The organism is Bifidobacterium pseudolongum subsp. globosum, from assembly GCF_004155535.1.
Classification (GTDB): domain Bacteria; phylum Actinomycetota; class Actinomycetes; order Actinomycetales; family Bifidobacteriaceae; genus Bifidobacterium; species Bifidobacterium pseudolongum_C.
The window spans coordinates 56,251-113,921 of record NZ_RYUH01000007.1 but is presented as its reverse complement, the minus strand read 5'-3'; the positions used below and the strand labels follow the sequence as shown (position 1 = coordinate 113,921).

The following is a 57,671-nucleotide window of genomic DNA, read 5'->3' as shown; positions in this document are numbered from 1 at the left end:
TGCACGTCGATGTCGGTCCAATCCACGCCCAACACCGCCTGCGCAAGGTCACGCTGCGCCTCGAGCTCGGCTTTGCGTGCACCGATGCGCTCGATCTCTTGGTTCGTGCGGTTCATCTCCTGCTCAAGCTGTTCAAGCTCGTCGGCGAGTTCGCGCAGGTATCCTTCCGTCACAAAACCGATGACCTGGTTGATGTTCTTGGTGCCGTGGCTGCCGTGCGCGCCGTCCTTGATCTGGCCGTCCTCCTGCACCTGGCGCGTGCGCACGTCGCTGTCGTCGATGTGCGCCACGCACCGTGCGTCCGACCGCGCATCCGCCACGCGCGCCCTCACCCAGTCGGCGAACGGCGATTCCTCATTGAACGTGAGCTTGCCGGACATCCACCCTTCACACGGCTCGCCATGGTAGTCCTGCTGCACATCCACGAACTGCCAGTTGCGGCGTGCCATCGACGCATGCGGAATCTGGCTGATCGCGCGCGCGAATCCGTGTTCATACCGCTTGTCCACGAGGATGACAGGCGCGAGCGAGGCGTAGACGACGTTCATCGCGGTGCGCCACCGCTCCTCGCCGCCCTGCACATCCATGAGTTCGGCCACAAACGGCAGTTGTTCCGGTTCGAGCCCGGCCGCCTGCGCCATCATCGCGCGCGCGTCCGCCATCTCCTTGGTGATGCGTGTGCGCGACCGCCGTTTGCGCTCGATGTCCGCCTGCAGGTCTTTCGCCTCGCGACGCATCGCACTGTACCGCTCCTGCAGCGGGTACGCCAGCGCGTCGATCTCCTTGCGCCGCTCATCGTATGCGTCCCTGACCTCCACGGCCTCCTCGGCGAGCGCCTGCCATGCGCTCGCCGTCCCCGGCACCGTGCGCCCGGCCTTGGTGAACTGCGGCACGAGGCGTTCGATGCGCGCAGCCATGCGCTCGCGCTCGCGCTCGGCGTCGCGCAGCTGTTCCTGCAACCGCTGCAGGCGGTCGCCGCCGTGGCCGTTCTTCTGTTCGCGGATCGTCTCGAGTTCGGCGTCGAGCCTGTCCACATCGCGCTGCGCGGATGCGACCTTGGTCTGGTTTTCGACGATCCCACGCTCGTACGTGGGTGCGACGCGCGCGATGCATTCGTGCACGCGCGCGCCGAGCCACGCGTCACGCGTCTCGGCGCCGCCCTCGCGCCCGGGGGCAACGGCGCGCAAGGTCTCCATGCGCTTGCGTTCATCGATGTAGCGGATGTGCTTGTCCGCCATGCGTTCGAGCAGGTCCACCCGGTGCAGGTTGCGCTCGATCGCGGTGAAGTTCTCGCTGAACTGCGTGTAGTCGCCGATGAGTGCGCGGCCGCGGTTGAGCGCGGACGGCTCGTCGAGCACGCCTTTGCGGAAGATGTCGTCGAGCTGGCTCGGTGCATCGGACGCCTGCATGCGGTGCAGCAGGCGGCATGCAGATTCAGTCAGTCCGAACCGGCTCCACACGTCTTCGTGGAACAGGTTCGCCTGCCGGTAGACGGTGGCGGTGCGGTAGACGCGTTTGAACAGCGGCACCGAGAACACGTCGTCGCGGTAGTCGTCCATGAGGCGCGGGTCGATCGGGTCGCGGCTCACGAGGAAGAACTTGTCGACGTCTTCGCTCCTGCCGCCGGCGGGCAGCGTCATGAACTTCGCGATCGACAGCGTACCGCCGCCGGTCGTGTCTTCATACCGGTCCACGATGGCGCCCCACACCGCATAGGGCTCGCCGTCGTCGGTCATGCCGCGCAGGAACACCGGCTCGTCATGGCCGTTGTCGTTGCGGATGCCGCGCTGGCCGCGCAGATACGAGTAATCGCTGCGGTCGGAACGGCCGGCATTCGAGGCCTTGTTGAATGCGGCGCCCGTGGGGTACAGCAGCGAGACCTGCGCGTCGACGAGTGTGGATTTACCCGATTCGCTCTGCCCGGTGAGCAGGGTGACGGTGCCGTCGAACATCGTGGAGGGGTCGAAGATGTGGTAGCCGCCGTACGACCCCCAGTTGACGAGCTGGCGTTCCTGCAGCACCCAGTGCGGCGGGTTGAGTTCGATCTGCCCGTAGAGGCCTTCCGTCATGCGCGCGTTCACCATAGCTCCTCCTGCTTCACGTCTTGCGCATCGTCGTCGGGGGTGGTGGGGGGTTCGTTCTGGTCCGTTGGCGTGGATCCGGGTTCGTCAGCCGCGGCCATCCAGTCGCCGATGCGCTGTGTGCTGAGCCCGACCGGCACCAGAGTGGTGATGCGGTAGATGCCCTCCTCGTCTTCCATTTCTTCAAGGAACTGGTTCGTGCGCATCGCGTTGATGAGCGGCTCCACCTGCCGGTTCACCGACTCCTCGCTGTTGCGGCCTGCGAGCGGCCCGGCACCGGTCGACATGAGCTGCACGATCTCCTCTTTCGAAATCACCCACTGGCTCGCCTCCAAACCCACGTTCTCATATTCGAGCACCTTGCGGCGCAATGCGGTGAGCAGCACCGCCTCACGCGCGCTCAGCGACGCGCGGTTCTTCAACGAACGGATGCGCACTTGGCTGGGTGCGGCGGGCTCGGCGTACATCACCCCATAGAACGTGTCGACGACCGGCACGAGCATGTCGTTGTTGAGCGAACGCTTCACATGCCCGAAGTAATCCATCGCCTGCCGGAACATCTCGCCGGTGATTGCACGGTTGCGTTTGAGCGCGATGGCCGCCTCGCGTGCAGGCTCGGGCATGTCGCCGTCGTCGCCGTCGAACAGCGCGAACGGGTTCGAGACGTCCGCCACGCCCATCTCGTCGACAGTCTGTTCGGCCACATGGCCCTCCCCCGCGGTGACCGATGCGGAGACGATCCCCTGATCGTCATTCGTCGGCTGTGTCATGCCGTGTCCTTTCCCGATGTGGTGCTCCACCTTGCCCAGTGTGCGTCGACTCCTGCAGGAACTCGTTGAGCTCCCCTGGGCTCACCAGTACGCTACGCGTGACCCATGCGCGATCGGCGCCATCGGGCGCCACGCAATGCCAGATGCTTTCGCCGGATCCACCGCCGCCGAGATAGCTCAAAAAGCCCACGATCTCGCTCTCACGGCGCTCAGCCTTGGGCAATCGGTTGAAACTGGCCGCCATGTCGACCGCACCTTCGCGCATGACCGGATGCTCGGCGATGAGGGCGACCATGTGGGCGATGCGGGGTCCGCCCGTGGCGACGATGCCATGCAGGTCGAGTGCGGATGCATCGGCGTCCGTGTGTGTCTGCAACGCGGGGGCTTTGGTTTTCACGGGTGTTTCACGGGCGCGTGTGGCGAGCGTCGGCATCGTGGCGGTGGACAGCCCGATGCCATACTTCGCATGGTCCTTGGCTGCGGCACGCTCGGACAGCGTGGTGAACAGCGCGGCGAGCTGGCGTGACATGGTACGGAACTGCATGTCGGTGTGCTGGCGCACGAGCAGTTTGACGCTTTCGTCGGTCAGGCGGATTTGGTTGCGCACCGCGTCGATGCCGCTGTAGATGTCGTCGAGCTCGCGGCCCACCACGGCCATGAGGTCGTCCGCTGAGTCATGCAGCCAAGCGCTGCCGGCGATGTCGGCGAGCGCCCCGTCGAGCTGCGCGCGCCTGTCGGTGGCGAACATAACCTGGAACGCGTCGTTGAACCGCCGCCCTTCGTCACTCTGGTGGTAGGTGCGCTCGTATTCCTCGTGGTAGTAGGCGAGCATGTCGTCGCTGCTCATCGACCCGTTGTCCATCTGCCGGCGCAGCGCGTCGCCGCTGTCGCGCTCGGCGATCACGAGTTCGCGCAAGTCCACCGGCACGCCGCGCAAGGTGTTGTAGACGACGTTGATGATGTCGGAGACCTGTTCGGGGGTCGGCCTCTCCTGCACACCGTCGCGCTCCAGTTGGGCGATCTGCGCGCGGCGCTCCGCGATCTCCTGCTCAAGCAGTTCGATGCGCTCGTGCACATTGACGGTGAGCTCCTTGCGCGCGTTCTCGATCTCCATGATGATCGAGTTGACCTGTGCGCCGGACAGCGACACCGTGCGCTGCTGCAGCGCGGCGAGCGCCTCGATCGCACGGTGCGCGCGCTGCGTCAGGCGGCACATCCAGCGGTGTTGGCGCCGGTCGAGTGAATCGGCGATCCACGCATAGTCGCCTTCGTTTTCCGCTTTGAGCTCTTTGAGGATCCGCCGCGCGGCCTCGAGGTCGGTCTCGCCATCGCGCACGCGGTAGGATCCGTCAGCCACGAGTTCGCCCACACAGCGGGTCATCGCGGCAAGCAGGCGCTCCTGCGGCACTTCTGCGGTCAGCGGGTCGAAGCACGCGCGCAGGATGGCGATGTAGATGTCGGAGTATTTGTGCAGCAGCATGCGCAACACGCCGGTCTCGTAGACAGGCTGCAGCTCGGCGAGCTCCGTGCGCACATCTGCCATGCGAATCCTTCCCACGCAATGCCCCGCATGGGCACGGAGCCACTGCTCATTCTATCAAACGGGCGGGTGTCAGCGCTCCTCGCCGCACGTGCGCTCCATGCCGTTGGCTGCGATTGCCACCTCTTTGCTGTACATGCGCAAGCCGGATTCCACCGTGCGCACCGCCAGCGCGTACGCCGCATGGTAATGGCGGTATGCGCGCTCGCGCACCACATGGCACGCGTCGGCATTCAGACTTCCCGCGCGCCGCAGGTCGGCGAGCTCCCATTCGGCCGCCTGCCCCATGCGCAGGTGGATCATCGCGATGATGGGCCGGTCGTGTGCGTTGTCGAGGTCCATCTGCTCCTTGCACAGTTCATAGGCGCGTTCGTAACAGTCCGCTGCGGCGTCGTGGTCGGGCGGCCAGCCACGGCCATCGCGGTGCATGTCACCCAGATAGCATGCGCTTTCCGCACTGCCGAGCTGCTCGCCGCGCTCAAAGCAGGCGGCTGCGGCAAAGTCCGGGTCCTGTGCGGGCACATGCCCATACAGATACATCACACCCAGATTCGTCGCACACTGCGCGTCGCCGAGCTCCACGCCAGAAGCGAACCAGCGCGCGGCCTCACCGAACAGCGCCTCACGCCGCTCCGGGTCGGCCTGCAGCAGCGCTGCACGACTGCGGTCATCACCAAAATCACGGGCGGATTGTGCGGTGAGCGGCTCCGATCCGCCAAGCGCCGCCCCCGCAAACTCGGCGTCCCAATCCTCCACGTCGAGCGGCGCCCCACACACCACGGCGGCGATGATGCGCCAGCCGCGCAACGCGTCGTCCCACTCGCCGGGGATGCCGCGGCCGTCACGCTCCTCGCGCTCGTCCTCGAACCCGTACACAATGCCGGCGAGCGCGCCCGCCACAGCCGCGGTCGTGTCGGCGTCACCGCCCAGATTGACGGCGGCGAGCACACAGTCGCGGTACGAGTCGGTTGTGGTCAAGCACCAGAACGCGGCGCGCAGCGTATGCAGCACGTACCCGCTCGACTCGATCCGGCCGCGCGGCACAAGCCACACGCCGTCCTCGCCGGCGACCGCCGCCGCCTCGCGCGTGCTGGCGCCGCGGATCAGCGCGCGCGCCGCCCGCACGTAGCGCACGCACGCGTCCATGCTCGTCTCATGCGCGTGGGTGACGGCGCTCATCGCACGCACATCGTCGTCCGACACACCGAAGAACGCAAGCGGGATGCTGCGCATGAGTGCGCCATTGCCGTTGTCGCGCTCGCCATCCAGACCGTGGTCGGTGTGCAGGGCCTGGTATGTGGTGCGCCCCACGCCGAACGCCGCGCCGTCGGCCGTGTATTTGCCGTCGAACAGCCAGTCGCGGTAGCGTTCGCGCAGATCGTCGGGATCCACCACGCCGTCGCGGTGCATCAGGGAATCCAGTGTGGCCAATGCCATTGAGGTGTCGTCGGAAAACGTGCCGGCGGGTATGCCGGCCGCCTCACTGCCGGTCATCGTGATGCACGTGAACGTGTCACGTGCGCGCCCCTCGTATGGCACGCCGAGTGCGTCGCCGATCGCCTCGCCGTACATGGCGCTTTGCAGCAGCCGCAGCATTGTCTCGTCGCTGATGTCCATGTCCGTCTCCGTCTCTTCCGCGGTCGCCGGAGCACGCCGGCGAACCGCACATGTGCTGTGCACAACCAATCACCATGGCGCCTGTGCGGTTCAGGTGTTGCCATGTGCGTCTAGGATACCGCCATTCCCCTCGTCGTGCCTAGCGCATGGGTGCCACGCGCGCCGCGGATTCAACGATTGCGCGTGACAGCGTTGAGCATGAGCTCCACGCTTTCGATGCGCCGCGCCACCTTGGCGGTGATGTGCGGCAGGAGCGCGATGACCGCGCGCGTCTTGTTCGTGCGCACACGGCAGAACGCGGCCACCGATTCGCAGTCGAGCGCGCCGTTCGCACGGGCCGCGCACAGCGCTTTCAGTTCGCCGGCGCGGAATGCGCCGCTGTGTTCAAGTGCCTGCAGCGTGCGTTCTGCGCCCAGCGCGCGCACATATTCGCCTTCCAGGTCGGGCTGTGAGACCCACACATGCTCGGCGGCCAGCTGGTCAACGCGCACATGGTATTGCCCGGCGATCTCCTGCACCGCGTCGGCGTCGATGAGCTGCGCGAGCGGCACCTGGAACCCGTGTTCGCCGAACATGCGGCGCCACGCGGGCATGTCGCCACAACCGCCCGCCTCGAGCAGCACGATGCCGTAGGCGTCCAGATTGCGTTTCGTCACGTCTGCGCAATGCTCCACAAGCACGCGGTCGGTGATGCCCTCGACGACGATCACGCGGTCGGCAGTCAAGGGCTCAAGCCGGTCGCGCACCCACATGTGCAACAGCAGTTTGTCGTCTTCGCTCAGAAAATCACGCTGCGGCTGTACCACTTGGCCACCGGAGTGCATCACCACGATCTGGTCGGGTTCGAACTCGCCGATAATGTCCGGCGAGTGCGTGGCGATGATCTTCTGGCTGTCGCCGCGCGCGAGCAGACGCGCGAGATTGCGCTGGCTCGTGGGGTGCAAATGCGCTTCCGGCTCGTCCAGGCCGATGATGCGCGTACGTTCGTCGAGGTCGTCGACGAGCGCGAGCGCATACACCGCCCGCAAGCCGCCCGACTGGTCACCCAAGTCGCGCTGTTCGCCGTTCTTGCGCAATTGCAGGCGCAGGCCGGCGAGTGGCGAGGATGAGTCGCGCGCGGCGGGCACGAAGACGAGGTTGTTCTGCTGGTAGTCTCCCGGTAGTGCGGCGGTCAGTTGCGCGGCGATGCGCCGGCGCAGTTCGAGCAGCGGCTGCGATTCCTCGAGCACTCGCGCATAGGCGCGGTCGACTTCGGCGAGCGCCTTGCGTTCCTGCTGCAGGTCCTGTGCGGCGAGCAGGCCATCGATGAACGATGTGTGCGCGCTGCCGAACGACTGGTCATCGGCGATGTACGTCCAGCCGATTGCGTCGATCTGCGATTGCAGCAGGTCGGTTTCGTGCCATGCGCCGGCCGCGTACCGGCGGATGACAAGCGATTCGCCGTCCGCTTCGACGCGCGCCTCGAGCCGCAGGGTCAGCGTGGACGCGCCGCCGGATTGGCGCATGGCCTTGCCGAAGTGCGGGTCGTTGGCGGCGCATTCGAGTTGCGCCTCGATGACGAACGGCTGGGCGCGGTCGCGCACGTCGTCGGCGGTGATCGACGTGTAGAGCGCACCTTGGGTGGCGCCGAGCAGCAGGTCGAGGCAGCGCAGGATCGAGGTCTTGCCCGAGTCGTTGGTGCCCACGAGCACGAGATGCCGGCGTACTTCGATGTGCAGGTCGGCCACACGGGTGTGGTTGCGAATCGCGACTGAGGTGAGTCTCACGGCTGGCTGGATGGGTGGTCGGCCACGTACTGCAGGAACTCGTTCGTCTTCGACCAGTATTTAACTCCCCAGTTCTCGAAGTTCCACTCGTCCATGTAGTCGTTGCACTCGAAGTCGATGTAATAGAGTAAACCGTCCTGCACCACGAAGTTCGTGGGGAAATAGTCGATGTTGATGCGGTGGCGGGCCAGCTGGTTGGCCATGAACCGCACCTGTTCGAGGTATTCGGGGCGCATCTCGTCCTGCAACACAAGCTCGTAGACGGTGGGCCCATCCACGTACTCCTTGAGGATGCGCTCTTTGTCGATGTCCACGTCGAGCATCATGGGCAGGCGTACGCCCAGTTCGCGCAGCCGGCGGTAGTCGCGGATCTCGGATTGGATCTTGTCGCCGAACTGGTAGTACGAGCAGGGTTCGTGGTGGATCTGCTTGAGTACGTATTCGGTGTGCGGCATGCTCTGGGAACGGACGAGGAAGGAATAGCCCCCCTTGCCTTTGCCCAGCAGGCGAAGCACGTCGAAGGGCGTCCCATTGACCGTCAATTGCTTCATGTTGGCATCGTATCATGCCGCCGGCGGATGCAAAGCAAAAGACCCGCCATGTGGCGTCTCACGTTGGCGGCCACCTGCGGCAGGGCGTGCCTGCCCCTAGACACCTACTACTATCCAGAGCGACACCGGTGACCATGCGTGACTGACCTTAGACACCAACAGCCACCTAAGTCATCCCAGACGGTATCCCCGTGACTGACTCTAGACACGTGCAGCCACCACAAGGCACTGGCTGGTCCTTGACCGGTGGCTATCATGAGTGTTTTCGGACAGGTACAGACGGTTGTCATGCTCAGCGGCCCCGGATATGACTTTCGTCGGGGGTGCCCAGAGGTTCGTCGCCCAGCAGCGCAGATTGCATGACTTTTTTGCGGGAGGTTGGTACTGGGTTGTTACCGGGTAGAAAATAACCCTTGGAATCGTTGTGATTCCAAGGGTTGTGGGTCGTACCCCCTGAGAGAGTCGAACTCTCGTTGTCAGATTGAAAGTCTGGTGTCCTAACCGTTAGACGAAGGGGGCCTGACAACTCGATTAATAATACACGAGACGTCAATGCACGCAAATCACGGCGTGTCGCACGCAATCACCGCGTGCGATAGGTGAAATCGTGGATCACACGGCCGGCGGCGAGGCCCTTTTTCTCGAAGTTTGTCAGCACGCGCCCTTCGAAGCGTTCGGATTCGGTGAAGTCGGCGTGCGGCAGCCCGGCCGCGTCCGCCGCATTGCCTTTGCCTACATGTTCGGTCGGCAGGCTCACCGTGAGCGCGCCGGCGTTGGCGAAGTCGTCACGGCCGTCCATCACCTCGTGCACATGGAGCGCGTAATCCTCAATGTCGGTGGCGATGCGCCACACGCCGCCGTCCGCGAGCGCACGCCGCACATCCGCGGCGAGGTCCGGCTGCACGATGCGGCGCTTGTGGTGCTTCATCTTGGGCCATGGGTCGGGGAAGAACGTCCACACTTCGCTCACCACGCCCGGCGCCACCGCCTTCATGAGCTCGGGCGCATTGACCTGCGCGATGCGCAGATTGCGTAGGCCGCGCTTGCCGGCGAGCAGCAGGGTGTGTGCCACGCCCGGGTCGTAGACCTCGAGCGCAAGGAAGTTGAGTTCGGGGTGAGCCTCGGCCGCGGTGGCCACGTTTTCACCCTGCCCGCTGCCGATTTCGATGACGAGCGGGTTCGCGTTGCCCCACACGCGCTGCACATACGCCGCGTCGAGCGTGAAGTCGGCACGCGGGTCGAGCGACCCCTCCCCCGCATTGACTCCGCCGAGCAGGTAGTCGTGCGCATAGTTATCCCACGCACGCTGCAGCCGGTCGTCGAGGCGCGGCGAGCGGCGGACGAACGAGAGCACCTTGCGCCCATAGAGCGGCGGGCGCGCGGGTTCGCCCGCGGCTGAGGCCGTGGTTGCGTCTGGTGCTGTGGTGGGTGCTGCTGTGCTGTTCTCGGCTGTCATAGCCTCCTTTATATCCGGGCCTCTACCCGTGGACGTGGGTGGCGGCGCCTATTGTTTTCCGCGCGGCGTATGTTGAGACACGACACTGTGCGCGCCCGCGCGAACCTGTAGTATACTGGAATTGTTACAAAAGGTAACATAAAACAGCAAAAGAGAACACTCTCTGTTGCTTTTGTGGAAAGGACCAACATGACCGTTCTCGTAACAGGCGGCTGTGGCTACATTGGCGCCCATGTGGTGCATGCCCTGCACGAAGCCGGGCAGGACGTGGTGGTTGTGGACGATCTGAGCTATGGCAAGCCCGATCGCATTGGAAACGCACGTCTGTACGGCATGGACATCTCCGCTCCGGGCGCCGGCGAACGCCTTGCCGAGATCATGAAGGCGGAGAACGTCGACTCCGTCATCCACTTCGCCGCGCGCAAGCAGGTCGGCGAATCGGTCGAAAAGCCGCTGTGGTACTACCAGCAGAACATCAACGGCATGCTCAACGTGCTCGAAGGCATGCGCGAGGCCGGCGTGAAGAAGCTCGTCTTCTCGTCGAGCGCCGCCACCTACGGCGTGCCGCCGGTCGATGTGGTGCCCGAAGACGTGCAGCCGATGGTGCCGATCAACCCGTATGGCCAGACCAAGCTGTTCGGCGAATGGATGGCCCGCGCGTGCGAGGAGCCGTACGGCATCCGCTTCTGCGGTCTGCGCTACTTCAACGTGGCCGGCTGTGGCCCGGTGGAGCTCGAGGACCCGGCGATTCTGAACCTGATCCCCATGCTGTTCGACCGCCTCAAGCAGGGCAAGGCGCCGGCGATTTTCGGCGATGACTACCCGACTCCAGACGGCACATGCGTGCGCGACTACATCCACGTCTCCGATCTGGCCGATGCCCATCTGGCTGCGCTCAAGTACCTGGACCGCGACGAACGCAAGTACGACGTGTTCAACGTCGGCACTGGCGAAGGCACCTCGGTGCGTCAGATTGTGGACGAAGTCAAGAAGGTGACCGGGCTGCCGTTCACCGAGACCGTCATGCCGCGCCGTGCGGGCGACCCGCCGCACCTGATCGGTTCGCCCAAGCGCATCAACGAGGAGATGGGCTGGCACGCCAAGTACGATGTCGAAGACATCGTGGAATCCGCATGGAACGCATGGCAGGCCAATCCGGACCACTACATCGACGTGGAGACCTGGAAGCAGACCGACTGATTCACTCGATCAGCGCCCATCAGCCGGTGGGGTCCGTGGAACATTCCACGAACCCCACCGTTCTTTTTCCCTTCGGGCTCCCCCGCGCGAACGCTACCCTACGACTCGATTGTCCAAACGAGCCGGCACCACGCCGTCGCCCTGCGGCAGCAACGCGTTGGTGACGCATCCGCTGTCGATCGATGCCAATGCCTGTTCAAGTGGCACACTCAGGTGGCCATTGCCCGCCATCCATTCCGTATACCCACGCACCATGCCTATATCGGCGGTGCCCCAGTTGCCATCGGCGTCGACCCACGATGGGGCCACGGCGGCAAGTGACGCGGCGAGCACATCGGGGTCGATATGGCACAGCGCCGGTTGCAGCGCTTCAACGGCGGCCTGTGGATCATCGATCGCCATACGGTACCCCTGCGCAGTGGCCGCGAGAAAATCACGCACCATCTGCGGATTGCGCTCAATCAGGTCATGACGTGCGGAAACGTAATAGGAGTGGTGCGGCGCCACCTCGACGTCGTCGAACGGCAGCACGACGAGGTCGTTGAAATCGCCTGATCCCTGATACGGTTCCCACCATGCCACATTGATGAACGCATCGCATTTGCCGCGTTCCACACTGCGGATATCAGGTTCCCACTGCCCTGGATCGATGGTGTTCAACGTGGAGAAGTCGCCGCCATCTTTCTCCACCGCCTGCTGCAGCTCTGTGTACAGTCGGGCGACGCCCATCGGAATACACACGCGTTTGCCTTCCAGATCGCGGAATCGACGGATGCCGCTGGCCTTGTTCGTGATGATGCCGCCGATCTGGCACTGGTTCATCACCGCAAACGACGTGAGCGACGATTCGCCCTGCTGGTGGAACAGCAGCTGGTTGAGTCGCACCAGGGCGATGTCCACTTCGCCGCGCTCCACCAGACAAGCCGGATCGCCGCGGTAGAAGTCGCCGCTGATGAAGTCCACATCCAGGCCGCGCTCCGCGTACAGGCCGCGCGCACGGGCCAGATAGAATCCAGCGTGATTCGTCCATGGATGGACATATTCGAGTCGAACTTTCAGCATGGTTCCCAATACTCCTTCTTGTTCTTATCTTGTTCTTTCCTCGTTGTGCCGTTGCGCTACAGCGCGCGACGCACGTCGTCGAGGAACCGACGACCGTCCGGCGTGCCAAACCATGCGGTATGGGCGTTGAGCGCGGTGTCATAGCACCAGTCGGCGTCCTCATCCCGCATCGGTCCGTCTACGTAATAAGCGATCCAGTTGAGTGACGCTTCGGCCTGCGCGAGCGGTAGCATCCACGGCAGCACATCGCGCTCTGCGTCAGACAACGGACGCAGGCGCTCATAGCCCTCAATGATGGCACGGGCGATGTCAGGGCGACAGGCGTCCGTCTGCCCGTCCATAATCTGAACGAACTGGATGGCGTTGCGTTCGATGGCCTCGACTAAATCGAACAATGCCGCATTGCGGTCGGCCAATCCGAAATCGATGACGGAACGCGGTGCACTTCCCCGCCACAACATGTTCGAGACGTGCGGGTCGCCATGCGTCCATGATTCCGAGAGCTCGCCGTAACGGGGCGCGACATGGCGTATATAGGCGCGATGTGGCGCCAGGTCGCGACGCCAGTCGCGCCCCGTGCGCTCAAGATAGCGACGCACGGATGGCCGTGCATCCAGCCAGCCGTCAAATTCCCTATCAAAATCACCAGAGGCAAACAAACCAAACCGGTTCTGGTATGGATCGGGGCGCGCGGCACGAGGCTCACCGAAGCCACGGGACGCCAGCGCGATACGCGCCACCGTCTCCCCCAATCCGCGTGCTTCATCGAGTGTGGCGGGTGGATCCCACGTCAGCGCGTTGGCATACCGGTCTTCCCCCGGCGCTTGCGCGCAGACTTCGTAGACATATGGGCCCACCGTGAGCGTACAACCATCGACTCCACGATTGCGCGCGGCATCGAACGGGAGGAACGGCATCACGGTCATCCCATGCCCCGCGAGCCACGCCACGTAACGCTGGTATGGGTGGATGGCGCGCGCATCGCGCACGGATGTGTGGTACCGCTTGATGTACACGTTGCCGCAATCGGTGGCGACCATTGCGCCTGCGGCGGTCGGCCGTGCGCTACGCGCGATCATGGCGGACGCTTTCAGCGGCTCGGCAAGCGCCAAAAGCACCCTTTTCGCTTCGGGCAATGTGATATCGCGCCAACGTTGCTGCACAATATCCAGCTGCGCATTATTCTCAGGGTTATCCATGGCACATGCCCCCTATGGGATCGGCTCGCACCGATCAGGCTTCCGGATCGGCGGCGACCGGTGCGGCGGCCCTGACTGCAGCCCGTCCGCCTGCAAGGCGCTCCAGCGCGCCAGTACCAGCAAGCCCTCGATACAGCACCCACATGAGCACGCCGGCCACCACGGCTCCCGACAGCACATTGCACACGATGCTCACGGTGAGCACGAGCCCGTTCTTGCCCATTCCGTACAGCATCCAAGAGGCCGCGAAACCACCGAGAGCCGACAGCGCGCCGGACAACGCGGTGACGGCCATGTTCCACACGCCGTAGGCACACAGCGCGAACGCGAGTTCTGCACCCAACCCCTGCAACAGGCCGGGCAGTACGGTTCCTGCGCCACCCCATTGGCTTCCGAGCAGTGCCTCAAGCACGGACGCGACCATTTCCGCGAAGAGCGCAGCACCGGGCTTACGCACAATGATCATCGCAAGAGGACCGGCTATGTAGTAGAAGCCATTGAGCAAATCCGAAGCGCCCGGCACGATGTCGAGCACACCGCCGATAGGCGCATAGATGAACCCGATCGCCCAGAACACAATGCCCGAGGCGACGGCGATGACGGCGGTGACGGTGATGTCGGCCACGGACCAGCGGAAACGATGGCGCGACGGCCTGACTGATTGATTCATGGGTTTTCCCTGCTTTCTCGTTCGTTGGTCAAGCAGGGGTGCACCGATATCAAAACTTCGTCCGCCAGCATTATCTGGAAATCACGTTCAACGGTCAGGATTCGCATCCTTCTCAGCTCGACTGAGCTCCCGTGCTTGATGGCACTCATGCTATAGGAGGCCCATGAACAATCCACCCCATTCCCGGACCCCACTGTCCGGAATATGGACACGCATGCACTGGGCGGCCACATGCAAGCACCGCCCAGTACGGTGAAACGACACTCGATCAGCCGCGTGCTTTGAGCTGCCGCTCCACGTAATCAGCAATATATGGGGCTACAGCTTCAATCTGGTCAATCGCCGTTTCAAACTCGCGCGAACCGCCATACCACGGGTCAACGAGGTCAATCTCGCTTTCGTACCCCGGCTGCGGATCAGGCAGGTCGGGGTCGAAGCTGCGGTACATATGTACATCGCCGCGCTTGCTCAGCGGCAGCATGTGCAGCAGCGCATTCATATGCGAAGCAGTCATCGGCAGGAACAAGTCGGTGTCAGCAATCTCGTTGCGCGTGATGCGGTGGGCGAAATGCTTGGCCGGAATCGCGTAGCCTCGCTCCTTCAGCACCTTCACCGCGCGCGGATCAATCGGATTGCCGTACTCCTCGTCACTGACGCCACTCGACTCCACGCGCACCGCGTCGCCCAGCCCACGCTGTTCGAACTCATGGCGCAGAATGATCTCTCCCATCGGCGAACGGCAGATGTTGCCTGTGCACACGGTCATCACGGTGTATGGCTGAGCCTCATGCTTCTTCACTGCTCTTCCTCTTCCCCTCGGTATGCGGGGCGCTGCCCCGCGCATGTCTATTCCTGCGTGCCTTCGTGTTGGTGGCTCAACGTCACGTAACGGTAGCGCGCAATGCCTTCCGCCTTGCTCGGCACCATCCAGTCGGTGCGCTCATCGACCTTCCATGCGCCTTTGTCTATCGCATCGCTCAAGTCCGGTGCATAGGTGTCCGCATCCACATTCGCGTCAATCTGCGTGATGAACACCTTGGATGCCAATGGCAACATCTGGTTGAACAGCTGCGCGCCACCGATCACCCAGATCTCGCTGCGGTCGAGGCCGTCGTCCGGAATGGCCTCCTGACGGGCCAGGTCGAGTGCCTCCTCCACGTCACAGGCCACGGTGGCCCCTGGCGCACGGAACGAGCGGTCATGCGAGATCACGATGTTGTCTCGGTTCGCGAGTGGGCGGAACTTCGGGTTCAGCGACTCCCATGTCTTGCGCCCCATGATCACCGGGTGCGAGACCGTGAGTTCCTTGAACCGCCGCAGATCTTCGGACAGATGCCACGGCATGCCCCCATCGAAGCCGATCGCGCCCGGACGACCCTCTTTGTCGTTCGCTTGCGCCCAGATCAGGTTGATGGAGAATGTCTTGGCGTAGTCGTCGCCCCAGTCGTCTTCCAGCAGATTCTCAGGCCCGGCAATCCCGGGCTCGGATTCGTGATAGCCGGTGCGGCTACTATCGTGCTCCATTTCATCTCTCCTTGAACGAGGTAATCGGGTCACAGTTTATGCAAAGCCGCAGACCGTGGCGTTCGCGGAGACGGGCGCGTCTCAGACCGCGATCGGCGCCTTGATCGTGGGGTGGTACTGGTAGTCCACGATCTCGAAATCACCGTAGTCGTACTCGAAGAGCGAATCCGCCTTGTGGATCCGCATCGTCGGGTACGGGTAGGGCTCGCGCGAGAGCTGTTCGAGCACCTGGTCCACATGGTTGTCGTAGATATGGCAGTCGCCGCCCGTCCACACGAACTCACCCGGCTCCAGGCCGGCCTGCTGCGCCATCATCATCGTGAGCAGCGAATACGAGGCGATGTTGAACGGCACACCCAGGAACATGTCACACGACCGCTGGTACAGCTGGCAGCTGAGCTTGCCGTTGGCCACGTAGAACTGGAACAGCGCATGGCACGGCGGCAGCGCCATCTGCTCGACCTCCGCGGGGTTCCAGGCGGTGACCACCATGCGGCGTGAATCCGGCTGCGTGCGGATCAGGTCCAGCACGTTCGAGATTTGGTCGATCGTGCGGTTCGGGTCGTCCGGGGTCGGCGCCGGCCAGCTGCGCCACTGCACGCCGTAGACGGGGCCGAGGTCGCCGTTTTCGTCGGCCCATTCGTCCCAGATGTGCACATTGTGCTCCTGCAGCCAGCGCACATTGCCCGATCCCTTGAGGAACCACAGCAGCTCGTACGCGATGCCCTTGAAGAACACGCGCTTGGTGGTCAGCAGCGGGAACCCTTCGCTCAGGTCGAACCGCATCTGCTGGCCGAACAGCGAAATAGTGCCGGTGCCGGTGCGGTCCGATTTGAGGTTGCCCTCCATGAGGATCTTGCGCAGCAGGTCCTCGTATGGCATGGGGATGGTGGTCTGCGGACGTGCCGGCACTTGGGCGCGGATAGATTCCAGGTCTGCTTGAGTCAAAGGCATAACAGTCCATACTAAGAGCGCTTTTGGACGGCGTATCGCTCTGCGCGTGGGCGCGCCCCTAGCCAAGCGCGTGGGCCTTGAGTACGATGGGTGAGGGCATATCAGCCATGCACAACAAAGGAGCATAAGTATGGGCAAGCGACTGTGGGTTGAGCGCAACAAAGACGGTTCCTGGGACGCTTTCAGCGATGACGGCGCCCACCTCAAGTTCGGCAAGGGCAAGGGCCAGTTCACCCCCGGCGACCTGATGAAGATCGCACTGGCGGCATGCGCGGCGCTGTCGAGCCGCATGGCCGTGGAAAACGCCGTGGGCGAAGGCAAGGGCGCCAAGATCATCGTGGACGGCACATATGACGCCGACAACGACTCCTACATCAACTTCAGCGAGCAGGTAGTCATCGACGCCTCGGACGCCAATCTGACCGACGACGAGGTGGAGAAGCTCAAGAAGCGCACCAAGGCGCACATCGAAAAGGGCTGCACCGTGATGCACACCTACGAGCAGGAGACGCCGGTGCGCATGGACATCGAAGTGCGCCGCTGAGCGCACTCTCACTGAGCGTAATCGAGGGGCCCGTACGGAGTCGTCATAGTGACGACTCCGTACGGGCCCCTCGATTACGCTCAGGTGCGCGCAGGCGCACCGGTCGCGTCAGTCGTTGCGGCGGTCGCGGTAGGCGGCGGCCTGCGGGTCGATGTTGCTCTCGATCTCACGCTCCACGTCTTCGCCGGCGCGGTCGACCGGCACCTCCTTGACCAGTTCGTCGATCGACGTGGCCTGCACGGTCTCGGCCGGCGTCGCTTCGGCGCGCGAAGCCTCGGTTTCCACGAACTTGCGCGGCACCACATAGACCGGCGAGACGGAATGCTGCAGCAGGCCCTGGCTCGTGGAGTTGAATAGCAGGCCGGTGAATCCGCCACGGCCGCACGAGCCGACGACGACCATGTCGTGGTCGCGGCTCGCGCGCGTCAGCGTCTCCACCGCATTGCCTGCCACGATCGTCTTGCGAATCTTCAGGTCCGGGTACTTCGCGGTGATCGGGACGAGACGCTCGTCGAGCGCCTCTTCGAACTGGTGGCGCACATCGGCGTCTTCCAGGTTCGTGTTCGACGGCACCACAGTGATCACGTCGAGTTCGGCGCCCCAGCTGTTGGTGAAGTCGGCGGCGAGCTGCAGCGCGCGAATGCCCCACTTCGTGTCGTCGGAGCCGACGGCCACGCGCGTGATCACGTTGTTGAGGTGCATCAGGTTGCCTTTGTCGTCGGTGTACGGCACCACCACGATCGGGCAGTACGCGTAGGCCGGCAGGCTCGAGCTTGTGGTGCCGAGCAGGCGTTCGGCGAGACCGCCCTTGCCGCGGTTGCCGATGACGATGAGGTTGTAGTTGCGCGACAGCTCCACGAACACCGACGACGGGTCACCGGTCACGATCAGCGTCTGCGCGTCCACGCCCTGCTCGTCCGCGATCGCCTTGGCCTTCGACAGGATCTCCTGAGCGTCGGCGTGTGCCGCGTTGTCGTCCCCCATCGCGGTGTACGTGGCGTCGAACGAGACAGCGGCGTAGCTCGGCAGCGAATACGCGCAGACGATCTGCAGCGAAAGCCCGACGTGCTTGGCGTAGTTCGCGGCCCACCATGTGGCCTTGTAGCTCGCGTGCGAGCCGTCGACGCCAACCAGAATCGTCTTGTCGTTCACCATGTCATTCACCATGAGGGACCTCCTTGCCCAACACAACGCATGTCTTCCAACCCCTACAATACCGCATGCAAAAGCAGGGTGCAGACTCCATGTGGAGCCTGCACCCTGAGAAAAGGTGAAAAGGCGAAGGGAACTACAGCACGCGGCGGATCGAATAGCCGCCGTAGAAGACGGACGTATCCGTGATCTGCGTGCCCTGTGCCGGATTCAGTGCGTTGATGACCATGCCGTTGCCAATGTAGATGGCGGCGTGCATGCCGTTGGCGAGGATATCGCCGGGCTGTGCCTGCGCGAGGCTCGGCACGGCCACGCCGACGCCCGCCTGCGCACCGGAGGTGCGGGGCAGGTTGATGCCGAACTGGGCGAACACATACTGGACGAAGCCAGAGCAATCCCAGCCGGCCGGCGTGGTGCCACCGGCGGCGTACGGCGCGCCGATGAACTTCTGCGCGTACGCAGCGATCGATGCACCGTTCTTGCTGGCGGGCACTTCCGGAGCGGCAGCGGTCTGCTGCTGCTCGGCAGGCGCCGCTTCCTGCTGCTGAATCGGTTCGCGTTCCTGGCTGCGGCTTGCGGCCTCAGCCTGTTCGCGTTCGAGGCGCGCAGCGGCTTCGGCGGCTGCCGCCGCCTCGGCGTCCTTGCGGGCCTGTTCTTCTTCTTGGGCTTTCTTCTCGGCGTCCTTCTCCGCCTGGGACTTGGTCTGAGGAACATCCATGCTTCCCAGCCCACCCCAGTTGGAGTCATCTTCGACGTCGGTGGAAGTGGCCTCCGCAAAGAAATCGGTCTTTGCGGTGTTCACCTTGGGGAATGAGCGGGTCGAGACGATATAGTCCGAACTCGACGCTGCATCATCTGCGACAGCGGCGGGCACACCCATGAACAACATGGGGATGGCGAGCGCTGCAGCGGCAGTAATCGATATAGAACGTTTCATCTTTTTCATCACCCTTTAGAGTAGCACGCCCATGGTGTAACGGCCATGGATCACGGGTATTGGCAATACGCGCCCGGTGAACATCACACCAAACAGGCGCATCGGGCGCGGGTAGCCGCGTATGGGAAAACAGATCAGTAGTGCACGAATGTGAAGCCGGAGACCTTGTCCGCCGAGAACTCACGCTCGGAGATGACGCCGGCGCCCTGCACGTTGGATTCCGAGATCTTGATGGAGCCATCGGGGTTGATCGCCTCGACAATGGCCACATGGCCGTAATAGCCGTCGGCGCCTTCCTGGCCCGGTGCGAACACGAGCACATCGCCCACGGCGCGCGGCGTGTTGTCGACCCAGTAACCAAGCGCCTGCGCGGAGGCACCCCAGCTGCGTGCATCGCCGAAGAACGAGCCGGTGTTCAGCCCCAGCTGGTGGCGGCGCTCATATGACCACCATGTGCACTGGCCCCACGGGTACTGGTTGCCCGTGTCGCCGGTGGGGTGGTTCGGATTGAAGCCGTCGGGCAGATTCGCCTCATCCTTGTCCACGCGCTCGGCGACCTTGCTGTTGTCCGCCTTCGCCTTGGTGAGCGCGTTGGCATCGGCGATGGCGTTGGAATCGCCGAGGTCCCAGCCGCCTTCGTTCGTCGTGGAGGTGGTCGTGGCGCCCACGGCGCCCTGGTCCTGTGCGCCCTGCAGCCCGTCGGTCAGCGCCTCACGCGTGTCGGAACGCGAAGCCGCGCCGTCGTTGACGTGCGTGATGTTCATGGTCTGCGTGGTTTCGGCGCCCGCGACGGGGAACATCGTCGTCGTGTCGTCCTGCGATTTCATGAAGGCCATCGACGTGGCTGCAGTGCCCACCAGCGCGGCAAGTGACGCCGACGTGAGCACCGTGTTGCGGCGCTGCGCCGCCTTGGCCGATTCACGGATCGACCGGCGCGTCAGCGGCGCCACCTCGTTGAGTTTCGCCGCTAAATCCTCATCAATGCCGAGGGCCTCGGCATTGCCGGCCGCAGCCTTCTCGGCATAGACGGCCTGAGGGGAATGGGATCCGTGATGGGTTGTGAACAGGTTGGTCAGTGACTTGGCGCCAGCCGCCTTATGGGCTTTGGGGGCAGCATGCCTCATACCTACAACACTCCTTGTGCACATGAAGAAAATCACGCACAGGCGCCCATGGCCGTGCCATAGGTATCCCGCACTCGTACTCGCTGGTTCAACAGATTACATCAAGTCAAGGCCAAGCAAAACCGCACGCTTGCGCAGCGCCGGCCGTGAAGGAAGCCAACAATGTGCACGATAGCACCGTTTTGTGACCTCGATAGGCGCTTTGGTTCACTAAGCAAAAAACCACAAATCTTCACAAACTCGTGATATCTGTACAACGCTGCACTGCCTGACGAACACTTCGCACACAGCTGACACGCATGGCGGCCGTTGCGGTTCCCTATCCGAAACGCGCCCGCTGTTGTTCCTCAACGCTGGCTACTCTTGGACACCATGGACACTATTACGATTCCGCAGTCAATGCTGCCTGAAGACGCCCGCTTCGGCTCCGGCCCCAGCAAGATCCGCCCCGAACAGGTCGAGGCCCTCGACCGTGCCGCGCTCACGCTCCTCGGCACGTCGCACCGCCAGGCCCCGGTCAAGGACCTCGTCGAATCCATCCGCACGGGCATCGCACGGTTCTTCTCACTGCCCGACGGCTACGAGGTGGTGCTCGGCAACGGCGGTGCGAGCGCGTTCTGGGACGTGATGTGCGCGTCGCTCATCACACGTCAGGCCGCCTGCGGCGTGTATGGGTCGTTCAGCAAGAAGGTCGCGGCGTCGGTGGCGTCGGCGCCGTTCCTGGAAGATCCGATCGTCTTCGAGAGCGAACCCGGCACGTATTGCGTGCCTGAACGCACCGAATACGTCGACACGTATTGCTGGGCGCAGAACGAGACGTCGACCGGTGTGCAGGCGCCGGTCTACCGCATCGACGGCAGCCGCGAGCAGGGCGCGCTGATCGCGATCGACGCGACGAGCGCCGCCGGCGCGATCCCCGTGGACATCTCGCAGACCGACGTCTATTACTTCTCCCCGCAGAAGGCCTTTGGTTCCGAAGGCGGCCTGTGGATCGCGATCCTCTCCCCCGCTGCGATCCAACGCGCGGAAGGCATCAAGCGCAGCTGCGCGCTCGAGGGCGCGCGCCGCTGGATCCCGCCGTTCCTCTCGCTGACCTCCGCGATCGACAACTCGCTCAAGAACCAGACGCTCAACACGCCGTCGATCAGCACGCTCGTGCTGCTTGGCGAGCAGGTGAAGTGGCTCAACGAAAACGGCGGCATGGCGTGGTCCGCCGCCCGCTGCAAGCGTTCCTCGGACATCGTGTACGCGTGGGCCGAGCGCAGCGCATATGCGCGCCCGTTCGTGACCGATGTGAACGCGCGGTCGCAGTCGGTCGTCACGATCGACCTCGACGACTCGGTGCCGCAGGCGTATGTGACGGCGGTGCTGCGTGACAACGGCATCGTCGACGTCAACGGCTACCGCAAGCTGGGCCGCAACCAGCTGCGCATCGGCGTGTTCCCCTCGGTGGAGCCTTCCGACGTGGAGGCGCTGCTTGCGTGCATCGACTACGTGGTCGAGCACATGTGACCCACGCGCCGCACCTCTGTGATGGCCTCCACGCTCAGAACGGCGTGGAGGCCATCAGGTATTGGCCCTGTGGTGCGGCTTCGCCCGTCACCACAGGGTCGATGCGGGCCCAGCCATCCGCCGCCGGCACGAACACCGCCTCACCCTGCCGCAGCACGCGCTCGTCATGGTCGGTGACGCAACGCACGGCGCCCTGCGTGCACAACACGACGCGCGGGCCCAGATGCGGCACCACCGCCTTGCCTCCCATCTGCTGCACAAGCGCGTCGTAGCGCACAGCGAGCCGGTTCATCACCGGCCACGGCTCATGGGCCGCGTCCACATGCCCATAGCAGAGCATGAACTCGTTGACGGGCGGTTTGTAGAACACCACGTCGCGCATGAGCAGCGTGCCCAACCGCGCGTCGGACGGGTCGACCGGGCTGGATGTGCGGCAATCCAGGCACTGCAGCAGATTGTCGATGTCTTTGTGCTTGACGGTCATGCCGGCGCGCAGCACGTTATCCGAATTGGTCATGATCTCGGCGCCGGTGCCATATATATAGGCGTGCGGGCAGCCGGTGGGCAGGAACACCGATTCGCCTTCCTCGAGCCGTACCGGGTTCATCATCAGCAGCGCCAGCACGCTCGGGTCGCCGGGGAACGCGCGCGTGGCGCGCACCGCGTGGTCGAAGGCCATGCGGTTGCGTTCCGCGGTGCAGCGTGCGCGCGCCTGCAGCAGGTCGTGCTCCAGTTCCTGCGCGTCGAGCGGCGGCGTGGTGATCGCCGCGTGGAACGCGCGGAACATGCGCCGGCGTGACTCCGGCCATACGCTCGCCGCGATCGGCATGCGCGCGTCGGCCTGCGCGAACTCGCCCGCGCCGGCCGAGCGCGAGAACGCGCGCACCATCGTCTGCGCGACGGGCGACTCGAGCAGGCTGAGATTGTGCAGTGCGAACGACTTCGGCGCGAACCCGACCGACGCATGGAACGGTTCGAGCGCCACGACCATCTCGCTTTTCGCGTTCATGTCGCGGAACGAACGTTCCGGCGCGTCCAACGCGATCGCCTCGCGATTCTCCATGTTGAACCCGGCGCGCGCCTGGAAATCGACCGGGTGCACCTGCAGCGAAAGCGGCACGCGCGCCGAGATCACCTTGAACAGGAACGGCAGCACCGGCCCGAATTCACTCGATCCGCGCGCACCCACCATATATTCGGGGTGGGAGGCGATTGCATCGGTCAGCGCGACCGGCGCCCCACCCGGCTGTTCGATCGGCGACGGTGACTGCGGGTGCCCGCTGAACCACATTTCGGCGAGCGGCGAACGCCACTGGTCACCCGTCAAATGGAACATGGATTGCAAGCGTTCGCCGGAACCCCACGCATAGCGCTTGGGCACAGGGCGAATCGTGAACACGGTCAATCCTTTCGCGAAGGCCGTCAATGGGGCAATGGACCTCCCCATTGTACGCGATGGTTGGCGCTTGCCGCCCCTTCGCGTTAGGGTGGAGGGCATGAAAATTGCCCCGATCGTCGACCCCCATGCGCGCCGCCCCTCCCCCAAGCCCATGCAGGTGGACCTGCGCAAGGCGTTCATCCTGGGCACCGTGCTGTGGACGATTGCCCTGGCGGTCTGCATCTGCTGTTGGCAGTTCGGGCACAACCTGTGGTTCCGCACAGCCACGGTCATCTGCGCATTCGGTGTGGTGATCGGCCTGCTGCTGCTCGTCTGGGAGTTCTTCGACCGCTCCGACTACCGCCGCCTGGGCAAATGACGCTCAGTCCGCCTGCGCGGGGTCGAGCGGCAACACGAGCGTGAACGTGCTGCCCTGCCCAGGCCTGCTCCACACATGCACACTGCCTTGGTGCGTCAACGCCACATGCTTGACGATCGCCAGACCCAGGCCGACGCCGTCCGCCGTGTGCTCGTTCTGGTTCGCGCCCCGGTAGAACCGCTCGAAGATGCGCTGCTGCTCGCCGAGCGGAATGCCCGTACCGCGGTCGATCACCCGCACCACCGCGTGCCGTCCCGCGCGGTCCGGCTTCACATCCACGCTCACCACCGCGCCATCGGGCGAATACTCAAGCGCGTTCTCAATCAGCTTGTCGATCGCCGCGCGAATCTGCTCCGACTCGCCATGCACCACAAGCGCATCGCTGCCACTCACCGCGATCCGCTGCCCACGCTCCTGCGCGAGCGGCTGCGCCACCTCGGCCGCCGCGCGCGCCTCATTGAGCACATTGAGCCGGTTCTCGTCGGTCGGTGTGACCTGCTCCTGCGCTTTGATCAACAGCAGCAGGTCCTTGACCATGTGGTCGATGTACGCGATCGTCCGGCGCACATTGCGCGCGTCCTGCGCGATGCGCGCGTCCTCGAGCCCCGCCTGCTCGAGCGAAGCGGCGAGATGCTGCAGTTCGGCGCTCGGTTTGACGAGCTGTTCCGAGACATTCGCGATGAAATCGTCGCGCACCTGGGCGAAACGCACACGCTCGCTGACATCGTCGAGCAGCACGATCACGAAGCGCTCGCTGATGCGGCCCACGGTGACGCGCAGCCAGTTCGGCCTGCTCACCGCGACCGGAGTGGCGTGCGCATCCCCCGATGCGACGTTGCCCTGGCCGTCGGTCTCGTCTGCGCCCGCCATGCGCAGGAACCGCTGCGGGGTCATCGTGGTCAGTTCGAACATGGTTTTGCCGCCCTGTTCGCGCACGGTGCGCACCGCCTGCGCGATGCGCGGCTCCACGATGACGTCGTCGTCGACGACGCCGAGCCGGTATGCGTCCGGGTTCGCGCGCACCACTTCGTCGGATTCGTCGACGACGATCGGCGCACCGGGCAGCATCGACAGCAGTGCGGCCGTGGATTCCTCCAAATCGTCGGAGTCCTCGTCATCGTCATCCTCGTCATGGTGTGTGCGCAGACGCGCGAACCGCTCCGCGAAGCGGTCGCGCAGCGATTCGCCGTGCGTGGCGGACTGCACGAGCGGCATGATCATGTCCGCGATGAGCAGGCCGACGCCGATCACGGCGCCGATGGCCAGCAGCACGAACGCAACGGCGATGATGGTCGTGGTGGTGATGTGCGGCATACCGCCCATTGTGGCATAGATGAGCGATGTGCGCGGCGGCTAGGCCTGCAAAACGCGCGCAAGGTGAACAACACGTGAACCGCGCGCAATTGGCATGGCGGCACGCTTCCTCTACACTGGGACAAGAATGCGCGGCATGGCCGCCAACCGCCACGCCCGATGGACCCAATGGAAGGGAATCAAATGCGCGTAATTTTCAACGAAGGCCTCAAAGCCGTAGCCGACAACCTTGACCACATGGCACGCAACGTGCGCGACGCCATCCACGGCGCGGGGCAGGCGCTGCTCAACGCCGACCTCGACGCTGCGCAGACGGTGATCGACAATGACGCCGAAACCGATGCGCTTTCGACGAACATCGTCAACCAGTGCGTGGAGCTGCTGGCGCGCCAGAACCCGGTGGCCACCGACCTGCGCGTCGTGGTCTCCACCATGCGCCTGGCGATCACGTTCGAACGCATGGGCGATCTGGCGCGCCACATCGCCGAATCTGCACGCCGCACCTACCCTGATTCGCCGCTGCCGCAGGAGATTGTGGATACCTTCGCACAGATGCAGCACTTCCTCGACGTGACCGCCGACCGCCTCGTCACGATGCTCGCCGACCGCGACACGAAAGTGGCCGACCAGATCATCCACGACGACGACGTGCTCGACGACCTGCACAAGAAGACGCTCCAGTTCGCCCAGTCCGAGGACTTCCCGGGCACGAACCAGCAGCTCATCAACGTGGTGCTGATCGGCCGCTTCATGGAGCGCCTCGGCGACCATGCCGTCTCCGCCGCGCGCCGTGTGGTGTTCATTGTCTCCGGATTCGACCCGTCGAAGGAACCGGACCGCGACGAAGGAACCGACATCGACTGACGGGAGCAGCACACCGCCCACACCATGCACGTGGTCCCCGGCACCGGTGAGGCGCCGGGGACCACGTGCATGCAGTCAGTCAGCCGTTTCAGGCGTCGAAGTCGACGACGAGCTTGCCGGTGACCTTGTGCTCAGCGAGCGAACGCAGCCCTTCGACGAGGTCCGCGAACGGCAGTACGCCGGTGATGAGCGGGTCGAGCTGGCCTTGCGAGACCATCGACAGGACGTCAGAGGCCATCGTGCCCAGATCGTGCTGCTCCATCGGGTTGCCGGACGCATGCGCGCCGCCGAGATTGACGACGTCGATGCTCATCGCGCCGCCAAACATCTGGGCGGCAGACACCGGCGGCACGTCGACGATCGTGACGAGCTGCCCGTTGTATGCCAGACGCCCGAGGTCACGCTCGGCCTCCTCCCCGCTCACCGTATCGACGATGAGGTCGGCGCCGCGTCCATCGGTCAGCTCGCGCACACGTTCATCGACGTCTTGCGTGCGGTAGTCGATGATGGCGTCCGGTTGCACGTGCTCGCGCACATAGTCGACATTGCGCGTGGAGCATGTGGTGAACACGGTGATGCCGTGCATCTTCGCAAGCTGCACGGCGGCGCCGCCGACCGCGCCGGACCCGCCGTGCACAAGCGCGGTGCGCACAAGGTTGAGGTTCGGTTTCCTGTTGATTGTCTGGTACGCGGTGAGCGCGCTGCACAGCAGACCCGCGGCCGTGGTGTACTCCACGTCGTCGGGAATGAGTGCGAGCTCGTACACCGGCGCATTCACGTACTCGGCGAAGCAGCCGTCGTACCGCAGGTCGCCGTGGCCTGCGACGCGCATGCCGACTTTCCACGTCTCTTCGACGCCTTCGCCAACCTCCACGATTTCGCCGGCGACATCCAGACCGAGGATGTGTGGATACGTCCAGTTCTCATTGCCGCCCTCGGCGAGCTTGTAGTCGACCGGATTGAGACCGGCCGCGTGCACCTTGATCAGCACATGGCCGGTCGTGGGGGCCGGGGTGGGCATGTCCGCGAGCTCGATCGCATCGAGTCCGCGGGCATGCTCGCTGGGAATCACATAGGCCTTCACTTGGTGGCCTCCGGCTTGTCGAGGCGCTCTTCGGGCTCGGGCTTGTCGGAGCCTGCGGGCTGCGCGTCCACGCTTGCCTCGGCGGGTGTGATGGCCGCGGCCGCGGCCTCAGCCTGCTTGTTCGGGAACGCGGCCGCTTCGGCGTCCTTCGCCTCCTGCATGAGCCGTGCCTCGTCGGCCTCACTGAACGACGCATCGAACCGCATGCCCGGCTTCATATCGACCGGGTGGTCCGGATCGGCGATGGCGCCGAAGGTCTTGAGCATCTCGTAGATATAGGTGCCCTTGGTGCGGTTGAGCGCGATCTCGATCGCCTTGTGCTCGAGCCCGCTGCGGCCGAACGTGGTGAGCGGTTCGCCGTCGCGCAGCTTGACCGCCGCGTTGAGCATGTCGCGCACATCGTATTCGCTGTTCCACACCTCCGGCACACCACGGTCCACGTCGAAGAGCGTGTACACGGCCTCCATGCCGGTGCGCATCGAGTACTCGGTGGTGAAGATCGTGTCGCGCGGCTCTTCGGCGAACTGGCCGATGAACGCGAAGTTGACGGCGCCATCCGGCACCACGTCCGGGCGGTCGCCGAGTTCGCGTGGCATGAAGAACGCATCCACGTACGGCATCATGACCGGGATCGTGTTGCAATGGTTGGACGCGAGCTCACGGATCTTGTCGGTCGGCACACCCATGTGGTAGAGCCACTCCTCGCAGATCTCCTCTCCGGTGCAGTCCTGCATCTTCTTGCGGATGTAGTTGCCGGGATTGTCCGGCAGCAGGGCGTCGATCCACACGCTGATCTGGTCGGCCGGCTGGTCGCGGAACTGCTGCTGGCGGTTGATCGTCCAGCTCATGAGCCAGTTCGAGTCCTTGACACTCACGATGCCGCCAGTCACGGTGTGGCCGCCGAACGGCGAGCGCCCGGTGATCTTCTCGATGTACGGGATGATCTCGTCGTCGAGCGTGGTGGCGGTCGCGCTCATCCACTTGGTCAGGTTCGGGTCGTAGATGAACTTCTGCGGGTGGCCGAAGCTCGGGTCGACGGCGGCGATGCGGTTCCAGGTGTCCCAGCCATTGCCCGCCTTGAGCGCGGGGTTGAAACCGGCCGGCGTGTTCTGGTTGCCTTCGGTCGTCGACTCGACGAGGCCGCCGTTGGTGATGAAGACGAAGTCGTCCTCGCTCAGTTCGATGGTCTTCGTCTCGTTGTTCTTGAGGTCGGTGACGACGAGCGTCTTGGCGACCTTCTTGTTCGGCGTCGAGTACGGGTTGCGTGGGAAGGCGCCGTTCTCGGCCTGCGCGCGCATGATCTCGTCCATGGCGACGTTCGTGAATTCGCGCTTCGGCCCCATCTCGTTCTCGCTGACCTTGAACGTCACGTCGTCGACCGAGGTCTGCATGTGGAACTGCACGTCATGCGCCTTGAGGTAGTTCATGAGCGGCAGAATCATCGACTCGTACTGGTTGTAGCGCGTGAAGCGCAGCGCGGAGAAATCCGGCAGGCCGCCGATGTGGTGGATGAAACGGTGGATGTAGCGGCGCATCTCGAGTGCCGACTGCCAGTTCTCGAATGCGAACATGGTGCGCCAGTACAGCCAGAAGTTCGAATCGAGCACCTCGTCGTCGAAGTAGTCGGTGATCTTCTTGTTCGCCAGCTCGTCTTCGGTGGCGAGGTAGAGCTTGAGGATCTCCTTGACGGCCTTGTCGGAGAGGTTGAACTTTCTGTCGGTGTGCGCGTCCTGGCCACGGCCTTCCGTGGCGCGGCACTTCGAGAAGTTCGGATCCTCTTTGTTGAGGCGGTAGTAGTAGTCGAGCATCGACATGTTCTCGTCCTCGATGCTCGGCACGTCACGGTAGACGTCCCACATGACCTCGAAATGGTTGTCCATCTCGCGGCCGCCACGCATCACATAGCCTTCGCCCTTGATGAACGCACCGTCGAGCGCACCTCCCGGCAGCGCATCCTTGTCGAACACATGGATGTTCTTGCCCGGCATCTGCGCGTCACGCACCAAGTAGAACGCGGCGGTCAGCGCCGCGAGCCCTGTGCCGATGATGTACGCGCTCTTGTTCTCGATGCCCTCCGGCTTCCTGGGATGCGCGAACGCCTCGAAATTGCCTGCCGAATAGTACATGGTTCCTCCTCTTGCACGGGATCATCCCCGCGAAGACGTGTCCGCGCCGACCTTCGACGCTCTAGGGCCCATTGTCTGCCCGCCGGCGCGCGGGCACGCGGGAACTTCACTAAGAGCTTGCGAACGCAGTCATCTTGCGGCTTGATGCGGCATAGGGATGTACTTGCGGCACATATAGCAATGTGGCTGCCACTATCACCGAGATAGTGGCAGCCACATTGGTGCAGCGTATGCTTACAGGCGCATCACTTCTGGCCCTGGGCCGCGACGGCGGCAGCACCGGCGGCGGCGGCCTCGGGATCGAGGTACTCGCCACCCTTCTTGATCGGCTTGAAGTCGTCGTCAAGCTCGTACACGAGCGGCATTGCCGTCGGGATGTTGACCTTGGCGATCTCTTCCTCGGTCAGGCCGTCGAGCATCTTGACGATCGCGCGCAGCGAGTTGCCGTGGGCGGCAATCAGCACGGTCTTGCCGGTCTTGAGCTCGGGGATGATGTCCGACTCCCAGTACGGCTCGACGCGGGCCACCACGTCGGCCAGGCACTCGGCTTCCGGGACCGGATCGCCGGCGTAGCGCGGGTCATTGTTCTGCGCGTACTCGTCGTTCGGGTCGATCTCGGGCGGCGGGGTGCCGTAGGAGCGGCGCCACAGCATGAACTTCTCGTCGCCGTACTCCTCGCGGATCTGGGTCTTGTTCTTGCCCTGCAACGCGCCATAGTGACGCTCGTTGAGGCGCCAGTCGCGCTTGACGGGGATCCACAGGCGGTCGGCCTCGTCGAGGGCGATGTTGGCGGTGTTGATCGCGCGGCGCAGCAGCGAGGTGAAGACGATGTCCGGAAGGACACCCTTCTCCTTGAGCAGACGGCCGCCGTTCTTGGCCTCTTCCTCACCCTGTTCGGTCAGCGGGACGTCAACCCAACCGGTGAACTGATTTGTCTTGTTCCATGCGCTCTGACCGTGTCGGAGCAGTACCAATTTATAAGTCATGGTTGCCAGTGTACCGTTGCGCCCTGTCATTTTCGCCGCGCACGGCACGCGCACAGCTCACAGCTCACAGCACCATCACGAATCCGGTGAACGCAAGCGCGAGCCACAGCGCAAGCAGCGACAGCGACCACATGGCGCGCATGTATTCACCGCGCGCGACCTCAAAACACGTGAAATACCCGGTAAGCAGCACACACACCATGCCGAGCACCGCACAGAACCCCCAGCCCGCCGTCAGATGGGCCAGTGTGGATCCATGCACGCCCACATACACGCCTGCGGCAAGCACGGCCAACATGACGAGTGCGATCACCACGATGATGCACACGGTCGTGGCGCGCGCGCCGAGCCGCACCGCCCAAGTACGCTTGCCCGCCTGGGTGTCGGTGCGGATATCGCGCAGATTGTTCACCGAGAGCACGGCGAGCGCCACCAGTCCGATGACCACCGACGCGCATACGGCGGGCCAGTCCACCGCGCCCGCCATCGTGACCGTCGTGCCGAGCGTGGCCACCGGCCCGAAGAACACGAACGCGGCGACCTCGCCCCATCCGCGGTAGCCGTACGGGTGCGCGCCGCCGACGTAGAACCAGCCGGCGAGCACGCACAGCGCACCCACCGCAAGGAGCCACCAGTATCCTGTGATCACCACGGCCGCGAGGCCGCACGCGCACGCGAGCGCCGCGTTCACCAGGGCCGCCGTGAGCACGGCGCGCGGGGGCACGCCCGAGGCGACGAGCCGCGTGGGCGCGTGCAGCTCCTCGTAGTCGAGCGTCTCCTCGCGCTCGACTACACCCGGGCCGGTGGCGCGCGTCACGTATTCCACGCGGTTGGCCACCGCTGCGGCTGCACGGTGCGCGTCGGTGCCGCGGATGCCGTCGGAGTAGTCGTTCGCGAAGTTCGCGGCGATCTGCAGAAAGACCGCCACGCCCAGGCACAGCAGCATGAGCGTGGTCATGCGCGCGGGCGAGGAGGCACAGTGCGCGCCACCGGCGGCCCATGCGCATTGTGGCAGTGTGTGTGCGCGGCCGCGCATGAGGGCCCATGCGCCGGCCGCGCCGATCCATACGGGCGCCACGCCGAGCGCGAGTGTGCGCGGGCGTGCGCCGGAGATGAGTTGAGACAGTTGCATACCGCGCATTGTCTCACCGGCGCCACCCAACGCGCCCACGCATAGGGCCGGCCTCACACGTTGAACTGTGCGGAGACCTCTTGGCGCGGCCGCAGATCGAGGTTCGTGATCTGCACGTCCGGACTGGATTCGGCCACCCAGACGATGGCGTCGGCCACAGTCTGCGGTTGGATGTAACGCTCGGGTTCAAACGGCACATCGAGGGCGCGGTCGATGCCGGCGAGCATCTTTGTGGCGATCTGCCCGGGGTAGATTGTGGTGACGCGCACACCGGCCCCCGACTCCTCGAGACGCAGTGTATTCGCGTATCCGCGCAATGCGTGCTTCGACGCGGCATAGACGGCGTGATTGCGCACCGCCCGCTCCCCCGCCCCCGAGTTGATGAATACGACGGAGCCTTTCGCCGCACGCACCTGCGGCAACAGCGCACCGGTCAATACGGCCGGCGCAATGACATTCGTCTGCAGTACGCGTTGCCATGTGCCCGCGTCGGTGTCGGCCGCCGGCCCCACGTGCGCCGTTGCGGCGGCATGCACGAGCAGGTCGAGCCGTTCGAGCGGGAAGCGTGCGAGCAGTTCGTCTTGCACCCACCCAGCGAGTGCCCCCACGTCGGCCAGATTGGCGTACAGGGCATCGACGCCTGCAAGGCTTGCCATGCGCTGCGCGTCCTCGTTCGTGCGGGTGATTGCGATGACGTGCCAACCGTGTTCGGCGAGCCGCTGCACGGTGCGGCTGCCGACACCGCCCGCGGCCCCCGTCACGATGGCGGTGCGCACTGCACGCGCATCATCCGTGCCGGTTGTTGGTTCGGTATGCAGTGTGGTCATGGTTTTTCCTTCCGTCTTCGTGCGTTAGTGCGCTCCACCCAGATACGCTTCCTGCACCTGGGGGTTGTGCAGCAGTTCGCTCGCCGGGCCCTGCAGGCGGATGCGGCCGTTCTGCAGCACATACCCGTAGTCGGCAATCGAGAGCGCGAGCTCCGCCTGTTGTTCGACCATGAGCACCGATATGCCCAGCTCGTCGCGCAATGCGGCGATCTGCTCCAGCACGTCTTCCACAAGGCGCGGCGACAGGCCCATCGTCGGCTCGTCCATGCAGATGAGCTTGGGCCGGCTCATGAGCGCACGCGCGAACGCGAGCATCTGCTGTTCGCCGCCCGACATGGTGCCTGCCTGCTGCCCGCGCCGTTCGGCGAGGCGCGGGAAGCGCGCATACATGCGCTCCAGGTCCTGCTCCACCGCCGCGCGGTCATGGCGCGTGTAGGCGCCGGAAAGCAGGTTCTCCTGCACGGTCATCTGCGGGAACACGCGCCGGGCCTCGGGCACCGCCGCGATGCCGCCGATCACGCGGTCGCGAGTGGGCTCGGTGGTGATATCGCGGCCGGCGTAATCGATGACGCCGCTCGTGGTGCGCGTCAATCCCAGAATCGTCTTCATCGTCGTCGATTTGCCGGAGGCGTTGCCGCCGAGCAGCGAGACGATCGCGCCCTGCGGCACGTCGAGCGAGACGTCTTGCAGCGCATGCACCTGCCCGTAGTGCACATTGACGCCGTTGAGGCGCAGCAGCGACTCGCGCGCCAGCTGCTCGGACGCCAGCGCTGGTTCGGCCTGCGCGGCGCCGTCTTCACGTTCGATCGCGTTCTGTTTGGTCAGTACGCCGGCCTGCCCGCGCGTGCGTGTGACGTGCAGTTCGCGCCGTTTGCCCAGATATGCCTCCACGACCTGCGGCGCGCGGCGCACTTCGTCGGGGTCGCCTTGCGCGATGATATGCCCGCCGTCCATGGCGATCACACGGTCGGACAGGGCGGTGACGAGCTCGATCTTGTGCTCGACGAGCAGGATCGTGTGGCCTTGCGCCTTGAGGTACTGCAGCTGTTCGAGCACTTCCGCCGTCTCCGACTGGTTCATGCCGGCGGTCGGCTCGTCGAGCAGCAGCAGCAACGGCTCACTGATGTGCGCGCGGGCGATTTCGGTGCGCCGGCGGTTTGCGTACGACAGCGTGTAGGTGAAGTCGTTGCGGCGCGTGCCGAGGCGTTCCTTGAAGCGGTCCACTTCGATCGTCACGCGGTCGGCCACCGATTCGCGCTCACGCCGCGTTTTCGGCCCGTGCACGAGGGCGAGCACGCTTTCGGAGAGCAGGTTGACCCAACGCAGCAGCGGGTAGCGCTGCAGCTGCTTGAACGGCCGCTGCTCCACGAGTTTGCCATGGTAGCCAAGCGCGATATTCTCGTCGACGGTGAGTGCACCAAACACGCGACCATTTTGGAATGTGCGCGCCACGCCACGCTCGGCCACATCGGCGGCGGCGAGCCCGGCGATCGACTGGTCGCGCACGTCGATGATGCCGCTGTCTGGCGTGAGGAACCCGGAGATCAGGTTGATCGTGGTGGATTTGCCCGACCCGTTGGGGCCGATGATCGAGATGACCTCGCCTTGGTGCAGGTCGAACGACACGGCGTCAACGGCCTTGAGCCCCTTGAACGATTTGGCCAGGTTGCGCACGCTGAGCACAACGGGTTCTTCGAGCACGGCTTCGCGGTGGTGGCGCGCGTAGGCGACCGGGTCGCCGCCGTAGGCCTCGAGCGCCTGCGAATACGGGTCCACGGATTCGACGGGCCCGCGCACCCCGCCCGCGGGGAACCCGTGGATGGCGACTGCTGTGGTGTCTTCGGTCATGGTGGTTCACCCTTTCGTTGCGTTGCGTGCGAACAGGCCTTGGGGCCGGAACATGATGACGATGATGAGCAGCGCGCCGTACGCGAGGATGCGCGCTTCAGGCACGACGCGCAGCAGCTCGGGGGCGCCGATCAGGATGATCGAGCCCAGCACCGCGCCCAGTGGCGAGTTCATGCCGCCGAGCACGATGATCGTGAGGATGAGCAACGACATGTTCGAGTTGAAGATCGTCGGATCGATGTACGTGTACTGGTGCGCGAGCAGGGAGCCCGCAATGCCGGCGAGGAACGCGGCGAGCGCATAGGCGAGTGCCTTGTATGCGCCGGTGCGCACGCCGATTGCCTCGCTCGCCTCCTGGTCGGAGCCGATCGCGTCGAATACATGGCCCAGATGGGCGCGCTGGATGCGCATGACGATCACGAGGGCCACGATGAGCACCGCCACGTCGAGCAGATAGATCTTCTGCGGCGTGTTGAGTGGACTGCCGAAAATGGTGGGGAACGGAATGCCGGTGATGCCCAGGGACCCGTGGGTGAGCGGCTCGGCCACGCGGATCAACGCGACCATGACGGCGCCGAGGCCGATCGTGGCGATGGCCACGTAATGCCCCGAGAGCTTCCACGCGGGGAAGGTCAATACGCACGCGCAGATGGCGGCGATGATGCCGGCGCAGAGCAACGCCACGAGGAACGGCCAGTGCAATTGCGTCGTCAACAGCGCCGAGGCGTAGGCGCCGAGCGCGACCGGACCGGCGAGGCCCAGGATCGTCTGGCCGGCGGAACCGGAGATGAGCGTGAGTCCCACGGCGGCGATCGCATACACCGCGATCTGCGTGCCGATGCCGGCGAGGTAATCGCTGAAGATGAACGGTGTGGCGAGCGCGGCGAGAGCGAGCATGAGATTGCCCCACCATGGCAGGCGGATCGGGCGTGCGCCGGCGAGGAACGTGCCGGTCATCGACTCGGATGTGACGTTCGTGGATGCGCCGAGCAGACCTTGCGGACGGGCGATGAGAATGATGAGCAGCGCGCCGAAGGTGATGAGGTCGTGCGCGCCGTCACCGAACCAGAACACGCCCAGTGCCTCGATGACGCCCAGCACGAGGCCACCGACCACGGCGCCGGGAATGGAGCCGAGACCACCGATCGCCGCGGCGACGAACGCCGTCAGTCCGATCGAGCCGCCGTTCATGGGGTTGATGTTGGCATTGAACAGGCCGATGAAGATGCCGGCGATGCCCGACAGCACGGCGCCGATCACAAAGGCGAGGTTGCGAATGCGCTTGACGGGGATGCCCATCTGCAGCGCGGCCTGCGGGTCCTGTGCGGTGGCGCGGATCGCGCGGCCGGCCTTGCCGTAGGTCAGGAACGCCCACAGGCCGGCCATCGCGAGCACGGCGAACACGATCATCACCACGTCGGACGTGCCGAACCGTACACCGAACGCCTGCAGGTTGCTTGTGGCGAGCAGTTTGGGGAACGGGCGGGTGCGCGCGCCGAAGATGAGCTGCAGGCCGTTGTCGAGGATCTGCCCCACGCCGATTGTGGCGAGCAGCGCGGCGATCGGTTTGCGCCCTTCAAGCGGCGCGATGACGCCGGCGTTGATGAGCCAGCCGAGCACCGCCGTGACCACCACGACCGCGAGCACGACGGGGATGAGCGGCCAGCCGAGCACCGAACCGCAGTACCAGGCGAGCATCATGCCCACGGCCACAAGCGAACCCTGCGCGAAGTTGACGACGTTCGTGACGCCGAAGATGAGCGAGACGCCCACAGCTACAAGCGCATAGGCGCCGCCGTGGATCAGGCCGGAGAAAAGCGTATCTATCACAGGTGTCCCTCACAATGCCACCATGTGGCGGTCAGTCCTCGTACGGCACGAACTTGCCGTCCTTGACCACGAGCAGGATCGGTTCGATGTCGGGCGCGCGGCGGGTTTTCTGGTCGAAGGAGAAGGTGGTCTCGTTGCCTTGGTAGAGCGGGAAATCCTTGACGGTCTGCAGGGCCTTCTGGATGCCTTCGCGCGTGGGTTCCGTGGCATTCGCGGCGTGCGCCAGGTCCTTGACGGCCTGGTAGGCGACCACCTCGAAGTTGCCGGGGTTGTTGCCGTATTTCGCGTTGAACGCCTTGACGAACTCCTGGGCGCCCTTGTTCTTGGTGCCTTCGGCGCTGAACGAACCGGTGATGACCGCGCCTTCCGCGTTCTTGCCGGCCAGGTCGAGGAACTCCGCGGTCTCCTGACCGCCGAAGAACGGGCCGGTGTAGCCGAGCTTGTCACGCAACGTGTTGATGACAAGCGCGCCGTCGGGGCCATACCCGATGTTGACGATGAGGTCCGGGTCGGCGTCACGCGCCGGGATCAGGATCGGCGACAGGTCGGTCGAATCAGGCAGGTACGACGATTCGTAGACGATCTGTGTGCCATTGCGCGCGGCCCGCTCCTTGAAGTATTCGAACGCCTGCTTGCCCCAGTCGTTCTCGATGTAGACGACCGAAATCTTCTTCGCCTTCTTCGCCGCGGCGTCCGCATACACGCGCTCGTACGAATCCGTGCCAATCGCCGGGCTCCACACGTGGTCGCCGGTCTGCGTGAATGTGGGAGAGGAATTGTTGAACCCGTAATGCACGAGCCCCGCCTGCTGGAATGTCGGCGAGGCGGCGGCCGAGGCCGGAGACGCATAATCCCCCACCACGGCGATGACCGACGGGTCGGACGCGAGTTTCGGCGCGACCGAGGCGTCCTGCTTTGGGTCAGATTGTGTGTCGAAATAAGTCAGCCCGAGCGTTTTACCTCCTACACCACCGCTGGCATTCACCTCTTCGACAGCAAGGTCGAGGCCCTGCTGGAACAGACGCCCGTACTCAGCGTATTGGCCGGTCTTCGGGTAGAGCACGCCAATGTTCACCGTGTCACCTTGCGCGCTCGCGGCATCCGCTGTGTCACCGCCAAGCCCGCATGCAGCAGTACCAGCGAGTAGTGCGCTTGCAGCTGTTGCGGCGAGTACGGATCGTACGGCATTCTTCCAATGTGCGGTCATGATAATCCCCTTTTATATATGGTCTGAATCTGTCTTCTTGCGGTTGCGTTGCGGTTGTGCGCGCGTCAGGCCGCGCGGTATTCGGCGAGCACGGCGAGCGCGCGATCATTCGCCGGCGTGAGAACAGTGCAGCTTGGCGCAAGCAGGAATGGCGCGTCGCCACGCAATGCGAGCGTCTCATCAATCTGCGTGCGCACCTGCTCAACCGATCCATCAGGCTCGAACTCCACCGAGTTCGCACCTGCGACAGGCACAGCACGCAACTTGAGGTCTGCCTTGGGATTGCCCGCCGCGTACTGATCCCACTGGATGATGTCTACGCCTAGGTCGTCGAACCATTCCGGGTTCGACGCGGCACGGCACGTGTGCAGCAGCACCACGGCCTCCGGATTCGCCTCGCGCACGGCATCGATGACGATGCGGTCGTACGGTTCGGAGAATTCGCGGTATTGTTCGCGGTCGAAGTAGCCTTCGCTCACTGTTCCTGTCACGGCGTAGAAGATGCCGTCGAGTCCCGCGCCGCCCTGCTCAATGGGAGTGACGAGTGTACGCGCGTAGTCAGCGAGTGTGTGTGCAATGTTGTTGAGCGCGCGCTTGGCCACCTCGGGCTGGTCGAAGATCACCGCCTGCACGGTGGTCTTCGAGTGCGCGTGCGTATCGTTCGGGTAGAGCGGCAGGTCGGCGAGCTGCAGGAGTACGGAGAGCGGCGAGAAGATCGTCTGAATCACACCGCGGTCCGGCAGCGCCTCGCGGATCAGACGCGCGGCTTCGGTGGCCTCCTCAAACGCGGGGTTGTGCGCCGGGTCGAGCTGTTCGATCGTGCTCACGTCCTGCGGCGTGTTGACCACGGCGCGCACGGTCTTGGGAATCACGAAGTCGCCATAGTCGTTCTGGTCGTAGACGCCGCCCCATGCTTCGGCGTAGTAGACGGCGCGCGGATTGATCTTGACCCAGTCCCAATCCCACTGCTTGATGAAGTCGACGTAGGCGCTGGCGAATTCCTGCGCGCCGTATTCGTGGCCGACGAGATGCTCCCATGCGGCGGTGAGATGGCCGGCGCCCGGCTGGCCCTGTGCGATGGAGTGGAACTGCTGCTTGCGGTTTGCCATGATGACCCCTTGTGGAGATTCGTGCTGTGCGGTGTGGTTTTATGCAGATGTTTTGCAGATGTTTTTTATCTGCGCCACCATTCAGCTTGAAGCTGACGGATGATAGACAACTGGGCAAACAATCGGGATTCATTTGCGCAATCCAGCTGTGTACCACAGAGCATAACGTGTATTTGCACGGAAAACACAGGGGTCTTTACTGGCTCTCGTTATGGCACGCTATCAATCTCCGCCACGTTGCGAATATTAAACGTGGTATAAATTAAATCAATATCCGGCAGACAGCCAGACTCCCCCATACCACCCCGCCACAGGCCGCTTTGCTGTTACGGGTAGCGCCTTCTCCGCTACGGGTAGTGCCGCACCTGTTCCCCTTCTCCTAGAAACCGCCATTTTTCAGCACTCACACATGAGATTTGCCCGAGAAGGCACTACCCGTAGCGAACAAGACACTACCCGTAACGACTATGGGGGCGACTGTGAATGTACTCAGTCGCCCCCATAGCCATACAAGTGGCCCCGGTCTCCCATATGGGATGCCGGGGCCACTTGCGCGCCATCATGGCGCTATTGCACTAACGTGTTTCACACATTGGGCTGATTCGGATTCGACGCAGACGGGGCTGCCGGAGCGGCAGGAGCAGGCGGCATGGTGGGTGCCTGCACGGGCTGCACGAACGGCTCATGCATCTGTGCGGCCGGCGCCGCCGGGGCGGCCGGGGCCGGCGGGTTGGGCGTGCCGAACTGCCAGTTGCTCGTGTCGGTCGACGACGGCTGCTGCGGTGCGGGCACACCGAACTGCCAGCCGTTGTTCTGGTACTGGTCGGGCGCAGCCGGCTTGGCGGCGGAGGTCGGCGCGGTGCGCTTGGTCTCCTGCACCTGGTTGTAGTAGGCCACGATGGTGCCGACGAGCATGACGATCACGCCGATGATCGCGAGCCACATGCCGGCCCCATACTGCACGCGCATGGCCTGCTGGCCCATGTAGCCTTCGAGCACACTCGAGAGCGCGGAGCCCTGCTGCATCTGCTGGGCGCCCGCGGCGATCACGAAGATCACGAGCAAGGTGTCAAGGCCGGTCAGCACGAGTGCGGTGAACCGCTTCTCCAGGACCGCGCATGCGCCAATCGCCAGGAGCATGACGAGCATGTACCAGCCGACGGCGCCCTGCTGGAACAGGCTGCTGGAGACCTTCTCGCCGAACATCGACACGTTCGTGAACGACAGGAACAGGGCGATGATGGAGATCACCGCGCCGACGAGCGTCACGATCGCCGCGTAATCGATCTTCTTGCCGCCGATCTGGATATGCTGCGAGCCGAGCGATTCGGCCAGGTTCGCTCCCTTGCGCGTTGCGGTGGTAGCAGCCGTCTGCTGCGGCGCATGCTGCTGCGGCGGCACATGCGGTGCCCGCGGTGCGGACTGCGGCGCAGCCTGCTGTGCTGCCGGCTGGGCATATGGCGGCAGGGGCTGCTGTGGCACAGCCTGCTGCTGCGGCTGGGTGTACGCCGGCGCCGCGTACGGGGTTTCGTTGTGCTGGGGCTGGCCCGGCCCCTGGGTTTCGTTTGGATTCATGGTCCCAATCCTTTCTGGGTTGGTTGTGCGTATATGCACAGGCGCCGCCGTGCGCGGTTGCCGACGGCGGCGCCTGAAGTCTCAGCCGTTGAGCGGCTTGACGAGCGGGAAGGTGATCGTTTCGCGGATCGTGGCCCCGGTCAACGCGATGAGCAGGCGGTCGACGCCCATGCCCATGCCGCCGGCCGGCGGCATGCCGACGCCGAGCGCCTCGAGGAAGTCCTCGTCGATGTCGCACGCCTCTTCGTCGCCGGCGAGCGCGTCCTTGGCCTGCGACACGAAGCGTTCGCGCTGCACGATCGGGTCGTTGAGCTCGGAGTAGCCGGTGGCCAGCTCGAATCCGCGCACGTAGAGGTCCCACTTCTCCACGACGCCCGGCTTGCTGCGGTGCGCCTTGACGAGCGGCGAGGTCTCCACCGGGAAGTCGCGCACGAAGGTCGGTTCATAGAGCTTGTCTTCGTAGAAGTGCTCCCACAGGTGTTCGACGAGCTTGCCGTGGTTTTCCACGTCGTCGCGTTCCACACCGAGTTTGTCGGCGATGCGGCCGAGTTCCTCGACGGACGTGCCGGGGTGGTCGGGGCCGCCGTTCGGCACGATCTCCTGCCCGAGCGCTTCGGACAGCGAGTCGTACATGCTCATCGTCTTCCACTCGCCGCCCAGGTCGTATTCCGTGCCGTCGAGCAGTGTGACGGTCGTGCTGCCGAACACGTCTTTCGCGGTCTTCTGCACGAGTTCCTTGACAAGCGCGGCAATCGTGTCGTAGTTGCCGTAGGCCTCGTACGCCTCGACCATCGTGAATTCGGGCGCGTGCGTGCCGTCGACGCCTTCGTTACGGAAGTCGCGGTTGATTTCGAACACGCGGTCGATGCCGCCCACGAGGCAGCGCTTGAGGAAAAGCTCAGGTGCGATGCGCAGGTAGAGGTCCAGATCGAACGCGTTCATGTGCGTGGTGAAGGGGCGCGCGGCCGCACCGCCGTGCACGGTCTGCAGCATCGGCGTCTCCACCTCGAGGAAGTCGTGGTCGTCGAACGTGCGTCGCAGCGACGAGACCGCCTTGGAGCGGTTGCGCACCATGTTGCGGATGCGCTCGTCGGCGATCATGCCGATGTACGGCTTGCGCGTGCGCGTGTCTTCGTTGAGTTCCTTGTGCAGGGTGGGCAGAGGCTGCAGCGCCTTGGCGGCGATGGCCCATTCGTCGGCGAAGATCGACAGCTCGCCGGTCTTCGACGCGATGACGCGGCCCTTGACGAACAGGTGGTCGCCGAGGTCGACGAGCTGCTTGAAGAGCTTAAGGGAATCGGCGCCGATCTGCTTCTTCGAGAGCATCGCCTGGATCGTCGTGCCGTCGCCTGCCGCGAGCTGCACGAAGCACAGGCCGCCGGCGTTGCGGATGAACAGCACGCGGCCGGCCACACCCACCACGTCGTCGGTCTCCTGCCCCGCTTCGAGTGTGCCGTCGTACTTGGCGCGCACCGCTTCGATCGTGCTGGTCACGTCGAGCGTGACCGGGTACGGGTTGAGCCCCTCCTTGAGCATCATCGCGCGCTTCGCCACACGCATCTGCACCTGTTCGGGGTGCGCCTGCGGGCCGAATTCCTTGTTCGACGGGTCCACGGCCTCGTCAAGCGTGGCGCCTTCCTGGATGCGCGCCGTGATCGCGGCGTCTTGGTCGAGCAGCAGTTGGGCGCGTTCCACGGTCGTCATGGCGGGCACGCCGTTGGCGTCCTCTTCCACGGTGATTTCTTCGGTTGCAATCGGTTCAGTCATAGCGACCCAGTGTAACCACCAGCCACTACAGCCGATTCCTATGTATATGGCGTGTATATGGCGCTGTCGCGCACAGCTTGAAGCGCATGCGCGCATCGGCGGATTGAAGCGCAACACGCCGAATTTGCGTATTTGTGATTTGTGCGTAAACTGTCATCTGTTGTCAAAAACGGGCTGTGGCGCAGCTTGGTAGCGCGCTTCGTTCGGGACGAAGAGGCCGCGAGTTCAAATCTCGCCAGCCCGACCCAAAGAAAAACCCCACCGCAAGGTGGGGTTTTTCGTTTCTCACGGGCTGTCCGCGGCAGATCAGCCTTCCACGATCAGGTACGACTTGATCGTCTTGCGCTGGTCCATGGCCTCATAGGCCTGCTGGATCTGGTCGAGGCGGAAGGTCTGCGTGAACACCTTGCCGGGGTTGATCTGTGCGTCGAGCACAGCGCGCAGCAGCTCCTCCTTGTCATACGTCGTCACGGAGGCCGGGCCGCCGGCCAGTCCGACGTTGCGGTAGAACGTGCCTTCGCCGCTGATCTGCTGGCCGTGCGGCAGGCCGACGCGTCCGATCAGCGCGCCCGGGCGTGCCACGGCGGCTGCTTCCTGGAACGAGCCGTCGGTGCCGACGCATTCGAGCACGGCGTCCGCGCCGCCATCGCTCAGCTCAAGCAGCTTCGCCACGCCTTCGTCGCCGCGTTCGGCCACGTTGTCGGTCGCGCCGAACTCCTTGGCGAGCGCACGGCGGTCCTCGTGGCGGCTTGTGGAGATGATGCGCTTGGCGCCCATCATCTTCGCGGCGATGATGCCGCACTGCCCCACCGCGCCGTCGCCGAGCACGATCACCGTGTCGCCCGGCTGCACGCGTGCGGTGCGCGCCGCATGGTAGCCGGTGGCCATCACGTCGGACAGCGTGAGCAGGCTCTTGAGCATGCCTTCGCTGTAGTCCTCGGGCTTGCCCGGGATCTTCACCAACGCCCACTGGGCGTGCTGGAATCGGATGAACTGGCCTTGCGCGCCCATCGTGAAGTTGTCGTTGTGCGCCATGCACGAGCCGTCGTACCCCGCGCGGCAGGCGCGGCATTTTCCACAGCCATGCGTGAAGGGCGCGATCACGAAGTCGCCGGGTTTGACCGAGGTGACCGCCTCGCCCACCTCCTCGACGATGCCGATGGCCTCATGCCCCGGGTTCGTCGAATGGTCCTCGCTCTGGTTGATGCCGCGGAACGGCCACAGGTCGGAGCCGCACACGCACGAACGCACGACGCGGATGACCGCGTCGTCACTCCGTTCGATGCACGGCTTCGGCACGTCCTCGACGGCCATATGGCCCGCGGATTCGAATATTGCGCTTTTCATGGTGTCTGACATATGCATGCCTCTTTCATCGTCATGGCGGGAACGCGGGTGCGTCGCCCGCTCCCCCGATTCCGATGGTAGATACCGGTAGTGGGAACCACGACGTGATTCGGCCGCGGGCCTATAGCCCCGTGCCTCACTGTTCGTCGTAGGCACGCGCGATCGCCTGGTCGAGGTCGGCGATCAGGTCCTCCACGTCCTCCAATCCGATGGACAGGCGGATCAGATTGTCGGTCACGCCGGCCGCCGCGCGGAAATCCGCCGGCACCTCGCGATGGGTGATGCGGGCGGGATCCACGATGAGCGACCGCGAGTCGCCGATGTTGGGGATGTAGGTGAAGACACGCACGGAATCCAGCACGCGGGCGATGCGCACGCGGTCCCCGTCGAGTTCGAACGAGAGCACGCCACCCACACCGTCCGGGAACGACCGCCGCACGAGCTCCGCCTGACGCGCGTCCTGGCCGGCCGCGCCCTCCGGATCCGCGAGCGCAAGGCCGGCATACCGCACATCGCGCACATGAGGCAAGGTGCGCAGATGCCGCGCGATCGCCGTCGCGGAGCGTGTCTGCTGGCGTATGCGCACGGGTAGCGTCTCTAGACCGAGCAGCTGGAGGTAGGCGTTGAACGGGCTTTCCACCGCGCCGAATGTGCGCACGTACTTGATGCGGAGGCGACGGATGTACGCGTCGGCGCCGAATCTGCTCGCGAAGCTGTGCCATACGCCTGCGCGGTCGTCGCTCACCACGACCTCCGTCCGGGTGAATTGCGGGAACCGTGGGCTCCCCCAGTCGAAGCGCCCCGCGTCGACGACCACGCCGCCGAGCGTGTTGCCGTGCCCGCTGATCCCCTTCGTCGTGGAGTGCACAACGACGTCGGCGCCCCAGCGGATGGGACGGAACAGGTACGGAGTCGGCACGGTGTTGTCGATGATGAGCGGCACCCCGTAACGGTGCGCGAGTTCGGCGAGGCCGGCGACGTCCGTGACCTCGGTTGACGGGTTGGCCACCGACTCCGCGAACACCGCGCGTGTGTCCGGACCGATGAGGGCCTCGACCTCGTCGAGGTCGTTGATGCGCTCCACGAAGTCGGTGTGCACGCCGAACTGCGGGAAGAAACTGGCCATCGCGTCCACGGACGCGCCGTACAGCGTCTTCGGCGCGATGATCCGGCCCCCGCCTTCCGCCGCGCACAGCAGCGCGAACGAGACAGCGGCCATGCCGGATGCGACCGCGACCGCGCTGCGGCCGCCTTCGAGCGCGGCAAGACGACGCTCGAGCACGTCGACGGTCGGATTGGCGACGCGCGAATACGAAAACCCGTCCTCCGTGCCGGCGGAGAGCGCGTCGCCTCGGGCGGCGCTCTCCATGTCGAACGCTGCGCTCATGTAGATCGGCGGTACGCCCGCATGCGCGTGCTCACTGGCGGCGTACCCTCCGTGCACGGCGTTCGTCTCAAAACCACCACACATGATCTGCCCCACCTCGACCGTCAGATGGCGAGCAGCGTGTGCACATCGCCGACGATTCGCTGGCGGGCGCGCTCCTGGGCGAATTCGAACGCCTGGTCGAGGTCATCGACGAGGTCGCGCACGTCCTCGATGCCAACGGACAGCCGGATGAGCTCGTCGCTGATGCCAACGCTGAGCCGTTCCTCGCGAGAGAGTTCGAAATGCGTCATCCGCGCCGGCAATTCGGCGAGGCTTTCCACGGCACCGAGGCTGACGGCCAGACGGAATATGCGCAGATGGTCGAGCACGTCGGCCGGATCGATGCCGGGCTCCACTTCGAAGCTGAGCACGCCGCCACAGCCGCGCAGCCCCTTGGCGGCGACCGGCTCGCCGTGGATGCCCGGATAGTGCACGTCGCGCACATATGGGTGGGCGAGCAGGTGGCGCGCGATGACGAGCGCGCTCTCCTGCTGGCGCTCAAGCCGCAGCGCAAGCGTCTGCATGCCGCGGCGTACGGCGTCGCATCCTTCGGGTGCCAGCACTCCCCCGAGTCTGTTCTGCGCGTAGTACACGCGCTCGCCGAGCACGTCGTCGCGCACGACGGCAAGTCCCGCGATGACGTCCGAATGCCCGGCGAGGTACTTCGTCGCGGAGTGGATGACGATGTCGGCGCCCAGATCGAGGGGCTGCTGCAGATATGGGGTGACAAACGTGTTGTCGACGATGACGATGGCGCCGTATTCGTGCGCGATGCGTGCGATTGCCGCGATGTCGTTGACGTGCAGCAATGGATTGGTAAGGGTCTCGACGTACACGGCCTTCGCCGGCGGCGTCGAGTCATCACCGCGCACGGCGTGCTCGAGCGCTGTCTCGTCCTGCGTGTCGGCGGGCGTGCCGAGCAGTCCCCAACGCCGGAAGTGCTCGTTGAACAGCGAATACGTGCCGCCATAGATGTTGGAGCCGACGACGACGCGGTCGCCCGGTGCGAAGATGGAGAGCACCGCGTGGATGGCGGCGAGGCCCGAGGCGAACGCGAACCCGCGCGTACCATGTTCGAGCTGCGCTATCTGTCGCTCGAGGAATTCGCGCGTCGGGTTGCCACTGCGCGCATAGTCCCACCGAGGCATCGATGCGACCGTCTCGAAAGCGTATGTGGATGAGTTGTAGATGGGCGGATTCACCGCGCCGGTCGTATTGTCGTCGATGGGCAGACCGTGCACGAGTTTCGTGTCCAATTGCGTCATATGCACCTCCTCGGTCGTCGGGGCGTCCGCGGTCCGATCTGCGGACGCATGACACAACCTACCGGCGGTGCGTGCGCGACATGCGTTTCGGGATATACCCGTTGGTTATGGGGTGTTCAAGATCGGCGGCGCCGGTCAGGAAGCCACGCCCGAATGCACGGATTTGCGCAGCTTGAGCATGTCACGCACCGAGAGCGGTTTCGCTGGGTCCGGCATCAGGTAGCGGTCGTACGATATGAAGCAGCGCTTGTAGATGAGGCCGAGGATGATCGCGCCCGCGAGCAGGGTGAGCGATGCGAACGAGGTGAGGATGACGAACTGGTATTTCGCGGCGTCCACCGGGTTGCCGCCGGCGATGATCTGGCCGGACATCATGCCCGGGATTGTCACGATGCCGGCCGACGCGAGGTTCGCGATCGTGGGCAGCATGCCGAGGCGGATGGACGACATGATCGAGGGGCGCGCCGCCTCCCATCTGGTGGCGCCGAGCGCGAGCAGCGTGTCGACCTCCTCGTAGCGCTCGCGCATCGATTCGAAGAAGCGCGACATCGCGAGTGCGAGCGCGGAGACCGTATTGCCGAGCATCATGCCGGTGAGCGGCACCACGACCTGCGGCGCGTACCACGGGTGCGGGCGCACGACGAGCTCGGCCACGACCGAGATCATGATGAGCATGGTGACCACAAGACTGAGCAGCACGATGGGCACGACTCCCTTGGGCACGCCTTTGGCGCGCGACATCGTGATCTGCACGGCGGCGACGAGCATGACCGCGATGAGCCCCACGACGAGCCAGACGTTCTGTTGGCGGATCACGTATTCGAGGATGAAGCCCATGATGAGCAACTGCACGAGCGAGCGCGCCATGGACCAGACGAGTGATTTCGCCACACCGAGCTTCATGAGCACGGAGATGCCGGCGGCGATGACGACCATTCCAGCCGCGATGAGCAGGCCGAGATTATCGATGGTGAAATAGCTGTGGCCGCTCATGCGCGCCGCCCCTTTCCTTCGGATGTCGCTGTGCCCGCGTGCGCCGGCGTCTGCTGTTCGCTCAGCTCGCCGTCGCTGAGCACCATGATCCGGCTCGCGCGGCCGTCGGGCGCACGGTGGCGGATGCGCACCACGCCGGCGCCCTGTTCGGCCGCGCGCTTGAGCAGGTCGGCCACTTTGTCGGCGTTCTCTTCGTCGAGCCCGGCGTCCACTTCGTCCGCGAGCAGCACGCGCGGCTTCGTCAGGATCGTGCGGGCCAGACTCACGCGCGCCGCCTGGCCACCCGACAGATCGCGCGGATTGCGGTCGAGCTGGATGTCGGCACAACCCATCACATCGAGCAACTGGCGGATATGCTCATCCGCGAGCATATCCGCGGGCTCCTGGTTGCGCTCGCCCTGCCGCACGGCGAGCGTCCACGGCAGGCGGATCACGTCGGCCACGGTGTCGCCTATGAGCGTGGAGGTCTGCGGCAGGTACGATACGCGCACACGCCACTGTTGCGGTGTGAACGAGTCCGAATCCTTGCCGTCGAGTGTGAAGGTGCCGGTCGTGTGCGCGTTGAGGCGCGCGAAGGCGGTGAGCAGTGTGGATTTGCCGGCGCCCGACGGCCCGGTGATGTCAACGACCTCGCCGGCGTCCACATGGAAACCCAGATCGCGGAAGACGGTGTGGCTGCCGCCCTGCTGCGGCATGACGGCGGTGACATGGGTGGCTTCGAACAGGTGCGGGGCTGGGGGTGTGTGATTCGGGCTCATACCAGCCACTATATAAACAGGCGGCTCTTGGTGTGCAGCGCTTCGCCCGCGGCGAGGCATGGAAAAACGCCGCGTATGCATTTGGTAGCAGGAAAAGCAGTGCATACGCGGCGCGCGAGTAAGAGTCAGAAGGAGTTATCGGTCGATACGCGCTCCTTTCGACTCGTGGATGGGGGAAGTCTGTTCACGGCGGCGCTTGCCGATGGCCGATGCGATCGCCCAGACCACGGCGAGCACACACAGCAGGCCGCCGACGCCGGCGAAGAGGTACGCGGTGAAATGCTGCATGTTCGGGAAGAACACGAAGGTGGCCGAGCTCATGGAGACGCCGACGGCGATTGTCAGTACGCCGCACAGCAGCACGATCACGCCGAGCACGATCGTACCCGCGCTCGGGCCTTTCGGGCGCACGGGTTGCGGTGCGGATTGGGGCGAGCTGTAGAGCGGGACTGCGTTGGTGGGCGGCACCGTGCCGGTCGGGTTCTGCGGCGCTTCGGGCGCATCGGCGGTGGTTTCCGCCGTCGGGGATTCGGATGCGTCTGTGGGCAGTTCGGTCGTCGCCTCGTCGAATTCGGCGAGACGTTCGCTCATCGGCATGTCCAGTTCGGTGATTTCGGCCGTTTCGATGATCTGGGTGTCGTCATCGCGTTCCGGCCGCTGCGGGTTGGTGGTGTTCATCGTCGTGTTCCGTTTCATCTGGTAGGGGTCAGCGTTGCGAGGCGTAGCGCACGGTGATGTTGCCACCGATCACCACGTTGGGTTGGATTACCAGTTCGGGCGTGGCCGGTGCGGCGTCCGCCTCCACGGCGCATGGCCAGTAGTAGCCGTCCTTGACGAGCTGGCGCATCTGGCTGTTGGCTCCGGCTTCGAATTCGACCTTGCCATCGACGACACTCACGCCATCGCACAGTCGTGCCATGCGCTGCGATTGAAAGTTCTCGCTTGTCACGAAGACGTGCGCTGGCTCACGGTCGTCGTCACCGTCCGTCAGGTCATCGATGGATTCGTCGAGGTCGTCATCGTCCATGACCCGCACGTCGATGCCGGGGATGTGCACCTGCGTCGAGTTCTCGTCCACGGTCACGTGGATGTTGGACCAGTCCCCGTTGCCACTGAGCACATCGAAGGGGTCGCCGTTCGTCATCGCCGAATACCGGTTGCCGTACGAGTCGACCGTGCCGTCATGCAGCGACGAATCGAATCCCCACGAACAGCCGTCCGGTATGGTGATGACCACGCGGGCGTCCTCTACGGTCATCGGGATCGTGCCGACCGGGCACGTTGTCTCCTTGGTCTTGCCGTCGCGCAGTTCGATTGTGTGCTTGCCGTTCGTCTTCGCGTAGTCGCTCAGGTTGATGTCGAGCGTGCTGCGCGTCATGCCCTGGCCGCTCACGGCGATGCCCTTGGTGATCTCGTCCATGTCTTTCGCTGTCAACGAGGTGTCGACGCTGTCGGGTCCGATGCCGATCCGGGTGTAGTCGCGGCTCACCGCGTTTTTGTATTGGTCCATGACCGACCATGCGCCGCCGACCGCCATGAAGCATGCGGCCAGGAGCATGAGGGTCCACACAAAGGGGTGCAGGCCGCCGGTGCGCCGCCCGCAGCAGCCGAGGGCCACGATGATCGCGCCCAGCACCGCCACGATGGCGCCGACGTAGATGATCAGCGGCTGCACCTCGCCGATGAACGTGGTGCGGTCGTCGAGCACGATCGCCAGGATGCCGGCGGAGGCGAGGATGAGGCCGAAGAACAGCAGCACGACCATGGGGCCTGCGCCCTTGCGGCGTGCGAGCCTCGGTTCACGTGGCGCGGCGGGCATCGGCACCGCGGCCGTCTGCGCGGTGTATGCAGGGGCCTGCGGGGCGGTCTGCGGGTATGCCTGCGCATGCGCCTGCTGCTGCGGATTGGGGGCTGCCGCCATCGACTGCGGCGGTACCGGCCGCTGCGGCGACACGGGCTGCTGTGTATATGGCTGTGTGGGTGCGCCCTGCTGCGGCATGGGGCGAACCGGTGCGCCGCCGCTCGTGTAGGCGTTCGGCTGCGGCGGGTATGGCGTGCCGGATGGCGCAGGCGGAACCACGGGTGCGCGGAACCTGCGTCGGCCGTTGTCGACGAGTAGGTAGAACACGAGCATCGCCAACAACAGCGGCATCACATTGATGCCCCAGTGCAGGCCGAAGCCGTAATCCCACTCGAAGCCGATCCCGAAGCCGAAGCCGCCGGCGATCACGACCGCCAGGATCACGCCCACGAAGGCCCAATCCCATTGCCCTGCGATGATCTCCTCGAGCAGGATGCGGTGGTCGAGCTCGTCGGGCAGCAGCAGCCAGGCGATGCCGTAGAGCAGACCGCCGAAGCCTCCGAAGAACACGGAGACGACCATGAGGACGCGCACGAGGGTGACGTTCCACCCCAGTTCGCGGGCGATGGCACCGCACACGCCGGCGATCACGCGGTCGTTGGTGCGTTCCACGCGGCTTTCACGGATCCAGCGGAAGAACGAGGCCTCCGGCTTGCCCGTGGGCTGTGCCGGCTGCTGGGGTGCCGAAGAGGAGGGGGCCTGTGTATACGCCGGACCACCTTGCCCCTGTGGTGCCGGATTGTGCTGTGGATTGCTCATGGCTCCATTACAGCAGGCGACGGGCGCGAAAAGCCTCCGGTGACACCCTGAATCATCCCTGAATCCGGCCGTAATCCCCTGACTTTCTCCCTGAAACACGGCACAATGGAACCATGACTTCCGCACCTCTGCCACCATCCGGCAATGCCGCCGAGGCCCAACCGGCCCCGCTGTTCCCCGCCAAACTGCCGCTGCTGCGCCCCAAGCATGGGCGTTGGATCGCCGGTGTGGCACGCGGGGTGAGCATGCATCTGGGCCTCCCCGTGGGCTGGGTGCGTCTTGCGTTTGTGCTCGCGTGTCTGGTCTACGGTGCGGGCGCGGTCGCCTACGTGGCGCTGTGGGTGCTGGTGCCGCCGGGAGACCCGGTTGCCGAAGCCGCACGCCGTGTGCGGCTCGCGCAATCCGCCGGCGCCGCCAACGCGCCGCTGTCCCGCGGCAATACGCCCTACGGCACGCCCCGAAGCACCGGACCGGTGCCAGATAATCCTTATGATTACACGGGTCTGAACGAAGAGGCGGATGGCCGGCCCGTCAGCATGGAGAGCATGCGCCAGGTGATCGACGAGGCCTCCAAACCCGCGCTGTTCGCGTGCGCGGGCGTCGTGCTGATCGCAATCGCCCTGCTCATCAACCAGCTGCAGACGAGCAACGGCCTGCTGCTGCCGGTGCTGCTCGCCGCGGCCGGCGTGGGCCTGCCCTGGCTGCGCTTCAATGCGCGCACGGGGCAGACCGTCACCACAATCATCGGCGTGCTGCTTGTCTTCGCCGCCTACGCGCTGCTCGTCACGCAGACCACGATCGAAGACGGCTCCGTGCCGTTCCTCTACAGCCTGTGCGCCGGGTTCGCACTGCTCGCAGGCGTATTGTGCGCGCTCGTGCCGCAGCTCGTCTCCCTGATGCGCACTTCGGGCCGCGAGCGCGCGCTCAAGGAACGCGAAGAGGAGCGCGCCGACATGGCGGCGCATCTGCACGATGGCGTGCTGCAGACGCTCGCGCTGATCCAGCTGCATGCGGCCGAGCCGCAGCAGGTGTTCGCGCTCGCCCGTTCGCAGGAGCGCGAACTGCGCAGCTGGCTGTACCAGGAGCGCACCACGAGCGACCGTTCGGTCAAGGCGGGGCTTGAGGAGATCGCCGCGCAGGTCGAAGACACGCATGGCAAGCCGATCGACGTGGTGACGGTGGGTGACGCGCGGCCGAGCGCGCAGACCGACGCTCTGCTCGACGCGGCGGCGCAGGCGATGGTCAACGCCGTGACGCATGGCGGCGAGCCGGTCGCGGTGTATTGCGAGGCGGGTGACCGGCAGGTGGAGGTGTTTGTGCGCGACCACGGCGAAGGCTTCGACGTGGATGCGATTCCCGAAGGCCGCTTGGGCATCCGCGAATCAATCATCGGGCGCATCCGCAGGCGCGGCGGCACAGTCGAGATCGTGTCGCGCCCGCACTGGGGCACCGAAGTGCGCATGCACATGCCGATCGTGGCGGACAGCGCCCACGAGGGGACGGAGCATGGCACGGCAGGCGCCGGCGCACTATGATGCTGAACATGGGGTTCCCGGAGGGCGGCCGCCTGCGCCGGGAACCGACAGACCAGGAGGATGGCATGGCAGACACCAACCGCACACCGGCACGCATCGCGATCGTGGACGACCACGAGATGTTCCGCGCCGGCGTGATCGCCACATTGCAACCGTATTTCGACATTGTGGGGCAGGCGGCGGATGTCGAGTCGTCCATCGACATGATTGTGGCCACCCAACCCGATGTGGTGTTGCTCGACGTGCATGTGCCGGGCGGCGCGGGCGGTGGCGGCGCGGAGATCCTGGCCAAATCGCACCCGCACGCCCCGCGCACCGCGTTCCTGGCGCTTTCGGTGTCCGATTCCGCGCAGGACGTGGGGTCGGTCATCCGTGCCGGCGCGCGCGGCTATGTGACGAAGACGATCACCGGGCACGACCTGATCCACTCGATCGAACAGGTGAGCGAGGGGTATGCCGTGTTCTCGCCCAAACTCGCCGGCTTCGTACTCTCCGCGTTCCAGGGCGCGCCGCCGGACGCGCCGGCCGCCGACGAACCGGTGCATGACGAGGAGCTCGACCGCCTTTCGGCGCGCGAGCAGGAGGTGATGCGCCTCATCGCGCGCGGATACACCTACAAAGAGGTGGCGTCCGAACTGTTCATCTCCATCAAGACCGTGGAGACGCACGTCAGTTCGGTCTTGCGCAAACTGCAGTTGTCGAACCGCAACGAGCTGACGCTGTGGGCCTCCGACCGGCACATCGTCTGAACACGCGCCAAGCGGTGCGGTATCGTGGACGCATGACCGCCACAACCACATCCCCCACCGCCGAAGACCCCGCCCCCGACGCCTCCACGTTTGACGTCAACGAGTTCCTGAACCGCCTCGACGCCGTGTTCGCCAGCCACAGCGCCGCCACCAAAGCCGAGCCATTGCTGCTCGACGCCATGACCGACGCCGAAAACGCCGGCGACTTCGCCGGCCTGCTCACCGTGCTCAACGAGACGATGGGATTCTACCGGTCGCAAGGCCGCCACCAAGACAACCAGTGGATCATCCAGCGTGCGATCGAACTCGCCCTGCGACTGGGCCTCGAAGGCACCGAAGCGTGGACCACCACACTCATCAACGCCGCCACGTCACAGCGCGCCGCCGGCAACATGGAACAGGCCGAAGACCTCTACGAGCAGGCGCTCACCTCCGCGCGCACCACCCTCGCGCCCACCGACCGCCGTCTCGCCGCCCTGCACAACAACTATTCGATGCTCCTGAGCGAAACCGACCGCCCCGCCAAGGCGCGCGCCGAACTCGAGGAGGCGCTGCACATCCTCGAATCGTCGAGCCCCGACCCCACGCACGACGTCGACATTGCCTCCACATGCACCAACCTCGCGCTGCTCACGCTGCAGAACGGCAGTGGCGGCGAGCAGGCGCTCAGCGAGGCGCGCACACTCGCGGACCGTGCGCTCGCGATCTACCGCGACGCGCACGCCGAACACAGCGCGCATTTCGCGTCCGCGCTCGCCGGCGCCGCGCAGGTGAGCTTCGCCGCCGGCGACGCCGTGGCCGCGGTCAGGGACTATGAGCGGGCGCTCGCGATCATCGCCGAATGCTACGGCGAGCATACCGAGTATTACGCGGTGACCGCGCAGAACCTGGCCGAGGCGCGTGCGGCGCTGGCTGCGCAGGGCACGCCGGATTCCACCAGAACACCCGAGGGGCCGCAGCCCTCGCCTGCACAGCCGTCCGCGCCGCACCGGCACGTGGAACCGGCCGCGCACACCGCGCAGACGAGCGGCCTGCAGCTCGCGCGCGACTATTGGCTCGCCTATGGCAAACCGATGCTCGCCGAACGCTACGCCGAATTCGCCCCGCGCATCGCCGTCGGCCTCGTTGGGCACGGATCGGAATGCTACGGCTTCGACGACGCCCTTTCGCACGACCACGACTTCGGGCCACGCTTCTGCATGTGGCTCACCGCAAGCGACTATGCGCGCATCGGCGAGCAACTGCAGGCCGACTACGAATCCCTACCCGCGCAGTTCCACGGCTTCGCGCGCACCAGTGCCACGCCCCGCGCGCAAGGTGCGGGGCGGCGCAGCGGTGTATTCGAGATCGGCGAGTTCTTCACGTCGATCACCGGTTACCCCACCGCGCCGGGCGAGGATGAGCCACATCTGTGGATGATGCTCGACGAGGCCACGCTCGCCGCCGCCACGAACGGCCGCGTATTCGCCGACGCGCTCGGCGCGTTCTCCAAGACACGCCAATCGTTCAAGCTCATGCCCGACGACGTGCGCCTGGCGTTGGTTTCCAAACGCCTCGGCATGACCGCGCAGGCGGGCCAATACAATCTGCCGCGCATGCTGCAGCGGGGCGACGGCGCCGCCGCATGGCTGTGCATGAGCGAATTCGCCGACGCCGTCTCGTCGCTCGTCTTCCTGATCAACAATCCCGTGACGGTGGGCTATGCGCCATACTACAAATGGCGTTTCGCGGCGCTGCGCGCGTTGAGCGCACGCGCCGGCATGCGGCTGACGGGCGTATGCGCGCAGCTCGAACAGGTGCTGCGCCTCGCCTCAGCGGCCTGTTTCGGGGGCGCGGGATTCGGCGAAGGCGGCGCGGGGGCGGCGCCAAATGTGCGCGAAGTGCAGCGGATTGTGGGCGATATCTGCGCGCAGATCGTGCAGACCTTGCAGGACCTCGGCCTGACGCCGAGCGACGAGGACTTCCTCGAATGGCAGCGCCCATACATCGAAGCGCACATCACAAGCGACGCCGCGTGTCTGCACAGTCTGTGAGGGAAGGGGAAACCATGAGTGCGACCACGAGTGAGGGCGCCACGGGCGCGCAGGAACGCCAGCGGCTTATCGCCACAATCATCGACCTGGAATGGGGCCAGTTCCAGCGCACTACGAACCAAGGCGGGCGCGCGGCATGCCAAGGCAACCGGCCGATGTTCGAACAGATGCGGTTCAGCCAGTTCGCGCCGTGGCCATCCGAACTGCTCGCCAGCTACCGTGCGGACCTCGAAGACGCGAACCGCGAGGGCCGCAATCTCGTGACCGAAAAATACGCACGCATGATGGAGTCGACCGACCCCGAGACCTACGCGCGTGAGCTCGCGCCGTACTTGCCCGAGCTCAGCGACGCGCGTACAGCACAGCAGGAGCGCATCATCGCGCAGCAGGTGGCATGGGCGCGCGCGTTCATGCAACGCTGGCCCAAGCTCGGCGCGGCGATGCGCGTGCTCACCACTGCGCAGGACACGCCGGAACAGACGTCGTTCGAGACCTATCTGCGCGGCGAACTGGGCACGTACAGCATCCGCACGCTCGCGCTGTACGGGCGTTTTGTGGACGCACTGGCGAGCGCGGGGCGCAACCTCACCGAGGAGACCGTCGGCGTGACGGTGCGTCTGGCTGGATTCGACGGCCTCGACGAGGCCGAACGCGCGCAAGCGTAACGGGGCCGCGGCCGTATCCGCACGGCGTCCACGCCCGCGGCGGAAATGCGCCAGCACAGGAACATGGTTGGCATTGCGCGCATTACAGTGGGGAAATGTGCAGCATTTCTGGAAGCAACTCGCGTGGACATTGGGTGCGTCGGTGGTATTGTGCGCCCTACTCATGGGTCTGGGCGTATGGATGACACCGCCATGGAAAGTGGAACCGCTCAACGAGCACATCTCGCTGTCCTCGTCGAACACAGCCATTGAAGCCAAGGGCATCCCCACCACGACCGAAGGCAAATACAAGGTCAAGGAAACCCACCGCACCCTCACCGTGAGCGGCGGCAGGCAAGTGGACGCGATCCTGCGCGAGCCCATCGGTGCCCCCGGCAAACTGCCGGCGGTGCAGTTCATCCACGGGGCCGGCACCGGCGACGCCACCACCAACAGCGACATCGCGCACGCGCTCGCCTCAGCGGGCATTGTGACGCTTGTGCAGAGCAAGCGTCTCGACGACTATTCGATGCTGCACCGCGATTATGAGGCGTCCGCAACCGATTACCTGACGGGCATCAACACCCTGCGGTCCCTGCCGAACGTGGACGCCAGCAAGGTGGGCATCTACGCGGAGTCGGAAGGCACGTGGATCACCACAATCATCACCAAACGAGACCCCTCGATCGCGTTCACCGTGCTCGTCTCGGCGCCTGTGTTCTCCGCACGCCAGCAGATGGCCGTCGGCGCCACCGAATACCTGCACATCATCGGCGCGCCGGAAGGCGTGGAAGGCATTGTGCCGAAGATGCTCAGCCTGAACCCGGGCATGCTTGGACTGGAATACGCGTCGTTCAATGCGGCCGATTACCGAAACACGCTCACCATGCCACTGCTCGTGGTGTATGGCACGCTCGACCGGTCGATGCCGGTCGAACAGGGCGCGCAACAATTGCTGCAGGACGCGAACAGCGTGGGCAACACCAACACGATGGTGCGCTACTACCCCACCAACCACCAGATCCGCTTGGGTTCGTCGCTGTCCAAGCCCGGCCTGCCCCTGCCCGACCAGTACACGCACGACATCGAATCATGGGTCAACGCGGTGGCCGCCGGCGCCACAGCCGGCGACTGGACGACGCCCAAAATCGCGGGGTCGCAGCCATTCCAACAGTTCGCGGTGCCCACCGACATCCGTCCGGGCCTCATCACATCGTTCAACGTGCTCGTGGCGATGTTCGTGTTCATTGTGCTGATGTGGGTCGTTACGGTCGTGCTGTGCATCGCGTCGCACCTGGGGCGCAAGAAGCGCGCACATGTGTCCACAGACGCCAACGGGCGCACGCTCATCCACCGCTTCACCAAGCAGACACAGACACTCATCATCACCAACATCGTGCTCGCGCCCATCATCACGCTCGGGTTTCTGGGCTACTTCGCGTTCGCCGGGGTCGCCGCGCTCAACCTGCGCGATTGCGCCACCGCGCTCGCCGTGGGCTGGATCTGCCTGCGCATCGGCGCGGCGGTCTCCATCGTGCTGTTGTGCTGGCTGTGGGTGCGCATGTTCTTCTTCTATGGGCCGGGACGCTTCGACTCCGACGAGCCCGGGCCGGAAGCGCGCATGGCGCGTGGGCATTGCGTGATCGTCGCATGCCTTTCGATATGCGTGCTTGTGGCGCTCGCGCTCGGCGTGTTCTTCAATCTCATCAGCTGAACGCTAGTCGAGCGTAAGTGCGCGGATCTGCGCCGCGCTCTCGAAACGCACGGCCTGCAGGCCCGCGGCGCGCGCGGCGAGCACATTGCACGCATTGTCATCCACGAACAGCGTCTGCGCGGGATTGAGATGGAAACGGCCAATCGCGATGTCGTAGATGCGCGGATCCGGCTTGGCGACGCCCTCGTGCGCTGAAATGACCGTGCCGCCGAGCAGGTTGAGCCAAGGGTATTTGCCGTGCATCTCGCGCACGCCGCGCACGGTGAAATTGGTCAGTCCCCACAGGCGCACGCCGCGCGCGTGCAAGTCGCGCATGAGCGTGGGCATGCCGTCGATCATGTCGTAGAACCCGAGCCGTTGGAACTCGAAATACAGGCGCATGATCCACGCCACGGCCGGCCCGTGTTCACGCTCGTAGTCGGCGATGATGCGCTCCTCGCTCCAGCCCAAGTCGGCGAGGTCGTCGTAGTACGCCACGCTGTGCAGATCGGCCGGGTCGAAGAACATGTCGACGACGCCCGCCGGGTACAGCCCTTCGATCGTGCGGCGGGGGCGCCAGTCGATAAGCACCCCGCAGTAGCCGAACATGACGTCGGTGACGTGCGGGGTGGCGGGCGTGGTGATTGCAGTGTGCTCCATGGCTTCATCGTACGGCTGTGTGCAAACCGCCCGCATCGTTCCTTCCGATGCAATCGGCTGCAATCCATGTACAGTCGTATGAGTCAGCTGCACCCCGCCCAGATGTCCGCCGCCCGGTCGGATGCCCTGTACAGCTGTTTGTGGTCGCATACTAGATACAACGTGCCGTTTGAGGTGAGACAGACATCCATCCATGGCTACCCACCACGCATCGACAGCCATTCAAGGGCACCAAGACAGCTGTATATGGCTGCACTCTAGACACGGGCTGCCGTTTGAAGCGCGGTGAACGGCGTCACATATCTATGGACTAGACACCGACAGCCATTGGCAACAGCTGTATGCCGGCTTACGGATGCCTCTGTTGCACACGAGCAAAAGAAAAAACCGCTGGATTACTCCAGCGGGCCTCTTATCCATGGTGGCCATGCGGCTATAGGGTGATAATCGCACTCATCGATATGCACTTCACATCATATGTTGGATATTCAGCGTTATCTACCGGCTGTCTACCTCTGTTCGGGCACGATGCCCTGCGCCTCGCCATCCGTCTCAGCCATCAGCCTGTCCAAGGCGGCAAACGTCGACTCCCATTGGTCGCGCATCGTATGGTTCCTCCTTCCACCATCTCGTCTTCGCAAAGCATCCACATATCGTAACGGCCCTCGCGAATTTGGTTCCGCTGTGAGCGATGCCCACAGGGTATGCCCATGAGTTTCTGTACCACCGGGCGTGCTAGCCCTCTGCACCTGTCTGGAATCCCTTGCAGGCAATGATTTTTTAGACATCTGGATGTGGCAACTGTCCAAAATCCCTTGGTGGCGGTGATATTTTAGACTGTTGGGCTGCCAACTGTCCGA

The 57,671-nt window shown here is 64.7% G+C and carries 47 protein-coding genes and 2 tRNA genes (1 of these 49 running past the window's edge); 11 read left to right on the top strand and 38 right to left on the bottom strand.

What is annotated here, in order from left to right:
- The 8 genes from PG2093B_RS02575 to trmB all read right to left on the bottom strand — a co-directional run.
- On the bottom strand, window positions 1-2,084 hold the 5' portion of the coding sequence (locus tag PG2093B_RS02575; protein ID WP_129897032.1) for an ATP-binding protein. 1,378 nt of this gene lie to the left of the window's left edge; 2,084 of the gene's 3,462 nt are visible here — the first part of the coding sequence; it begins with the start codon at window positions 2,082-2,084; its stop codon lies off the left edge, out of view.
- Window positions 2,078-2,851, bottom strand: a complete 774-nt coding sequence (locus tag PG2093B_RS02570) for a DUF4194 domain-containing protein (RefSeq protein WP_129897030.1) — start codon at window positions 2,849-2,851, stop codon at window positions 2,078-2,080. The genes PG2093B_RS02575 and PG2093B_RS02570 overlap by 7 nt, the downstream gene beginning before the upstream one ends.
- Entirely contained in the window at window positions 2,832-4,394 is a 1,563-nt protein-coding gene (locus PG2093B_RS02565) for a DUF3375 family protein (protein ID WP_129897028.1), read from the bottom strand. The genes PG2093B_RS02570 and PG2093B_RS02565 overlap by 20 nt, the downstream gene beginning before the upstream one ends.
- A 69-nt stretch (window positions 4,395-4,463) precedes the next feature.
- A complete protein-coding gene (locus tag PG2093B_RS02560) occupies window positions 4,464-6,008 on the bottom strand; it encodes an ADP-ribosylglycohydrolase family protein (RefSeq protein ID WP_242502788.1) in 1,545 nt (514 codons plus the stop codon).
- 170 nt (window positions 6,009-6,178) lie between these two features.
- Entirely contained in the window at window positions 6,179-7,774 is a 1,596-nt protein-coding gene (locus tag PG2093B_RS02555; protein WP_129897026.1) for an ATP-dependent nuclease, read from the bottom strand.
- Window positions 7,771-8,325, bottom strand: coding sequence for a protein kinase (locus PG2093B_RS02550; protein WP_129897024.1), 555 nt, complete (start codon window positions 8,323-8,325; stop codon window positions 7,771-7,773). Before PG2093B_RS02550 ends, PG2093B_RS02555 begins: the two co-directional genes overlap by 4 nt.
- A 447-nt stretch (window positions 8,326-8,772) precedes the next feature.
- Window positions 8,773-8,844: transfer RNA gene (locus PG2093B_RS02545), tRNA-Glu, on the bottom strand.
- 64 nt (window positions 8,845-8,908) lie between these two features.
- Entirely contained in the window at window positions 8,909-9,781 is an 873-nt protein-coding gene (gene trmB, locus PG2093B_RS02540; RefSeq protein ID WP_129897022.1) for a tRNA (guanosine(46)-N7)-methyltransferase TrmB, read from the bottom strand.
- Window positions 9,782-9,970: 189 nt separating this feature from the next.
- Between trmB and galE the strand changes: the two genes are divergently transcribed.
- Window positions 9,971-10,981: a UDP-glucose 4-epimerase GalE gene (gene galE / locus PG2093B_RS02535; RefSeq protein ID WP_129897020.1), complete on the top strand. Its 1,011-nt coding sequence runs from the start codon at window positions 9,971-9,973 to the stop codon at window positions 10,979-10,981.
- Between the two features lie 93 nt (window positions 10,982-11,074).
- On the opposite strand, the gene PG2093B_RS02530 is transcribed toward galE, so the two are convergent.
- From PG2093B_RS02530 to PG2093B_RS02505, 6 genes are all read right to left on the bottom strand, one after another.
- Window positions 11,075-12,043: an ABC transporter substrate-binding protein gene (locus tag PG2093B_RS02530; protein WP_129897019.1), complete on the bottom strand. Its 969-nt coding sequence runs from the start codon at window positions 12,041-12,043 to the stop codon at window positions 11,075-11,077.
- 56 nt (window positions 12,044-12,099) lie between these two features.
- Window positions 12,100-13,242 carry a phosphotransferase enzyme family protein gene (locus tag PG2093B_RS02525; protein WP_129897017.1) on the bottom strand — a complete coding sequence of 381 codons (1,143 nt, stop codon included), beginning with the start codon at window positions 13,240-13,242 and terminating at the stop codon, window positions 12,100-12,102.
- Window positions 13,243-13,276: 34 nt separating this feature from the next.
- Window positions 13,277-13,912 (bottom strand): ECF transporter S component, encoded by a 636-nt coding sequence (locus PG2093B_RS02520; protein ID WP_129897015.1) that lies wholly within the window; start codon window positions 13,910-13,912, stop codon window positions 13,277-13,279.
- 268 nt (window positions 13,913-14,180) lie between these two features.
- Window positions 14,181-14,678 (bottom strand): low molecular weight protein-tyrosine-phosphatase, encoded by a 498-nt coding sequence (locus PG2093B_RS02515; protein ID WP_242502792.1) that lies wholly within the window; start codon window positions 14,676-14,678, stop codon window positions 14,181-14,183.
- Between the two features lie 80 nt (window positions 14,679-14,758).
- A complete protein-coding gene (locus PG2093B_RS02510; RefSeq protein WP_129897011.1) occupies window positions 14,759-15,436 on the bottom strand; it encodes a dihydrofolate reductase in 678 nt (225 codons plus the stop codon).
- Between the two features lie 81 nt (window positions 15,437-15,517).
- Window positions 15,518-16,390: a thymidylate synthase gene (locus PG2093B_RS02505; protein ID WP_129897009.1), complete on the bottom strand. Its 873-nt coding sequence runs from the start codon at window positions 16,388-16,390 to the stop codon at window positions 15,518-15,520.
- A 130-nt stretch (window positions 16,391-16,520) separates the two neighbouring features.
- Between PG2093B_RS02505 and PG2093B_RS02500 the strand changes: the two genes are divergently transcribed.
- The gene (locus tag PG2093B_RS02500; RefSeq protein WP_129897007.1) at window positions 16,521-16,934 is read left to right on the top strand and encodes an OsmC family protein; all 414 of its coding nucleotides are present in this window, start codon (window positions 16,521-16,523) and stop codon (window positions 16,932-16,934) included.
- Window positions 16,935-17,042: 108 nt separating this feature from the next.
- On the opposite strand, the gene PG2093B_RS02495 is transcribed toward PG2093B_RS02500, so the two are convergent.
- From PG2093B_RS02495 to PG2093B_RS02485, 3 genes are all read right to left on the bottom strand, one after another.
- Complete coding sequence (locus PG2093B_RS02495) at window positions 17,043-18,089, bottom strand: universal stress protein (RefSeq protein WP_165369684.1); 1,047 nt, start codon at window positions 18,087-18,089, stop codon at window positions 17,043-17,045.
- Between the two features lie 133 nt (window positions 18,090-18,222).
- Window positions 18,223-19,023: a C40 family peptidase gene (locus tag PG2093B_RS02490; protein WP_129897062.1), complete on the bottom strand. Its 801-nt coding sequence runs from the start codon at window positions 19,021-19,023 to the stop codon at window positions 18,223-18,225.
- Window positions 19,024-19,157: 134 nt separating this feature from the next.
- On the bottom strand, window positions 19,158-20,147 hold the full coding sequence (locus tag PG2093B_RS02485; protein WP_129897006.1) for a CHAP domain-containing protein: 990 nt from the start codon (window positions 20,145-20,147) through the stop codon (window positions 19,158-19,160).
- A 372-nt stretch (window positions 20,148-20,519) separates the two neighbouring features.
- Between PG2093B_RS02485 and serC the strand changes: the two genes are divergently transcribed.
- Window positions 20,520-21,659: a phosphoserine transaminase gene (gene serC / locus PG2093B_RS02480; RefSeq protein WP_129897004.1), complete on the top strand. Its 1,140-nt coding sequence runs from the start codon at window positions 20,520-20,522 to the stop codon at window positions 21,657-21,659.
- Window positions 21,660-21,693: 34 nt separating this feature from the next.
- Here serC and manA read toward each other — a convergent pair whose 3' ends face one another.
- A complete protein-coding gene (gene manA, locus PG2093B_RS02475; protein ID WP_129897060.1) occupies window positions 21,694-23,058 on the bottom strand; it encodes a mannose-6-phosphate isomerase, class I in 1,365 nt (454 codons plus the stop codon).
- A gap of 97 nt (window positions 23,059-23,155) precedes the next feature.
- Here manA and PG2093B_RS02470 point away from each other — a divergent pair, with 97 nt between their 5' ends.
- Entirely contained in the window at window positions 23,156-23,416 is a 261-nt protein-coding gene (locus tag PG2093B_RS02470) for a DUF2530 domain-containing protein (protein ID WP_129897002.1), read from the top strand.
- A gap of 3 nt (window positions 23,417-23,419) precedes the next feature.
- Here PG2093B_RS02470 and PG2093B_RS02465 read toward each other — a convergent pair whose 3' ends face one another.
- Window positions 23,420-24,730 carry a sensor histidine kinase gene (locus PG2093B_RS02465; RefSeq protein ID WP_242502787.1) on the bottom strand — a complete coding sequence of 437 codons (1,311 nt, stop codon included), beginning with the start codon at window positions 24,728-24,730 and terminating at the stop codon, window positions 23,420-23,422.
- A 183-nt stretch (window positions 24,731-24,913) separates the two neighbouring features.
- Between PG2093B_RS02465 and phoU the strand changes: the two genes are divergently transcribed.
- The gene (phoU, locus tag PG2093B_RS02460) at window positions 24,914-25,594 is read left to right on the top strand and encodes a phosphate signaling complex protein PhoU (RefSeq protein WP_129897058.1); all 681 of its coding nucleotides are present in this window, start codon (window positions 24,914-24,916) and stop codon (window positions 25,592-25,594) included.
- Window positions 25,595-25,682: 88 nt separating this feature from the next.
- Here phoU and PG2093B_RS02455 read toward each other — a convergent pair whose 3' ends face one another.
- From PG2093B_RS02455 to lysS, 11 genes are all read right to left on the bottom strand, one after another.
- On the bottom strand, window positions 25,683-26,678 hold the full coding sequence (locus PG2093B_RS02455) for an alcohol dehydrogenase catalytic domain-containing protein (RefSeq protein ID WP_242502786.1): 996 nt from the start codon (window positions 26,676-26,678) through the stop codon (window positions 25,683-25,685).
- A complete protein-coding gene (locus tag PG2093B_RS02450) occupies window positions 26,675-28,804 on the bottom strand; it encodes an oleate hydratase (RefSeq protein WP_129896998.1) in 2,130 nt (709 codons plus the stop codon). Before PG2093B_RS02450 ends, PG2093B_RS02455 begins: the two co-directional genes overlap by 4 nt.
- A 245-nt stretch (window positions 28,805-29,049) precedes the next feature.
- Window positions 29,050-29,790: a phosphoglyceromutase gene (locus PG2093B_RS02445; RefSeq protein WP_026643574.1), complete on the bottom strand. Its 741-nt coding sequence runs from the start codon at window positions 29,788-29,790 to the stop codon at window positions 29,050-29,052.
- Window positions 29,791-29,854: 64 nt separating this feature from the next.
- Window positions 29,855-30,922, bottom strand: coding sequence for a 1,4-dihydroxy-2-naphthoate octaprenyltransferase (gene menA / locus PG2093B_RS02440; RefSeq protein ID WP_129896996.1), 1,068 nt, complete (start codon window positions 30,920-30,922; stop codon window positions 29,855-29,857).
- 53 nt (window positions 30,923-30,975) lie between these two features.
- Window positions 30,976-31,749: an SDR family oxidoreductase gene (locus PG2093B_RS02435; RefSeq protein ID WP_129896994.1), complete on the bottom strand. Its 774-nt coding sequence runs from the start codon at window positions 31,747-31,749 to the stop codon at window positions 30,976-30,978.
- 24 nt (window positions 31,750-31,773) lie between these two features.
- A complete protein-coding gene (locus PG2093B_RS02430) occupies window positions 31,774-33,597 on the bottom strand; it encodes an ATP-binding cassette domain-containing protein (RefSeq protein WP_129896992.1) in 1,824 nt (607 codons plus the stop codon).
- Window positions 33,598-33,603: 6 nt separating this feature from the next.
- Window positions 33,604-35,427: an ABC transporter permease gene (locus tag PG2093B_RS02425; RefSeq protein WP_129896990.1), complete on the bottom strand. Its 1,824-nt coding sequence runs from the start codon at window positions 35,425-35,427 to the stop codon at window positions 33,604-33,606.
- A gap of 31 nt (window positions 35,428-35,458) precedes the next feature.
- The gene (locus tag PG2093B_RS02420) at window positions 35,459-36,634 is read right to left on the bottom strand and encodes an ABC transporter substrate-binding protein (protein WP_129896988.1); all 1,176 of its coding nucleotides are present in this window, start codon (window positions 36,632-36,634) and stop codon (window positions 35,459-35,461) included.
- A 65-nt stretch (window positions 36,635-36,699) separates the two neighbouring features.
- Entirely contained in the window at window positions 36,700-37,743 is a 1,044-nt protein-coding gene (locus PG2093B_RS02415) for a uroporphyrinogen decarboxylase family protein (RefSeq protein WP_129896986.1), read from the bottom strand.
- Window positions 37,744-38,328: 585 nt separating this feature from the next.
- Window positions 38,329-39,318, bottom strand: a complete 990-nt coding sequence (locus PG2093B_RS02410; RefSeq protein WP_129896985.1) for a hypothetical protein — start codon at window positions 39,316-39,318, stop codon at window positions 38,329-38,331.
- 81 nt (window positions 39,319-39,399) lie between these two features.
- On the bottom strand, window positions 39,400-41,085 hold the full coding sequence (lysS, locus tag PG2093B_RS02405; protein WP_129896983.1) for a lysine--tRNA ligase: 1,686 nt from the start codon (window positions 41,083-41,085) through the stop codon (window positions 39,400-39,402).
- Window positions 41,086-41,255: 170 nt separating this feature from the next.
- Here lysS and PG2093B_RS02400 point away from each other — a divergent pair.
- Window positions 41,256-41,329 (top strand) — tRNA-Pro (locus PG2093B_RS02400).
- Window positions 41,330-41,391: 62 nt separating this feature from the next.
- Here the strand turns inward: PG2093B_RS02400 and PG2093B_RS02395 are convergent.
- The 7 genes from PG2093B_RS02395 to PG2093B_RS02365 all read right to left on the bottom strand — a co-directional run bounded on the left by PG2093B_RS02395 (window position 41,392) and on the right by PG2093B_RS02365 (window position 49,497).
- Window positions 41,392-42,444 (bottom strand): zinc-dependent alcohol dehydrogenase family protein, encoded by a 1,053-nt coding sequence (locus tag PG2093B_RS02395; protein ID WP_207214993.1) that lies wholly within the window; start codon window positions 42,442-42,444, stop codon window positions 41,392-41,394.
- A 124-nt stretch (window positions 42,445-42,568) separates the two neighbouring features.
- A complete protein-coding gene (locus tag PG2093B_RS02390; RefSeq protein ID WP_129896979.1) occupies window positions 42,569-43,903 on the bottom strand; it encodes an O-acetylhomoserine aminocarboxypropyltransferase/cysteine synthase family protein in 1,335 nt (444 codons plus the stop codon).
- 20 nt (window positions 43,904-43,923) lie between these two features.
- Window positions 43,924-45,126, bottom strand: a complete 1,203-nt coding sequence (locus PG2093B_RS02385) for a trans-sulfuration enzyme family protein (RefSeq protein ID WP_129896977.1) — start codon at window positions 45,124-45,126, stop codon at window positions 43,924-43,926.
- Window positions 45,127-45,261: 135 nt separating this feature from the next.
- Window positions 45,262-46,119, bottom strand: coding sequence for an ABC transporter permease (locus PG2093B_RS02380; protein ID WP_129896975.1), 858 nt, complete (start codon window positions 46,117-46,119; stop codon window positions 45,262-45,264).
- Entirely contained in the window at window positions 46,116-46,877 is a 762-nt protein-coding gene (locus tag PG2093B_RS02375; protein WP_129896973.1) for an ABC transporter ATP-binding protein, read from the bottom strand. Before PG2093B_RS02375 ends, PG2093B_RS02380 begins: the two co-directional genes overlap by 4 nt.
- A gap of 135 nt (window positions 46,878-47,012) precedes the next feature.
- Window positions 47,013-47,555: a DUF4064 domain-containing protein gene (locus PG2093B_RS02370; protein ID WP_129896971.1), complete on the bottom strand. Its 543-nt coding sequence runs from the start codon at window positions 47,553-47,555 to the stop codon at window positions 47,013-47,015.
- 28 nt (window positions 47,556-47,583) lie between these two features.
- Entirely contained in the window at window positions 47,584-49,497 is a 1,914-nt protein-coding gene (locus PG2093B_RS02365; RefSeq protein WP_165369682.1) for a PspC domain-containing protein, read from the bottom strand.
- A 113-nt stretch (window positions 49,498-49,610) separates the two neighbouring features.
- On the opposite strand from PG2093B_RS02365, the gene PG2093B_RS02360 reads away from it, so the two are divergent.
- The 5 genes from PG2093B_RS02360 (at window position 49,611) to PG2093B_RS02340 (ending at window position 56,172) form a co-directional block, all read left to right on the top strand.
- Window positions 49,611-51,032 carry an ATP-binding protein gene (locus PG2093B_RS02360; protein ID WP_129896967.1) on the top strand — a complete coding sequence of 474 codons (1,422 nt, stop codon included), beginning with the start codon at window positions 49,611-49,613 and terminating at the stop codon, window positions 51,030-51,032.
- Window positions 51,033-51,097: 65 nt separating this feature from the next.
- Window positions 51,098-51,781, top strand: a complete 684-nt coding sequence (locus PG2093B_RS02355) for a LuxR C-terminal-related transcriptional regulator (protein ID WP_129896965.1) — start codon at window positions 51,098-51,100, stop codon at window positions 51,779-51,781.
- 32 nt (window positions 51,782-51,813) lie between these two features.
- Window positions 51,814-53,814 carry a DUF4037 domain-containing protein gene (locus PG2093B_RS02350; protein ID WP_129896964.1) on the top strand — a complete coding sequence of 667 codons (2,001 nt, stop codon included), beginning with the start codon at window positions 51,814-51,816 and terminating at the stop codon, window positions 53,812-53,814.
- A 14-nt stretch (window positions 53,815-53,828) separates the two neighbouring features.
- A complete protein-coding gene (locus PG2093B_RS02345) occupies window positions 53,829-54,479 on the top strand; it encodes a DUF4125 family protein (RefSeq protein ID WP_129896962.1) in 651 nt (216 codons plus the stop codon).
- A 97-nt stretch (window positions 54,480-54,576) separates the two neighbouring features.
- A complete protein-coding gene (locus PG2093B_RS02340) occupies window positions 54,577-56,172 on the top strand; it encodes an alpha/beta hydrolase family protein (RefSeq protein ID WP_242502785.1) in 1,596 nt (531 codons plus the stop codon).
- 3 nt (window positions 56,173-56,175) lie between these two features.
- On the opposite strand, the gene PG2093B_RS02335 is transcribed toward PG2093B_RS02340, so the two are convergent.
- Window positions 56,176-56,811, bottom strand: coding sequence for an HAD family hydrolase (locus PG2093B_RS02335; RefSeq protein WP_129896960.1), 636 nt, complete (start codon window positions 56,809-56,811; stop codon window positions 56,176-56,178).
- Between the last annotated feature and the right edge of the window lie 860 nt (window positions 56,812-57,671).

Excerpts from the sequence above, each read along its gene's own strand:
- PG2093B_RS02395 (WP_207214993.1), bottom strand. The coding sequence starts at position 42,444 with ATGTCAGACACCATGAAAAGCGCAATATTCGAATCCGCGGGCCATATG.
- trmB (WP_129897022.1), bottom strand. The coding sequence starts at position 9,781 with ATGACAGCCGAGAACAGCACAGCAGCACCCACCACAGCACCAGACGCA.
- PG2093B_RS02550 (WP_129897024.1), bottom strand. The coding sequence starts at position 8,325 with ATGAAGCAATTGACGGTCAATGGGACGCCCTTCGACGTGCTTCGCCTG.
- PG2093B_RS02565 (WP_129897028.1), bottom strand. The coding sequence starts at position 4,394 with ATGGCAGATGTGCGCACGGAGCTCGCCGAGCTGCAGCCTGTCTACGAG.
- PG2093B_RS02465 (WP_242502787.1), bottom strand. The coding sequence starts at position 24,730 with ATGCCGCACATCACCACCACGACCATCATCGCCGTTGCGTTCGTGCTG.
- PG2093B_RS02335 (WP_129896960.1), bottom strand. The coding sequence starts at position 56,811 with ATGGAGCACACTGCAATCACCACGCCCGCCACCCCGCACGTCACCGAC.
- menA (WP_129896996.1), bottom strand. The coding sequence starts at position 30,922 with ATGCAACTGTCTCAACTCATCTCCGGCGCACGCCCGCGCACACTCGCG.
- PG2093B_RS02560 (WP_242502788.1), bottom strand. The coding sequence starts at position 6,008 with ATGGACATCAGCGACGAGACAATGCTGCGGCTGCTGCAAAGCGCCATG.
- PG2093B_RS02385 (WP_129896977.1), bottom strand. The coding sequence starts at position 45,126 with ATGACGCAATTGGACACGAAACTCGTGCACGGTCTGCCCATCGACGAC.
- PG2093B_RS02420 (WP_129896988.1), bottom strand. The coding sequence starts at position 36,634 with ATGACCGCACATTGGAAGAATGCCGTACGATCCGTACTCGCCGCAACA.
- PG2093B_RS02345 (WP_129896962.1), top strand. The coding sequence starts at position 53,829 with ATGAGTGCGACCACGAGTGAGGGCGCCACGGGCGCGCAGGAACGCCAG.
- PG2093B_RS02515 (WP_242502792.1), bottom strand. The coding sequence starts at position 14,678 with ATGACCGTGTGCACAGGCAACATCTGCCGTTCGCCGATGGGAGAGATC.
- PG2093B_RS02485 (WP_129897006.1), bottom strand. The coding sequence starts at position 20,147 with ATGAGGCATGCTGCCCCCAAAGCCCATAAGGCGGCTGGCGCCAAGTCA.
- PG2093B_RS02495 (WP_165369684.1), bottom strand. The coding sequence starts at position 18,089 with ATGGTGAACGACAAGACGATTCTGGTTGGCGTCGACGGCTCGCACGCG.
- PG2093B_RS02510 (WP_129897011.1), bottom strand. The coding sequence starts at position 15,436 with ATGGAGCACGATAGTAGCCGCACCGGCTATCACGAATCCGAGCCCGGG.
- PG2093B_RS02490 (WP_129897062.1), bottom strand. The coding sequence starts at position 19,023 with ATGAAACGTTCTATATCGATTACTGCCGCTGCAGCGCTCGCCATCCCC.
- PG2093B_RS02365 (WP_165369682.1), bottom strand. The coding sequence starts at position 49,497 with ATGAGCAATCCACAGCACAATCCGGCACCACAGGGGCAAGGTGGTCCG.
- PG2093B_RS02355 (WP_129896965.1), top strand. The coding sequence starts at position 51,098 with ATGGCAGACACCAACCGCACACCGGCACGCATCGCGATCGTGGACGAC.
- PG2093B_RS02570 (WP_129897030.1), bottom strand. The coding sequence starts at position 2,851 with ATGACACAGCCGACGAATGACGATCAGGGGATCGTCTCCGCATCGGTC.
- PG2093B_RS02525 (WP_129897017.1), bottom strand. The coding sequence starts at position 13,242 with ATGGATAACCCTGAGAATAATGCGCAGCTGGATATTGTGCAGCAACGT.
- PG2093B_RS02380 (WP_129896975.1), bottom strand. The coding sequence starts at position 46,119 with ATGAGCGGCCACAGCTATTTCACCATCGATAATCTCGGCCTGCTCATC.
- serC (WP_129897004.1), top strand. The coding sequence starts at position 20,520 with ATGGACACTATTACGATTCCGCAGTCAATGCTGCCTGAAGACGCCCGC.
- PG2093B_RS02430 (WP_129896992.1), bottom strand. The coding sequence starts at position 33,597 with ATGACCGAAGACACCACAGCAGTCGCCATCCACGGGTTCCCCGCGGGC.
- PG2093B_RS02445 (WP_026643574.1), bottom strand. The coding sequence starts at position 29,790 with ATGACTTATAAATTGGTACTGCTCCGACACGGTCAGAGCGCATGGAAC.
- PG2093B_RS02450 (WP_129896998.1), bottom strand. The coding sequence starts at position 28,804 with ATGTACTATTCGGCAGGCAATTTCGAGGCGTTCGCGCATCCCAGGAAG.
- PG2093B_RS02415 (WP_129896986.1), bottom strand. The coding sequence starts at position 37,743 with ATGGCAAACCGCAAGCAGCAGTTCCACTCCATCGCACAGGGCCAGCCG.
- PG2093B_RS02500 (WP_129897007.1), top strand. The coding sequence starts at position 16,521 with ATGGGCAAGCGACTGTGGGTTGAGCGCAACAAAGACGGTTCCTGGGAC.
- lysS (WP_129896983.1), bottom strand. The coding sequence starts at position 41,085 with ATGACTGAACCGATTGCAACCGAAGAAATCACCGTGGAAGAGGACGCC.
- PG2093B_RS02410 (WP_129896985.1), bottom strand. The coding sequence starts at position 39,318 with ATGAATCCAAACGAAACCCAGGGGCCGGGCCAGCCCCAGCACAACGAA.
- PG2093B_RS02530 (WP_129897019.1), bottom strand. The coding sequence starts at position 12,043 with ATGCTGAAAGTTCGACTCGAATATGTCCATCCATGGACGAATCACGCT.
- PG2093B_RS02435 (WP_129896994.1), bottom strand. The coding sequence starts at position 31,749 with ATGACCACACTGCATACCGAACCAACAACCGGCACGGATGATGCGCGT.
- PG2093B_RS02505 (WP_129897009.1), bottom strand. The coding sequence starts at position 16,390 with ATGCCTTTGACTCAAGCAGACCTGGAATCTATCCGCGCCCAAGTGCCG.
- PG2093B_RS02520 (WP_129897015.1), bottom strand. The coding sequence starts at position 13,912 with ATGAATCAATCAGTCAGGCCGTCGCGCCATCGTTTCCGCTGGTCCGTG.
- PG2093B_RS02370 (WP_129896971.1), bottom strand. The coding sequence starts at position 47,555 with ATGAACACCACCAACCCGCAGCGGCCGGAACGCGATGACGACACCCAG.
- PG2093B_RS02360 (WP_129896967.1), top strand. The coding sequence starts at position 49,611 with ATGACTTCCGCACCTCTGCCACCATCCGGCAATGCCGCCGAGGCCCAA.
- PG2093B_RS02390 (WP_129896979.1), bottom strand. The coding sequence starts at position 43,903 with ATGTGTGGTGGTTTTGAGACGAACGCCGTGCACGGAGGGTACGCCGCC.
- galE (WP_129897020.1), top strand. The coding sequence starts at position 9,971 with ATGACCGTTCTCGTAACAGGCGGCTGTGGCTACATTGGCGCCCATGTG.
- phoU (WP_129897058.1), top strand. The coding sequence starts at position 24,914 with ATGCGCGTAATTTTCAACGAAGGCCTCAAAGCCGTAGCCGACAACCTT.
- PG2093B_RS02470 (WP_129897002.1), top strand. The coding sequence starts at position 23,156 with ATGAAAATTGCCCCGATCGTCGACCCCCATGCGCGCCGCCCCTCCCCC.
- PG2093B_RS02375 (WP_129896973.1), bottom strand. The coding sequence starts at position 46,877 with ATGAGCCCGAATCACACACCCCCAGCCCCGCACCTGTTCGAAGCCACC.
- PG2093B_RS02350 (WP_129896964.1), top strand. The coding sequence starts at position 51,814 with ATGACCGCCACAACCACATCCCCCACCGCCGAAGACCCCGCCCCCGAC.